General features: G+C 40.5%; 50 protein-coding genes, 1 pseudogene and 2 riboswitches (2 of these 53 running past the window's edge). Of the genes and pseudogenes, 33 read left to right on the top strand and 18 right to left on the bottom strand.

From position 1 onward, the window contains the following. Positions 1–77: the 3' portion of a sensor histidine kinase gene (locus QR40_RS03825; protein WP_044293387.1), read on the top strand. Its footprint begins 1,645 nt before the window's first position; the window shows 77 of its 1,722 coding nt (coding positions 1,646–1,722); its start codon lies beyond the left edge, outside the window; its stop codon occupies positions 75–77. 144 nt (positions 78–221) lie between these two features. Here the strand turns inward: QR40_RS03825 and QR40_RS03820 are convergent, their stop codons facing one another. The 3 genes from QR40_RS03820 to hdhA form a co-directional block, all read right to left on the bottom strand. After that, the gene (locus QR40_RS03820) at positions 222–2,219 is read right to left on the bottom strand and encodes a glycoside hydrolase family 31 protein (protein ID WP_044293386.1); all 1,998 of its coding nucleotides are present in this window, start codon (positions 2,217–2,219) and stop codon (positions 222–224) included. A gap of 87 nt (positions 2,220–2,306) precedes the next feature. Beyond that, positions 2,307–3,194, bottom strand: coding sequence for a helix-turn-helix domain-containing protein (locus tag QR40_RS03815; RefSeq protein ID WP_044288832.1), 888 nt, complete (start codon positions 3,192–3,194; stop codon positions 2,307–2,309). A gap of 291 nt (positions 3,195–3,485) precedes the next feature. After that, positions 3,486–4,283, bottom strand: a complete 798-nt coding sequence (gene hdhA / locus QR40_RS03810; RefSeq protein ID WP_027292068.1) for a 7alpha-hydroxysteroid dehydrogenase — start codon at positions 4,281–4,283, stop codon at positions 3,486–3,488. 234 nt (positions 4,284–4,517) lie between these two features. Here hdhA and QR40_RS03805 point away from each other — a divergent pair, with 234 nt between their 5' ends. Then, on the top strand, positions 4,518–5,864 hold the full coding sequence (locus tag QR40_RS03805; protein ID WP_044293385.1) for an MFS transporter: 1,347 nt from the start codon (positions 4,518–4,520) through the stop codon (positions 5,862–5,864). Between the two features lie 410 nt (positions 5,865–6,274). On the opposite strand, the gene QR40_RS03800 is transcribed toward QR40_RS03805, so the two are convergent. Continuing rightward, positions 6,275–7,690 carry a sedoheptulokinase gene (locus QR40_RS03800; protein WP_044293384.1) on the bottom strand — a complete coding sequence of 472 codons (1,416 nt, stop codon included), beginning with the start codon at positions 7,688–7,690 and terminating at the stop codon, positions 6,275–6,277. A gap of 90 nt (positions 7,691–7,780) precedes the next feature. Next, on the bottom strand, positions 7,781–7,954 hold the full coding sequence (locus QR40_RS33930; RefSeq protein WP_242849012.1) for a 4Fe-4S cluster-binding domain-containing protein: 174 nt from the start codon (positions 7,952–7,954) through the stop codon (positions 7,781–7,783). Positions 7,955–8,089: 135 nt separating this feature from the next. Between QR40_RS33930 and QR40_RS03795 the strand changes: the two genes are divergently transcribed. From QR40_RS03795 to QR40_RS32995, 4 genes are all read left to right on the top strand, one after another. After that, positions 8,090–9,253 (top strand): ROK family transcriptional regulator, encoded by a 1,164-nt coding sequence (locus QR40_RS03795; RefSeq protein ID WP_044293383.1) that lies wholly within the window; start codon positions 8,090–8,092, stop codon positions 9,251–9,253. Positions 9,254–9,360: 107 nt separating this feature from the next. Then, entirely contained in the window at positions 9,361–9,654 is a 294-nt protein-coding gene (locus QR40_RS03790) for a hypothetical protein (RefSeq protein ID WP_044293382.1), read from the top strand. Next, complete coding sequence (locus QR40_RS03785; protein WP_044293380.1) at positions 9,651–10,025, top strand: hypothetical protein; 375 nt, start codon at positions 9,651–9,653, stop codon at positions 10,023–10,025. The genes QR40_RS03790 and QR40_RS03785 overlap by 4 nt, the downstream gene beginning before the upstream one ends. A 90-nt stretch (positions 10,026–10,115) precedes the next feature. After that, on the top strand, positions 10,116–10,259 hold the full coding sequence (locus tag QR40_RS32995) for a hypothetical protein (RefSeq protein ID WP_276325416.1): 144 nt from the start codon (positions 10,116–10,118) through the stop codon (positions 10,257–10,259). Between the two features lie 94 nt (positions 10,260–10,353). Here the strand turns inward: QR40_RS32995 and QR40_RS03780 are convergent, their stop codons facing one another. From QR40_RS03780 to QR40_RS33510, 3 genes and pseudogenes are all read right to left on the bottom strand, one after another. After that, positions 10,354–11,037 (bottom strand): flavin reductase, encoded by a 684-nt coding sequence (locus QR40_RS03780; RefSeq protein WP_081998775.1) that lies wholly within the window; start codon positions 11,035–11,037, stop codon positions 10,354–10,356. 54 nt (positions 11,038–11,091) lie between these two features. Then, on the bottom strand, positions 11,092–12,006 hold the full coding sequence (locus QR40_RS03775; RefSeq protein WP_044293379.1) for a helix-turn-helix transcriptional regulator: 915 nt from the start codon (positions 12,004–12,006) through the stop codon (positions 11,092–11,094). Between the two features lie 248 nt (positions 12,007–12,254). Next, a pseudogene (locus QR40_RS33510) lies at positions 12,255–13,040 on the bottom strand (relaxase/mobilization nuclease domain-containing protein); the annotation flags it as partial. Here QR40_RS33510 and QR40_RS03760 point away from each other — a divergent pair. Further along, positions 12,999–13,541, top strand: a complete 543-nt coding sequence (locus QR40_RS03760; RefSeq protein WP_052430679.1) for a sensor histidine kinase — start codon at positions 12,999–13,001, stop codon at positions 13,539–13,541. The pseudogene QR40_RS33510 and the gene QR40_RS03760 sit on opposite strands and share 42 nt — an antisense overlap. 12 nt (positions 13,542–13,553) lie before the next feature. Here the strand turns inward: QR40_RS03760 and QR40_RS03755 are convergent, their stop codons facing one another. After that, positions 13,554–14,045 carry a GNAT family N-acetyltransferase gene (locus tag QR40_RS03755; protein ID WP_044293376.1) on the bottom strand — a complete coding sequence of 164 codons (492 nt, stop codon included), beginning with the start codon at positions 14,043–14,045 and terminating at the stop codon, positions 13,554–13,556. A gap of 195 nt (positions 14,046–14,240) precedes the next feature. Here QR40_RS03755 and QR40_RS03750 point away from each other — a divergent pair, with 195 nt between their 5' ends. The 7 genes from QR40_RS03750 (at position 14,241) to QR40_RS03720 (ending at position 25,262) form a co-directional block, all read left to right on the top strand. Beyond that, positions 14,241–15,005 (top strand): LysR family transcriptional regulator, encoded by a 765-nt coding sequence (locus QR40_RS03750; protein WP_330373632.1) that lies wholly within the window; start codon positions 14,241–14,243, stop codon positions 15,003–15,005. A gap of 383 nt (positions 15,006–15,388) precedes the next feature. After that, entirely contained in the window at positions 15,389–17,152 is a 1,764-nt protein-coding gene (locus QR40_RS03745; protein WP_044293374.1) for a sensor histidine kinase, read from the top strand. A 114-nt stretch (positions 17,153–17,266) separates the two neighbouring features. Further along, positions 17,267–18,856 (top strand): response regulator transcription factor, encoded by a 1,590-nt coding sequence (locus QR40_RS03740; RefSeq protein WP_152614161.1) that lies wholly within the window; start codon positions 17,267–17,269, stop codon positions 18,854–18,856. 159 nt (positions 18,857–19,015) lie between these two features. After that, the gene (locus tag QR40_RS03735) at positions 19,016–20,389 is read left to right on the top strand and encodes an ABC transporter substrate-binding protein (RefSeq protein WP_027292054.1); all 1,374 of its coding nucleotides are present in this window, start codon (positions 19,016–19,018) and stop codon (positions 20,387–20,389) included. 205 nt (positions 20,390–20,594) lie between these two features. Next, the gene (locus QR40_RS03730) at positions 20,595–21,524 is read left to right on the top strand and encodes a carbohydrate ABC transporter permease (protein ID WP_044293371.1); all 930 of its coding nucleotides are present in this window, start codon (positions 20,595–20,597) and stop codon (positions 21,522–21,524) included. Further along, positions 21,514–22,386 carry a carbohydrate ABC transporter permease gene (locus QR40_RS03725; protein WP_052430678.1) on the top strand — a complete coding sequence of 291 codons (873 nt, stop codon included), beginning with the start codon at positions 21,514–21,516 and terminating at the stop codon, positions 22,384–22,386. Before QR40_RS03730 ends, QR40_RS03725 begins: the two co-directional genes overlap by 11 nt. Positions 22,387–22,448: 62 nt before the next feature. Continuing rightward, a complete protein-coding gene (locus tag QR40_RS03720) occupies positions 22,449–25,262 on the top strand; it encodes an alpha-L-rhamnosidase (protein ID WP_044293368.1) in 2,814 nt (937 codons plus the stop codon). A 45-nt stretch (positions 25,263–25,307) separates the two neighbouring features. On the opposite strand, the gene QR40_RS33505 is transcribed toward QR40_RS03720, so the two are convergent. The 3 genes from QR40_RS33505 to QR40_RS03710 form a co-directional block, all read right to left on the bottom strand. Beyond that, a complete protein-coding gene (locus QR40_RS33505; RefSeq protein WP_377146713.1) occupies positions 25,308–25,373 on the bottom strand; it encodes a DUF6783 domain-containing protein in 66 nt (21 codons plus the stop codon). A 117-nt stretch (positions 25,374–25,490) separates the two neighbouring features. Further along, positions 25,491–26,282, bottom strand: coding sequence for a class I SAM-dependent methyltransferase (locus tag QR40_RS03715; RefSeq protein ID WP_044293366.1), 792 nt, complete (start codon positions 26,280–26,282; stop codon positions 25,491–25,493). A 220-nt stretch (positions 26,283–26,502) separates the two neighbouring features. Continuing rightward, positions 26,503–27,090, bottom strand: coding sequence for a WHG domain-containing protein (locus tag QR40_RS03710; RefSeq protein ID WP_044293363.1), 588 nt, complete (start codon positions 27,088–27,090; stop codon positions 26,503–26,505). 355 nt (positions 27,091–27,445) lie between these two features. On the opposite strand from QR40_RS03710, the gene QR40_RS03705 reads away from it, so the two are divergent. From QR40_RS03705 to QR40_RS03675, 7 genes are all read left to right on the top strand, one after another. Next, positions 27,446–29,056, top strand: a complete 1,611-nt coding sequence (locus tag QR40_RS03705; RefSeq protein WP_044293362.1) for a response regulator transcription factor — start codon at positions 27,446–27,448, stop codon at positions 29,054–29,056. 27 nt (positions 29,057–29,083) lie between these two features. Then, positions 29,084–30,118, top strand: a complete 1,035-nt coding sequence (locus QR40_RS03700) for a sensor histidine kinase (protein WP_242858443.1) — start codon at positions 29,084–29,086, stop codon at positions 30,116–30,118. A gap of 3 nt (positions 30,119–30,121) precedes the next feature. Next, a complete protein-coding gene (locus tag QR40_RS03695; RefSeq protein ID WP_044293359.1) occupies positions 30,122–31,567 on the top strand; it encodes an ATP-binding cassette domain-containing protein in 1,446 nt (481 codons plus the stop codon). Between the two features lie 158 nt (positions 31,568–31,725). Next, positions 31,726–33,183, top strand: coding sequence for a sugar ABC transporter ATP-binding protein (locus QR40_RS03690; protein WP_044293540.1), 1,458 nt, complete (start codon positions 31,726–31,728; stop codon positions 33,181–33,183). A gap of 21 nt (positions 33,184–33,204) precedes the next feature. After that, a complete protein-coding gene (locus QR40_RS03685) occupies positions 33,205–34,185 on the top strand; it encodes an ABC transporter permease (protein WP_081820069.1) in 981 nt (326 codons plus the stop codon). 21 nt (positions 34,186–34,206) lie between these two features. Continuing rightward, the gene (locus QR40_RS29465; RefSeq protein WP_052430677.1) at positions 34,207–35,289 is read left to right on the top strand and encodes a sugar ABC transporter substrate-binding protein; all 1,083 of its coding nucleotides are present in this window, start codon (positions 34,207–34,209) and stop codon (positions 35,287–35,289) included. Positions 35,290–35,382: 93 nt separating this feature from the next. Further along, the gene (locus tag QR40_RS03675; RefSeq protein WP_044293356.1) at positions 35,383–38,526 is read left to right on the top strand and encodes an alpha-mannosidase; all 3,144 of its coding nucleotides are present in this window, start codon (positions 35,383–35,385) and stop codon (positions 38,524–38,526) included. 120 nt (positions 38,527–38,646) lie between these two features. On the opposite strand, the gene QR40_RS03670 is transcribed toward QR40_RS03675, so the two are convergent. Beyond that, entirely contained in the window at positions 38,647–39,228 is a 582-nt protein-coding gene (locus tag QR40_RS03670) for a DJ-1/PfpI family protein (RefSeq protein WP_027292042.1), read from the bottom strand. Positions 39,229–39,390: 162 nt separating this feature from the next. Between QR40_RS03670 and QR40_RS03665 the strand changes: the two genes are divergently transcribed. Next, entirely contained in the window at positions 39,391–39,699 is a 309-nt protein-coding gene (locus QR40_RS03665; RefSeq protein WP_152614160.1) for a metal-sensing transcriptional repressor, read from the top strand. 25 nt (positions 39,700–39,724) lie between these two features. Here QR40_RS03665 and QR40_RS03660 read toward each other — a convergent pair whose 3' ends face one another. Both QR40_RS03660 and QR40_RS03655 read right to left on the bottom strand, forming a co-directional pair. Then, positions 39,725–40,588 carry an AraC family transcriptional regulator gene (locus QR40_RS03660; protein WP_044293354.1) on the bottom strand — a complete coding sequence of 288 codons (864 nt, stop codon included), beginning with the start codon at positions 40,586–40,588 and terminating at the stop codon, positions 39,725–39,727. Between the two features lie 181 nt (positions 40,589–40,769). Then, complete coding sequence (locus QR40_RS03655) at positions 40,770–42,161, bottom strand: hypothetical protein (RefSeq protein ID WP_044293346.1); 1,392 nt, start codon at positions 42,159–42,161, stop codon at positions 40,770–40,772. 230 nt (positions 42,162–42,391) lie between these two features. Between QR40_RS03655 and QR40_RS03650 the strand changes: the two genes are divergently transcribed. The 6 genes from QR40_RS03650 (at position 42,392) to QR40_RS03625 (ending at position 48,940) form a co-directional block, all read left to right on the top strand. After that, a complete protein-coding gene (locus QR40_RS03650) occupies positions 42,392–42,784 on the top strand; it encodes a desulfoferrodoxin family protein (protein ID WP_027292039.1) in 393 nt (130 codons plus the stop codon). Between the two features lie 183 nt (positions 42,785–42,967). After that, the gene (locus QR40_RS03645; RefSeq protein ID WP_044293345.1) at positions 42,968–43,633 is read left to right on the top strand and encodes a helicase associated domain-containing protein; all 666 of its coding nucleotides are present in this window, start codon (positions 42,968–42,970) and stop codon (positions 43,631–43,633) included. Between the two features lie 162 nt (positions 43,634–43,795). Next, on the top strand, positions 43,796–45,145 hold the full coding sequence (locus QR40_RS03640) for a 4Fe-4S dicluster domain-containing protein (RefSeq protein ID WP_044293343.1): 1,350 nt from the start codon (positions 43,796–43,798) through the stop codon (positions 45,143–45,145). Between the two features lie 14 nt (positions 45,146–45,159). Continuing rightward, positions 45,160–45,699: a BMC domain-containing protein gene (locus tag QR40_RS03635; protein ID WP_027292036.1), complete on the top strand. Its 540-nt coding sequence runs from the start codon at positions 45,160–45,162 to the stop codon at positions 45,697–45,699. A 195-nt stretch (positions 45,700–45,894) separates the two neighbouring features. After that, entirely contained in the window at positions 45,895–48,174 is a 2,280-nt protein-coding gene (locus QR40_RS03630; protein WP_044293342.1) for a leucine-rich repeat protein, read from the top strand. Positions 48,175–48,445: 271 nt separating this feature from the next. Next, on the top strand, positions 48,446–48,940 hold the full coding sequence (locus QR40_RS03625; protein WP_044293339.1) for an HD domain-containing protein: 495 nt from the start codon (positions 48,446–48,448) through the stop codon (positions 48,938–48,940). A gap of 119 nt (positions 48,941–49,059) precedes the next feature. Here the strand turns inward: QR40_RS03625 and QR40_RS03620 are convergent, their stop codons facing one another. The 3 genes from QR40_RS03620 to QR40_RS03610 are packed head-to-tail and all read right to left on the bottom strand — an operon-like array spanning position 49,060 to position 52,617. Then, positions 49,060–49,920 (bottom strand): TIGR03943 family putative permease subunit, encoded by an 861-nt coding sequence (locus tag QR40_RS03620; protein WP_044293336.1) that lies wholly within the window; start codon positions 49,918–49,920, stop codon positions 49,060–49,062. Beyond that, entirely contained in the window at positions 49,921–51,507 is a 1,587-nt protein-coding gene (locus QR40_RS03615; RefSeq protein ID WP_044293333.1) for a permease, read from the bottom strand. It abuts the gene before it with no gap. Positions 51,508–51,510: 3 nt separating this feature from the next. Continuing rightward, positions 51,511–52,617, bottom strand: a complete 1,107-nt coding sequence (locus QR40_RS03610) for a CobW family GTP-binding protein (protein WP_044293331.1) — start codon at positions 52,615–52,617, stop codon at positions 51,511–51,513. Between the two features lie 255 nt (positions 52,618–52,872). On the opposite strand from QR40_RS03610, the gene QR40_RS29460 reads away from it, so the two are divergent. The 5 genes from QR40_RS29460 to QR40_RS29450 all read left to right on the top strand — a co-directional run. Next, complete coding sequence (locus tag QR40_RS29460) at positions 52,873–53,154, top strand: hypothetical protein (RefSeq protein WP_052430676.1); 282 nt, start codon at positions 52,873–52,875, stop codon at positions 53,152–53,154. Positions 53,155–53,444: 290 nt separating this feature from the next. Continuing rightward, complete coding sequence (locus tag QR40_RS32425) at positions 53,445–53,573, top strand: hypothetical protein (RefSeq protein ID WP_276325414.1); 129 nt, start codon at positions 53,445–53,447, stop codon at positions 53,571–53,573. Positions 53,574–53,648: 75 nt separating this feature from the next. Further along, positions 53,649–53,848: riboswitch (cobalamin riboswitch) on the top strand. 128 nt (positions 53,849–53,976) lie between these two features. Further along, entirely contained in the window at positions 53,977–54,819 is an 843-nt protein-coding gene (locus QR40_RS03600; protein WP_027292025.1) for a leucine-rich repeat domain-containing protein, read from the top strand. 296 nt (positions 54,820–55,115) lie between these two features. After that, a riboswitch (cobalamin riboswitch) is annotated at positions 55,116–55,312 on the top strand. 282 nt (positions 55,313–55,594) lie between these two features. Continuing rightward, a complete protein-coding gene (locus tag QR40_RS29455) occupies positions 55,595–56,434 on the top strand; it encodes a DUF4430 domain-containing protein (protein WP_052430675.1) in 840 nt (279 codons plus the stop codon). A gap of 68 nt (positions 56,435–56,502) precedes the next feature. Beyond that, positions 56,503–57,671, top strand: the beginning of a protein-coding gene (locus QR40_RS29450) for an Ig-like domain-containing protein (protein ID WP_052430674.1). 2,980 nt of this gene lie beyond the right edge of the window; only the first 1,169 of its 4,149 coding nucleotides appear in the window; the start codon lies at positions 56,503–56,505; its stop codon lies beyond the right edge, outside the window.

The raw sequence follows: 57,671 nt of genomic DNA, 5'->3' as shown, positions 1-57,671 counted from the left end.
CGCAGATCCATTTTTCAAATATGGATGAAGGGTTTGGAGCGGTGACGGAGATTATTCTGCCTGTTGAAGAATTTTGAGAATTTTGATCTTATCAATAAATAATTTTAAATAATTCATTGCTAAATTACAAAACGGCGGTATGTGAGTTTTTCTGCACATAACGCCGTTTTATTGTGGGAAACCTGTTTTTTGTTGATAAATGAAAGTTTCTGAACTACATTTTAAATCTGTCTGATCAGGTAGTCTTGTCTTCCGTCACGGAGAAATACAGGAAGCGTATCAATATCTGCTTCAACATCCAGCCACTGGCCTCCTTCAAAAACTTCACCGGTTCTTGCAAGAGTCCAGCTGCAGTTTTCAGGAAGGTATACTTTGCGGGAGCAAGCGTGAGCTTCTACAATTGGCGCCACTAAAATATCGGAGCCATACATGTATTGGGTTTTTAAATCCCAGGTAAGAGGGTCTTCTGGAAATTCATAGAACATTGCCCGCATAACGGGAGCCCCTGCTTTATGTGCTTCTTCCATCAGGCTTCGTGTATAATCACGGAGCAGCTCACGTATCTCTATAAATTTTTTCATAATACGGTAGTTCTCTTCACCGTAGCTCCAGATTTCATTATCAGCGCCGGTGCCTTCTGTTTCTTCACCGTTCGCTTTATAGAGCGGTTCCCGTGGAAGCCGGTTGCCGTGAAGCCTCATTACAGGACAAAATGTACCGAATTGGAACCAGCGGACAAGCAGTTCCTGAAAATCCGCATCGTAAATATTGCCGCCATGAAATCCGCCGATATCGGTAGTCCACCAGGGTATTCCGGAGAGTCCCATCTGTAATCCTGCAACAATCTGATTCCGAAAGTCCTGATAAGTGGAGTGGATATCTCCCGACCAGATTAAAGCAGCATATTGCTGGCTGCCCGCCCATGCACAGCGTACCAGGTTTAAGATGTCTTTCTGGTCATTGGATTTCTGTCCTTCGTAGAAGCCCCGGGCATATTCCTTAGGATAGATATTTCCCTGCTGTAATACACTGCCGGTGTAATAACGATAATTATCATAATCATAGGTACCGTATTCCGGCTCTGCTTCATCCAGCCAGAATGCTTTTATGCCATATTTATAATAATTGTCTTTGCATTTATTCCAAACATATTCTCTGGCTTCCGGGTTAGTGGCATCATAAAAAACATTATTTCCCTGAAAATTCATTTGCACATTCATACCATGGTCGGTCTTCACCAGCAATCCCTTTTGCTGCATTTCTTCAAAGTTCTCACTGCGCCAATCAACCTGGGGCCAGACAGATACCATTATTTCCATGCCATAAGAGCGCAGTTCTTCCACCATTGCCGCAGGATCCGGGAAGAAGTGCTCATCAAAGCGGTAATCTCCGCAGCGGGGCCAATGGTAATAGTCAATAATGAATACATCCACCGGAATTTTACGCTGGTGGTATTCCCTTGCTATTTTCAGAACCTGTTCCTGATTATAATAGCGCAATTTACATTGCCAGAAACCTAATCCATACTCCGGCATCATGGGTGTCCTTCCGGTTGCCCCACTGTACTGTGACTCTATCTCAGCAGGATTATCGCCAACCGTAATCCAATAATCCATTTTTTTCGTGCTGTCGGCTCTCCATTCCGTTGTATTTTTACCAAAAGATACACTGCCGACCGCCGGATTATGCCAGAAAAAGCCGTAGCCTGAACTTGAGACATAAAAAGGAACAGATGCCTGTGAATTACGGTGAGCCAATTCCAGATTGCAGCCCTTTAAGTCCAGAATATCCTGCTGGTACTGTCCCATACCATAGATCTTTTCCCTGGGATCGGATTCAAAAGTAACTTTCAGGCGGTAATCACCGCCGGCATAAGGATTAAAGAACCGGGCTCTGCGGATCAAGGCACCTCCGCCATCTATTTCTTTTAAAATTACATCTTTACGATCGTTGTAAAAAGTCAGGACAGCGGCGCTGTTCCAGCCACGGGTATCAACGAGCGCAGAAATTTTTCCGTTGGAAATCGAGGCAGTATCTTCACCGATTGTAATGTTCGTTTCTACTGCCTCCTGTGGGAGCAGTGCACTGCTGGAAAGATCCAGCGGTCCGTTGGGTACAGAAATTACACGCAGGCTGTTTTTGCCCCATGCCATAATCCGTAATGTTTCACCGGCATTATGATATTCCAGATAATTGTCTCCATGAGTAAAGAATGACATAGCGAACCTCCTATAAATTATATTTGCCAGTATTATATAATTTTTTCAAGGTTAATGCATTTACGATACTGTCAGAGATTATTAAAATCATGTCATCTTACGAAATTGGCTTGGGGTCATTCCGGTTGCTTTTTTAAAAGAAACAGCAAAGTAATTACTGCTTTCAAATCCTACTTCAATTGCGATATCTATAATAGACATACTGGTTTCCTTTAACAAATCCATGGATCGGTTAATGCGGTATCTGTTTAAATAATGAACCGGTGTAGAGCGGAAAGAATGTTTAAAAAAACGGCAGAACTGTTCTTTGCTCAGGGAAATAGCTTTTGCAAGTTCATCCAGGTCTAAAGGGTTTTGATAATTTTCCTCCATAAAACTGAGAATTTTCTTTTTTCGCTCTTCATTGACATAATCCGAGACAGATTTCAGATTATGTTTTTGCTCTTTTTGCAGCAAATGATACAAAATCTGAAAGAGATAACCTTTTATGATTAGTTCCCGATAAGGTTCTGAAGATGAATAATTATATATCAGCTCGGCTAAAAGCTGCTGCACAGTTTCATTTTTCCGCTCATTATGAGACAACACATAGGAAGAAATAAATGTATTGTCAAAAAAAGGATCCAGCTGCTGGGTCTGAATGATATCCCCGTTCTTACTTGCTATAAAATCCTGGTGGAATACAATAGAGGTAAAACGGCATTTCTGATCCTGGTATTGGTAAGCTCCATGCAGAAGATTCGGTGGAATCAGCACTACGGTATTTTTCTCGGCAAATATAGAGATGCCATCTACTACAAGTTCGATTGCACCTTCCGTTACGAAAAGTATCTCTGCCTCTTCATGCCAATGATTATACAAAATCAAACCTTTTTCATGATATTCCATATCTTTATAAAGCTGTAACTGAAAATCCATATTCCCATGTGTTACCTGTTCACGGAAAAATTCACTGTTTACAGGATTGTTTTTCATTGCTCGGCCTCCTCTTTTAGAAGTACTTCAATATGTTTTGGCAATTCAAACGAAAGGTATAAACCAAACCATTCTTCCATGTCCCGTATTGAGTCACTTATAAGCAGGAAATATTAAAATATGACATTATATTAAGGATTATAAATCAAAAAGAGCAATTTGAAAACATATATTTTAACGATAGTGGAATTACATATATTTTACGACAGTGGAATTACATATATTTTAACGACAGTGGAATTACACATTTATTTAGACAATAGTGAAGTTACAAATCTGTGGAACTATAAATTATTGATCCGCTGTCCTTATCATGTCCGCATACTGAGGTGTGCCGATTCCATATCCTCCGGCTACATCAAGAATATGACCTGTAATATAAGATGAATCGTCACAGGAAAAAAACAGGGCTGCGTTGGCGATATCTTCGGGAGTGGCCATTCTGTTTAAGGGTACATGAGACAAAAAAGATTTTAAAAATGCTTCGGGCATATTTTTTAGTGCCGCATCTGTAGCGGTAAGACCGGGCAATACAGCATTACAGCGAATGTTCTGGCGTGCATACTGCATGGCGATCTGCTGGGTGATGTTGTTAACTGCCGCTTTTGAAACACCATAGCCGATTCTTGTGATATCCGGAATCATACCGCCTATGGAAGATATATTCACAACAGATCCGCCCCCGCCCTGTATCATGTGGGGGATTACCAGTTTGGTTATGCGGTAAACACTGCCTAGATTCAAGTCCAGAATTTCGAAAAAAGCCTCTTCTTTGCCGTTTACCAGATCCAGATCCTCAGCGGGCCTGCCGATTCCGAAATTATTAATTAAAATATCAATCCTGCCTTCAATTTTCATAGTTTCTTCAACCATGGATGTATAACTGGCTTTGTCAGTTGCATCAAAGTAGACGGGAAACATTTTAAATCCATTAGACTTATAATTATCGCAAATTTCCCGGGTTGCTTCTAATCTGCGTACGCCCATATAGACTGTAGCGCCGTTTTCAGCCAGTTTTAAGGCACAGGCAAGTCCGATACCCTTTGTTGCCGATGTAATCAGTGCAATTTTATTTTCAAGTTTCTTCATACTTGTTCACCATCCTAATTTTTTAAAAATCCAGATTAGTATTCGTATAAAAAAAATATTTTATTCGATTCAGGATGAGAAACAAAGAGTTAAGTTATTAATTATATAAGCGAATAAAAAAGGGAGAAAGGAGGAAACTTGTTTATGAGAGTAAATAAAGGAGAATACCGGCAGTCATGATGATGAATCAAAATGGAAATAAGAATATAATTAATAATTGCCGGATAGTAGATAATGAAAAAAATTAAATTACATTATGCATGGTTCGTTCTGCTGGGTGTTATATTGATCCGCGGATTTGCCGGAGGTGGAATTAATATGACATCCGGGCTGTTCCTGTTTCCAGTATCGCAGGAAATTGGAGTGGGAATGGGAACTCTGTCAATATATTTTAGCATTACTTCAATTGTGATGGTTTTATGGCTTCCATTTGCTGGAAAATTGATCAACAAATATGATATCCGTATCGTCACAATTGCAGGAGCAATTCTGCAGGCGCTTTCTTTTGTGGGAATGGGATTTATGAATGCTGTATATGGCTGGTATCTCTTAGCAATTCCCTATGCCATGGGTGCTACAATTCTGGTAAGCCTGTTAGGACCAATCCTGATTAACCGATGGTTCTCAAAAAATGCAGGAATGATGATGGGAATACAAATGGCATTTGTAGGGCTGTTCGGAGCAGTATTTCAGCCTGTGACTTCCAATATTATTTCCCAGCGGGGGTGGCGGTCCGGTTATATTTATATTGGTGGTGCCACATTTATAGTAGTTATATTAACGGCCCTGATACTACTTAAAAACAGGCCGGAAGAGAAAAAAACAATGCCTTATGGAGCAGTCGATTTCCAGTCTGCATGGCAGGAGACAAATAAGCAGGAGACAAATGAGCAGGAGACAAATGAGCAGGATCATGACAAATCAAAAGGGGATTATGAGACAGAAGGGCAGGTACATGATACGGTTGAAATATCAGAAAAGACAGCGCTTCGTTCCACTTCATTTTATTTACTGCTGTTTTTCATGATTGCAATCACCGGTATCGGAGTATTTACACAGCATATTCCAACCTACGGTTCGCTGCTGGGGTATAGCACCCGGGAGACCGGAAATGCATTGGCATTTGCTTCCGTTGGAAGTGCCATTGGATCTATTGCAATTGGAATTATCAGTGATAAAATTGGCAGCCTTAAGACATGTTATGGGATTCTGGGGATTGGTCTTATTGCAGTGATTGGATTTATATTAAGTGGAACAGGATTTCTGATTTTTAGCGTATCCACATTTTTACATGGTCTGATAAGCTCGGGAATCATGGTTCTGGCACCAATTCTCACAATAAAGTTTTATGGGCAGAAAGATTATGAAAAAATATTTGCAAAAGTTTCTATGGGTGCCCCTATTGCATCGATTATCCTGATTCCTGCGTACGGGTTTATTTATGATTTAACAGAAAGTTATCAGGTTGTTCTGGTGGGAATGATCTGCTTACTGGCTATTGCAGTGCTGTGTATATCAGTCGGATGGAAAAACAGATGTACGCAGTCGGGGTGCCCTTCGCCGTGGGGGACGAAGGGATAAAACTCAAGAGAGGGAAACCCGACATTATCTACATTATGAAAAATATAATGGTATGAAAGTACCCTTTGATGCATTAATTGTTCGCCCCAAATCACATCCTATAATCTTTCAGTTACTGTCTTTATGAAGCGCAAACTTATAGTGTGAAATCTAATTTAAAGGCTGGAGAGAGGCAGAGAACAGGTGGAAGATACTGATACAGATATTAGTAAAAACGCCCGTAAAGCCTATAAAATAAGGATTTGCGGACGTATAAAAAGTTATAAAGAGATAATCAGAAACTTATTAAATTAAACAGAATAAAAAAGTTGGAATTTTACAAGAATAACTAAAATAAACACAGATTCCGGTACACTTTGAAATCCTATTCAAACAAGGAATTACAGAAGTGAGCCGGAATGGTTCTTTTATTATCTTAATTTTAACCCTAATAAGCCGCAGCCGTAAGCGGCTTCTTCTTTTATGTCCGGAATGGTAAGTTCAGCTTTAAATGTACTGGCAAATAGCTGCTGGAGCATAGGATTCATCCGAATTCCGTTCCCGCTTCCAACCAGGGTTTTAATAGGTTTTACATCTTCTGGAAATTGTGTATACAAATTATAAAGTTCATCGCAGATACCCTGAAGGATCCCAAGGGTAAAATCGCCGGGATGGAAATTTGCTACCTTAAGATTTTGAATGGAGCCAGTAATAGAAGCATCCTGCCTTGTACCGCAAAATCTTGTGTCTACATTTAGTGCCTCACCATGGGCAGCTGCATCAATAGCCATACGGTTCATGACCTCATATGTGGAATTCTGAGGTATGATGCCAAACTGTGCCAGCGTCTCTTGAAAGAAATTTTTCAAAAGAGAATAGGAATATCCGCCGCACAGAGAGGAGCCCGCCAGCAGATAGGTGTCTCCCAGGTAAGGCCTGCATTCAATTTGCGCTGACTGGTAGGGAGTCCGAGTCATAATGGAAATCTGGCTGCCGGTACCTACATTTACCAGACAGGCATCTTCCGAATTCATAGATGCCAGGAAGCTAGCCTGATTGTCACCGAGGGCTGCCGTAACCGGAATACCGGTGTCTGTTTCGCCAATATAGCATTCACCGCAGGCAATTTCAGGCAGCATATCTGCTGATAAACCAAGAGAGGTGACTGTCCCAAGATCAAATTTATTGCGTTTTATATCGTACATTCCAAGACTGGCTGCCATACTTTGGTGAATCAAAGGGGTTTTCCGGTTAGCCAGGCGCATAGCAATGTAGTCTGGAATTGTGCACAGATAAGCGGCATCAGAAGGAATCAGCCGGTTCACATGATTATAAAAATGTGTTGTCATGCCGAATCCGGTAGCCATAGCATATCCTGTCCTGGCAGTTAAAAAACCTGCGTACGTCAATATATTCCGGCAAGCATTATCTCCTTTGCCATTTTGACCGTCAATATGGCCCCAGTCATCTTGCCAATCGGTATTGTCGCACTGATTCTGCCAGTCAGAACCGACTCTGTCATCTTGCCGGCTAATATCCCCTCTCCCATCCTGCCAGGTAAAGAGGGGGCTTACAGCCCGCCCCTTCTGATCCACATACAGAATTCCATGCATCTGCCCGGTGATACCGATGCTGGCAATGTCTGAATGAGATATCAGATAATGATTTGCCATTGCAATGCAGGTGTCAAGAATTTTAGCCGGATCCTGCAGGCGCTCAAAGGATTGGGCGGCTGCCAGGGTGGATTTATTCGGCTTTGTGACGGAATCTAATAAAGTTTTTGTTTCTGCATCAATTAGAACGGAACAAATGGTCGTTGTTCCAATATCTATACCAATAGATTTCATGAAATTCTCCTTTTATTTTTACGCAAATTGCAGACTGCGTATCCACATGTTTGATCATATCTTAGTATTTCAGGCGAGCAAGCTAAGAAGTTAACATATGCGCAGGGGATGAACATACGGTATATGTATAGTAAGCCCCTCGGGATTACCACACCAGGGACAGCGCATATTGCAGCCTTGTAAATGATAAACCAAACGATTACCCGGTCCGTCGTGTGAATAGTTAAAATCTTTTTCAAAATAAGCTATATCCAAGTAGAACACCTGTCTTTCTATATATGAAATATAGCATGTGAATTGGAGTTTGTCAATTGATTTGACAAACTATTGAAAATAGATTATGATTATTGAAAAGATTGTTTAATCTAATCGAAAGCCAAATAAGAAAAGGGGAATACCATGGGGAATGCCAATAATATGAAGCTGCGCAACCAAAGGAGTATTATAAATTTTCTGCGGCAGCAGCCTATGTCAAGGGCGGAGTTAGCCAGGCAGACAGGACTGACCAGAGCTGCTATTTCAGTTTTAATTGATACATTGCTGGGTGAAGAAATTGTATCTGAGGACCAGCTGGTTACCGGGAAAGTAGGCAGAACGTCTATGACCATAAAGTTAAATCCGCAGAAATACAGAATTTTGTCCATTAATATTGCAAGGGATATCTGCAGCGTAGGACTTTGTGACTTTTCAGGAGAAATTCTGATGGTAGAAAAGTTTCCCCAGAAAAAAGAAATATCGGCAAAACAGATGCTCAACTATCTTTATCAGAAAGCAATGGATTTTTTAAAAAAGGACAGAGGTGCGGACAGACTGCTTGGTATTGGGATTACAGCACCGGGTCCTTTAGACAGCATAAAGGGAACAATTCTAAAACCTTCGAATTTTGAGAATTGGCATCAGATAGAAGTTGTCAGTTATTTTAAGGAAAAGTTTGAGTGTCCTGTTTATATGGAAAATAATGCCCAGGCATTGGCTATGGCAGAACGATATTATGGAGCAGGTGTCCGGGAAGAAAGTTTTCTGGAATTAGTTGTGGATACCGGAGTTGGCGGGGGATTGATCTTAAATGGCAAACCATACAAGGGTTTTCATGGATACTGCGGTGAGATCGGACATACTACGGTTAATTTGGATGGGGAACGCTGCAGCTGCGGGAATCATGGCTGCCTGGAACTTTATGCCGCAATACCAAATATTTTGCGGTCTGCCATGGAAAAAGATAAATCCTTAACCAGCTGGGAAAAAATAATGGATGCTTATGAAGCAGGAGACGCCGCCGCTGTATGGCTGGTGGAGCGGGAGTGCCGTTTACTGGCAGCAGCGTTAACTACTATGATGAATCTCCTGGATGTGGGGGTGATATTTGTATCAGGAGAATTATTATACAAAGGAGCTTTCATATATCCCTGTATGGAGCAATTGATGAAGGATCAAATGCTTGGTCACAGGGGGAGATCCATAAGGATCTGTCCATCCGGTTTACCTAAAGAATCGGCTATGATAGCCTGTTTCAATCTGGTTTTAGAGAAGTATGCGGCTGGTTTTGAAACAACAAAATCATAAATTAATATTTCAGCAACAAAAGTCAAACATATTACAAATAATAAAAAGCTATTCTCTTATCATCAATTGAAACACAGACAATACAACAAGAAGTGGAGAATAAGAAAATGGCGAAATCAAAATTAGTAAAAACGAATCAAAAAATTGCTAAAGAAGTAATTGGCGGCTACAAGAAGATTGAGACGGGAGTAGTTGATGGTTACAAGAAAATTGAGACAGGTGCAGTCGGTGGTTACAAGAAAATTGAAACGGCTGCAGTAGGTGGCTTCAACAAAATTGCCGATAAGTTCGTGGATAATTATCTTACGAAAGAAGGCGAATCAGTTGAAGAAGCACGAGCAAGGTTAACAGAAGAACAGAATAACAGAAAAGCATCCAGAAAGGCAGGTATCCGACAATGAAAAAAAGTACATTTGTATCTATGATCTTAGGAACAATTGGTGGAATTTTATTTTCTTTGGGTATGTGCATGGCGTTGATTCAGGAGTGGAATGCCTTCAGACCAGGAATTATTATGGGAACAATTGGTATAGTAGTGCTTTTTATCATGGTTTTTGTCTGGAGAAGGATGGAAAACAAGGCGCCCATCAGGCTGTCCGGTAAAACAATTGGGGCAGCGCTGATTGGTATTATGGGAGCGTTGCTTCTGGGTGTAGGAATGTGTCTTACCATGGTGTGGAGCCATATGGTGGCCGGTATCGCGATTGGTATCTTAGGAATTATTTTAATCCTTTGCCTGATACCTTTCGTGAAAGGATTAAGAGAAGCGTAACCAGCTTATAGGATAAGCTGGTTCATAAGCATCACTTGACAAGGGTAAACAACTTCGTGTAAGTGGCGGTTGAGTGGATAAGCGAAAAAAATTAAATTCTCCCCGGACAAAAGCACACAGCGCCGTCAACTTGACGAACTTCTGAATTGTGTTGATGAAACCGATCTTGTTATAGTGACAGACACTGTACAAGGAATCCAGAAAGCCAAAGAAGCCAGAAAAGCGGAGGTGTGATAGCCCCCGCTTTTTCATCTGACAATACAACATTTTTTTGTTGCAGCAGCGGCCACTTTGTAGACTTCGGGCCAAATTGACCCGAAGCAAACGCTTAATTCGTAACCCACTCAATAGGAACATCCGGTTTCAATGTTCCGTGATTTATCGGCGTAATCTCACCTGTTTCTGGATTGGTCGGTTGGTCGATTTGATATAAATATCCGCTCTTTCCGTATCTGCCGAGCATACTTTGGTCGTAGCGTTCTCTATCCATACAAATGTTGACGGCTTTCAATGCAACTGCAACTTCTTGACTTTCCTCGAAAAGCTCATGTTCCCACAAATATTCACATTCGATATTCAAAAAGCATTCTTTAATTTGTGGAGCATTTACAATTATGGCTTTCTCCGCAGTTAAGCCAGAGGCGGTAATTTCATCTGTTTCAAACTGATTGTTGCCAATCGTTTTTATACAGCGGTCATAAATGTCGATAGAGGGGAAATTTAATACACATACTTTTGTTTCTTTCAGCGATTGATACATATGACCGCCTCTATTGACCTTTCCCATGATACATATAAAGTTGTCAGCTCCACTTCCGGCAAAGGTAGACCAAGATTGCAGACAAGCGTTTTCCTTACCGTTCGATTTCCAGCCTGTAACGAGGTATACCAACGATGGCATGGCTGTTACAAAATCGTACCACGACAAATTACCACAGGCAGCAAAGTATTGCACCGCTTCATATCCGGCAAGTTTTTCCGGCCTCTCTGTAATAGATATTTCTTTTTTCATATTCAATTCCTCCTTATTTTAATCGTAACACATGTAATACGACACCGTTGTGTCCTATTCCTCGTATTGAGCTAACATGTTTTTGGCCTTTTTACGGATTTCATTCACTAATTCACAAGGTTCAATAACTTTTACTGCCTCTCCATAACTAAGTATCCATTGAACTAAATAATTATAATTTGTAAAAACATTTTCAAAAAGCAGTTTGCCAGATTGATGATCTAATGTCATACATTCCGGGCCATATTCATCAATCAGTCTATATTTTACACTCATATCAAAAAGGGCTACCAGTTTTATATCGTCACGCCAAATATATTGGTCAAAATCAAGTTCTTTTTCTGAAATAAATCTTTCCTCATAATTTGTTTTTAGATTCTGTAATTTGCTTAAACGATTTAATTTGAAAAGTCTATAATCTTGTTGAGTAAGGCAGTACCCGTAAACATACCATGCAAACCACCTAAATATTATAAAATAAGGCTCAATGGTACGTTCACTTTCTCCTTTTTCAGAATAGTAGTGGAATAAAATCAGTTCCCGATTGTTAATAGCCTGTTTTATTAAATCTATTTTTTCAGTTAGGCTTACTTGATAAAACGAGGCTAAACTAATAATAATTCTGTTTTGATCGGAAAGGATTGAGCTCTTATTGTGACTTAGTTTCTCCATCAGGCTTTGAGTATAAGGGTATTTTGAAATGGTATCAATACTCTTGAGGCCCATAAAAATTGCACTCAAATCTTTTTGTGTCAGTATTGTTTTATCAATTTTATAACCTTCTTCAATGGAAATCCCCCCGCCATATCCTTGCATGGACACAATAGGGATACCAGCTTTACATATATCATCAATATCACGCTGGATAGTCCTGCATGAAACCTCGAATCGTTTGGCTAATTGAGAAATTGTTACTTTTTCCTTTTGCAAAAGTATTGTAATAATACCGATAAGACGGTCTATCTTCATATAATCACCCCATGCCATTATAACATGGAATAGGACATATGTATGTCTTATTTCTTTGTTATCTTTTTCAGCCTACCGCTAAACGGCAAGCGATGCAAGTGTCTATACACTTGCGAATTTTCCATGTTCCGGCCTCCGCCGAAACCTGAAAAATCCTGCTTGTTGGGGCCAGCCCCAAACCCTGCGGAACCTCGGGCTAACTTGGTCCGAAGTCCCGGTGCTTCACTTGGCTGGTTGCGTCTCATTCGCTATCGCTCCTGTTCCTTGTTTTTCTCCTGCCCAGTCAGGCCGAGCAGATAATTAATGTTTGCCTTCGCCGTCGTGACTTCCCGCTTTTCCCGCCGGGCCTCCCGGTACTCGGCGTAGAGCGCCTTTTTCTCCGCCGCCAGCCTGCGGCCTTCCTCTTTGAGCCTATCCATTTTGGGGAGCTTTGCGCCGTCCAGAATGGTGCTCATGGTTGCCCGCGCCGCCCGGTAAATCTCAATTTCCGCCTCATGCTCTGCAAGATATTTCCGGCTGTACCGGGCCGCTTTGTACGCCTCGAACACCGGGCGGGTTTTGGCATAATTGACCGTAGCCCCTTTGAGCTCCGTGTCGGTGGCAAGCGCGGCCTCTACTGTCTTGATTTTTCCGGCCAGCGTGTGAAAGTGCTCCGTGGCCTGTTCTGCTTTCTTCTCCAACTGTTCATATTCCGTCAGGCCGTTGTCCTGCAAGTAGGCCAGAGCCGCCGCCCATCTGCTTTAGATTGAATACCTTCGCCCACCGTTCATAGGCAGGGCCCTTACCTTGAAGCCGGGTCTGAATATCAATAATCAGATTGAGCTTGCGGCCCTGTTTCACAAGCTCCGCCGCCCGGTCGGACGGAAAGGGGGGAGTGGTCCTCAATAACGGCCCGTATATCCTCCGGCCCGCAGCCTTCCCCGAGCGTGGAGGCCCGGCAACGGGTAAACCGTTCCTGTCCGGGAGCCTGGAAGGAGAGAGCCGCCGCGCTCATGTTTCACCTTGTAGCCCGCCGCCTCCATCAGCGAGAGAAATGGAATTCAGAGTATCAATTTGTATTTGAAGAAACAGATTTTACAGAATTTGTACGTGAGGTAGTAATTGAATATATGGATGATTTTGAAAGAGAGGAGATGGAGCTGGAATTCCAAATCCCTGAGGATGAAGTGAGGCTTTCAATAGCAAAGACAGAGATCAGAAGAGTAATCGGTAATCTTTTAATTAATGCAATAAAGCATAATCCTCCCCATACAAAAGTACGTTTGAAACTTTATGAAGAGGATCATAACGAGATATTATTTGAAGTTGCGGATAATGGTGAACCGATTCAAGATGAACTAAAACTGCATATGTTCGAACCCTTTGTTAGCGGAAATGAGTCCAGAACATCCGGCAGTGGAAGCGGTCTTGGGCTTAGCATCTGCAAAAAAATTATGGAAAAGCACCGTGGCAGTCTCACTTACCATGAAACAGCAAACCATTGGAAATGCTTTCGAATCCGTTTTGATTCGTCTGCTAACAGAGAATACTATTAAAATGGACATGGTTTAATTAAATGGAGCTGTCAAATGAAAAAAATCACAGTCCTTATAAGGATGGTCAAATTGTACTGGCAGATCTTTTTCACGAATTTTAACGAAGCCTGCTTTTTCGTAAAATTTATGTGCACGTTCCGTGTTTTTAGGTGTATCAAGAAATAGCTCCTGAAACCCGTGCTGCTTTGCAAAAGAAAGCAGTTCGGCATATAATTTCCGGCCTAAATAAAATGGTTTTCCCCGGTAATCCTGTTTTACAAAAAACTTTTTTAATACACCGATACCGTGGCTGCAATGCATAAGACCGATACTCCCTACTATATTCCCATAATCTGTGGCTACCCAAAAGCAGCCTCCTTCTGAAAAATATTTTTCCCGGATACATAGCAGTTCAGGCTGGTCATATACGGTGACGGCTGGCCTGGTTCCATCATTCTGGCATCTCAGTACAAGTGCGATAACTTGATCTCTGTCAGTTTCTTCATATAATCTAATCTGAATCATTTTCATTCCTCTCCTTGCTTTCTGTAAATGTTGTAATAATAGCAGCTTTGGTTTTTAACTGATTGGTTAACATCCTCAAACAGTTGTTGTCATAACCTGTTGTTCCATTTATAATAACATCAAACTATACTTTGAACAAATTGAAATTATAAAAATAATAGTTCAATATTTTTGAATAAAATGCGGAGGTGGATTATGGATCTTAAATATTTACAAACCTTTCAGACAATTGTGAAAGAGGGGAGTTTTTCAAAAGCCGCTGTCAAACTGAATTATACACAGTCAACCATTACCTTTCAAATCGGTCAGCTGGAACAGGAACTTTCAGCCAAACTGTTTGAGAAAATCGGAAGGCGTATGGTTCTGACAAAAGCCGGAGAACAACTGATTCCTTATGTGGAAGACGTGATTAATTCCGTAGATAAGATGCGGTGCTTTGAACGTGATCTGGCAAAATGCCAGGATAATTTACGGATTGGAGTGGGAGAATCGCTGCTTTGCTATCTGCTGCCTTGCGTACTGAAGGAATTTCATAATCGGGCACCAAAAGCGAAACTGTATCTTCATTCCATGAACTGTTATGACATTCGTGATGAATTAATGAACGGAACTCTTGATATAGGGTTATTTTATGAAGATGTCGGAGGATTCGGAACGAATCTGGTTACCTATCCCTTTGGAAACTATCCCTTAACACTTGTGGCTTCTCCGGAAATAAAGCAGGATTATCCCGATTTTATAACACCCAATCAGAAGATTTCCCTCCCATTGATTATCAATGAACCCAATTGTATTTTTCGTCAGATATTTGAACAGTATCTTCGGGACAAAGCGATTCAGCTGGATCATACAATTGAATTATGGAGCATTCCAACGATTAAAAATCTCGTAAAAAACAATACGGGCATCTCTTTTCTCCCACGATTTGCAGTCCTGGATGAATTAGAGAGGGGGAATTAACGGAGATTTCCACAGATATTATGAATGTGCGTATATCCGCTGTATGCGGCCATCATAAAAATAAATGGATTAGTCCTGCTATGGAGCTGTTTATCCGGCTGGTAAAAGAAAGTACCCAATAGAATATTGGCATATAACCATAGAATTTTGACATACGAGCTGTAATAAAAATCTGATATAATTATGAAAAATACCCCTGCTTATGAGAAAGAAAAAGCAGGGGATTTCGCTATTACCAATAACTGGAATGGAATATTCATCCAGAAACGAGACGCAAATGCTATGTTATAAGCATTTTTTTATTAAGTACTTGTGCAGGGGCTGAATCATTTTACCGGCACGACATTTTCCATGGTAGAATATATCAATAGGAGGGTTTTTTCATGCGTAAGATGATTGGAAATATATCCTGGAAAAAGATTATTAAAAATCTGTCCATTCGTCAGAAGATGCTGCTGGCGCTGACACTCTGCGTTATTCTGCCCATTATTCTGCTGGGAATCATTATCACAACCAGGGTGCTGCGCCTCAGTGAACAGAACCAGTATGAGATCCAGATTAACCAGCTGACAAAATCGGGAAAAGATATAGAAAAATTATATGATACTGTAATTCAGGAGATATCGGCTTTGGCAGGTGACCGTTCCATACAGGCAATCGCAGCAGGGAATGCATCTGTCATGGATTTTAAGAATGCAGCTAAAAGTATGCTGGAAGCAAGTGAAAAGATAAACAGCTGCAGTAGTATCGCACTGAGTAAAAATGGCCAGGTGCTGTTTCAGAGGGGACCGCTCTATATGGATGAACGGGAAAATCTGGACTTTACCAGGCAGATTGAAGAGGAAAAGGTACCGTATCTGTGGGCAGCAGAGCATCCTGTCACATTTAAAAGGGGAATTAATGTAAGTACTTTGAGTCAGCTTTCCTACTATATGACCATTATGAAGGGGCTTACCCTGGAGAATGAAGGCGTCATCAGTGTTCACATCAATGCGCCTGAATTCATCGGTCAGTTTTCACCTTATCAGGGAGAGAATATGATTGCAGATGTATTCATTTTAGATAAACAAGGTGAGGTGCTTGTAGAAAACAGTAATAATGAGGAACTTAAAAATCTGTGCTGGGAAGAATTCCTGAATCAGGAACAGGACGGGGATTCCGGTTATTTTCCGGTTAAGACAGGCAATGAGGGATATATTGTATTATATGCTAAATGCGGTTCCGGCGGATGGTATTTATTTCAGGTTGAGAAGAAACTCTCCATTTATAATACCCAGATTATTTTTATTGTCATTGCAGTGCTTCTTTGTGTGGTGTTTGGGTTTGTTTACAGTATGATACAGAACCGGACCATTATTATGCCGCTGCATCACTTATCAAACCGTATTGATGTTGTAAAAAGCGGTGTGCTTGAGAAGCGGGATTATGAAACGGCGCACGATGAAATGGGGAATGTAGAAAAGGGATTTGAAGATATGGTTTCCCATATCAATGAGCTGATCAATCAGGTTTATATCCAGACGATCAAGACTCAGGATGCGGAAAGAGAAATGCTGCTGGCGAAGATGAATCCGCATTTTCTCTATAATTCGCTGGATTCCATGCACTGGCTGGCAATCCGGAATAAGGATTATGAGGTAAGCGAACAGCTGGAGGCGCTGGCAGATGTGTACCGCCATATCCTGCGGTTTGGAGAAGGGATGATCTCGGTTCAGGATGATATGGAGTTTATTGACAATTATCTCTTTCTGCTTGATTTCCAGATGGGTGACCGGGTAGAATTCAGGAATGATATACCGGAGGAGCTGCATTGTTATTTAATACCAAAGCTCATCACCCAGCCGCTGGTGGAAAATGCTGTCCAGCATGGACTGCGGGATGTGAATACAGGCGGAAAGGTGAAAATCAGGATGCGCAGGCAGCAGGGGGATCTGGTCATTACTGTTCTCGACAATGGAGTGGGCTGCGATGTGGAAAAGATCCGAAATCTGCTAAAAGATAAAGAGGGAAAGGAGGTATTTGCACTGCGCAATATCGATGAAAGAGTCCGGCTGCGTTATGGGGACAGATACGGGCTAAAGATGTACAGCAAAGAAGGCAAAGGCTGTATTGTACAGATCAAAGTGAAGCTGGAGGCAAAAGTTTGAAAGAATTGCAGGCAGTATTTCAGGCAGGCCTGCAATATGCAGAGGGTATAAGTTTGGAAGAAAATTAAAATATAGAAAGGAAGCCACGATGTGATTCTTTCAAACTGTTTTATTATGGCAGTATTGCAGGCAGGCCTGCAATATGCAGTGGGTATAACTATGAGATTAATGGTTGTGGATGACAACAGACAGATACGGGAGGGAATCCATTACGGGATTGCATGGAGTGAGTATGGAGTTGATGAAGTGCGGGAATATGCCGATGGGGAGGAAGCCAGAAAGGCTCTGAACACCTATCAGCCGGATATTATCATAGCGGATATTAAAATGCCGGGAATGGACGGCTTGCAGTTGTTAGAGCATGTGAGAGAGCAAAGAAATAACTGCAGGTACATCTTATTAAGTGCATATTCTGATTTTACATATGCGCAAAAGGCAATTCGGCTTGGGGCGGATGATTATATACTAAAACCCATCAAGCCCGGAAAATTAGTTGAAATAGTGATGAAAAATGCCAGGGAGCTGCTGGAGGCACAAAAGGAAAAGAAGGCTTATTACGATGTATATGAAAAGAGCTTTCTGCATTCCCTGATCAATGGCGGGGAAATAGAGAATGTGGAAAAATTCAGGCAGATGCTGGACCATAAATACCGGCTGAAGCTGTCTGCAAATTATGCGTTCCTTGCGCTCTTCTGGCTGGAACAGGCGGATGGCTCTATTCGGAAAAGACCCATAACAGACCAGGCGGCTGACCAGATACGGGAAAGGCTGCATGAACAGGGTATCGTGTTCGCGCTCCAGGAAGATCTGCTTTTATTTCTTGGCAGAGGTGACCGGTCCCAGCTTCTGAATCTGGATTACCAGTACCAGGTAAAAAATGTAATAGAGGGAGTGAGCCGGGAATGGATGGAGCGGAATCTGGTGATTACCACCGGAATCTCAGAGGCAAGAAGTATAAAGGAACTGCATGTTGCCTATGCCCATGCAAAAGAAGCGCTGGAACAGACCTATTACAGTCTTTCCGGTGCCTGTGTGATCTATACTCATCCCGAAAAAGAAGATAAGAAATTTCCGGAAGAACAGCAGAAAGGCTATATGGAACGGATTGCAAAAAGCGTTCAAAGGTGTGATGCGGCAGAACTTCATATCAATATGGGATCACTGCTGGAAATGGGGCTTAGGGAAAAGTATGACCGCTGTGAGATGATCAGTTTTATAAAAAAACTTTATCTTTATCTGATTCGTCATGGGGGACTGGAAGGCGATCCTGATTTTGAAAGAAGGACCCTTGAAAATGCAGCTCATTATGAAAACGGCATCCTGGAATTTGAAGATTACCTGATACAGGGTTTGCGAAGAGGCCGGGAGCTGACAGAGTCAGAAAATTATTCTGTAATGATTAAGAATATCTGTACCTATATGGATGAACATTACAGTGAACCCATCAGTGTAGATTCTGTTGCTGACGTTTTCGGGCGAACACCGAATTACGTGTCATCCAAGTTTAAAAAAGAAGTGGGAAAAAGTTTTACGGACTATCTGATTGATTTACGTGTTGGAAAAGCATTGAACATGCTGAAATACACAGACCTTCCAATTAGTGAAGTAGCAAAGAAAACAGGTTTTAGCAGTTATGCATATTTTTCCAGAACATTTCGGAAATGCACAGGAAGGAATGCCGGGTCATTTCGAAGTGGAGGCTAAAAGTGTGAAAGAAAATCGCTTTCACACTGCAGATTTGGAAAACAGTGCGGAAAAATGACATGTTTGTGTAGAATATTGGCATAAATGCATATACGCACAACTGCTATAATAAAGCTATCTTCTTAAAGAGAACAAAACAAATACAGGAGGTCAAAAGGGATGAAAAAGAAATTATTAGCAGTAGTACTTGCAGGTACGTTGGCATTGACCATGGCAGGATGCGGCGGAGGTTCCGACAAGGGAGCCGGGGACAAAGCAGCAGAGACGAAGTCAGCAGAGACCAAAACAGCGGAGTCGGAAACAGAAGCATCACAGGGAGCAGAAGCAGCTGGAACGGAAGAGAAAAAGGATACCACTTCTGCAGAGGGAAAACAGGATCTTGTCATTATGATTACAAACCCCGGTGATGTCAATAATGCGGTAGAACAGAAATTGATTGATAAGTTGGGTGATAAATACAATATTATCACCAAGACCTGGGATTCAGCATCGGTAGAGCAGACAGTAAAGACAGCATCAGCCGCTAATGAGCAGATAGATCTGGTACAGTACTGGCCGAATCAGATGAACAGCTTTACGGAGGTAGGACTTGCCACAGATCTGACCCCGTACATGGATGATGAGTGGCGGTCTTCCTTTAACGAAGGCACGCTGGAGATCGGAACTTATGACGATAAGCTATACAATGTAGCTTATAAAACGGTATACCCGGCAATGATCGTTGATCTGGAAGTAACCCGTGCTGCAGGAATCGAGGACAGTGAGATCAAAGACCAGATGACATGGGAAGAATTCTGTGATTTATGCAGAAGAATCGAAGAAAAATCAGACGCATCCGGTGCAGGAATTCCGGATACCTATGCATGCTGGCTTACAAGAAATGCAGTTATGCAGGTATGGGATACCAACGAGGAACTGGATAAATGGAATGCCGGAGAAGTTTCTTTTAAAGATGACCACATAAAAAATGCATTTGAAATGGTGAAATCCGTATTTGATGAAGGACTGTTTTATCCGGGAGAAGGAGCTCTCGCAGTTACACAGGATCAGCTCTATGGTGCTATTTCCTCCCATAAAGTTGGATTTATCTTTGAGCCTACCACTTCCGTTAAGACAACGATTGATAACTCCGGATTAAAAGATTATAAGATCTGTGATTATCCTGCAATGGGTAAAAATCCAACGAATCCGGTACTTGGCGGTTGTGACGGATACTTTATTCCAACCAGTTCTAAGAATGTAGAAGGTGCTGTAGAAGCTATGAAATATCTGACCAGCGAAGAGATCATGACATTCCGTGCGGAAGGCGGTCAGGTACCCTGTGCCAGAATAGCGGAAGGTGCGAATGTAGATGAAGCGTTCATGGAATCAATTTCCAGATGTTCAGAGCAGATCTATCCTACGGAAATCATTAACGTTGGTGCAGAACTGTCTGATTATATGCAGAATCAGATGCCTGCGAACTATATCTACAATGGCGAAGCATCTCTGGATGAATTGGAAGAGTTAAGAGTGGGAGCAGTTAATAAGTAATCGGTTTTCGAAATTCACCGGTTATTAGTACTTAAAGTGTATGCTGCCTCAAAATAAATGCAGCGTTTGTTTTGGGGCAGTATTTTTGTACGCTTTTTTAGAGTTTATTTGAAAATTTAGAGCGTGTTTTAAATACATACATTATCTGGCTATCGGGAGAATCCCAGGCCTGCTTGTAAATCTAAGCTGTAAAGGAGGAAGAAAAATGGCAGAAAAATCTACGGCAGTAAAAAAGGTTGGCAGAAAAGCCATGAGCAGTACACGCAAGCTCCAGCTTATCGGGGGATTGTTCAGTCTGCCTGCATTGGTTATCGTAACATTTGCCACAATTATTCCGGTTATCTGGAATGTGGTTTTAAGTTTTTGTAACTGGGATGGAGTGTCTGCAATGACCTTCAACGGAATTGGGAATTTTATGAAGGTTTTTGCAGACAAATCCAGCATGAAAGCAATCGGCTATTCACTGGTCATTGCCCTGATTGCAACAGCAACGGCCATGGTAATAGGAATTTGTCTTTCCTTACTAATCTATAAAGTAACAAAGGTGGAGGGGGCTATTTACCGCTTTGTGTTCTACAGCCCTGTTATGCTTCCCTTGTCCGTGGTTGGTTTATTATTTACTTTGGTATTAGCTACCGATGAAGGACTTTTGAATAATATTCTGGGTCTGATCGGATTGGAATCTCTGCAAAATGCATGGCTGGCAAAGAAAGGCCTTGTTCTGACCGTGATCGGACTGGTGCAGGGATGGCGCAGCAGCGGTACCGTGATGATGCTGGTGTTTACGGGAATTATCGGTCTGCCGGTTGATTTGTTTGAATCATCCAAACTGGATGGTGCAACCTACAGACAGGAAGTACGCCATATAATCCTGCCCCTTGTGAAGCCTACCATACAGCTGGCATTGTCCATGTGCGTCATGAGTGCTTTCAAAACCTATGACATCGTATTTGCAATGACCGGAGGAGGACCCGGGGATATTTCTAAAACGGCACCCCTGAAAATAATTGAGCAGGCATTTATGTTTAATAAATATGGTCTGGCGGCATCCAACAGCGTAATCTATGCAATCATCGTCATTGTTATTTTAGCCATTTTGAGAAAAGGAGTGGGAGGGGATAAATATGAGTACTAAGACAGCGGCAATTGCCTGCCGGGCACCAAAAAAGAAATTTAATACATTTGCAGTGGTCTGCCGTGTGATATTGATTTCGCTGGTATTGATCTGGATTTATCCCGTGTTATTTTCCCTGCAGACCTCATTTAAAACCCTGGAAGAATTTTTTGCCAATATCTGGGCAATGCCCCATTCCATTGGTGTTGATAACTTTGTAAAAGCATTTACCCAGGGACATATCGGGGAGTATTTTATAAACAGTATTATTATTGCAGCAGTTTCGCTGGTAAGTATAGAAGTAATATCCGTTATGGCGGCTTACTCTCTTGCCAGACTTCGCATTCCCCATACAGGTGTGATTATTATGCTGTGTTTTGCTATTCAGCTGCTGCCCACAGAGACGATTATTATCCCGCTCTACATGATGATGTCCAGGCTTGGGATGCTGGGGGTGAAATATCTGCCGATTATCATTGCCTATGTAGGCTGGTCCATACCCGGAACCACTATAATTCTGAAAAACTTTTTTGACACCATACCAAAAGAGCTGCTGGAAGCGGCAAGAATTGACGGCTCCGGTGAAATCCGCAACCTGTTTAAGATTGTGCTGCCCCTTATGAAAGGAGCGCTGGCAACCTGTATCGTAATGAACTTTACCTTCGTATGGGGAGAACTGATGTGGGCGAAAACAGCGACCATAACAACTGTCAGCGGACTGCCCCTTACCGTAGGATTGATGAACTTTAAAGGTGAATTCGGAACGAACTGGCCCCTCTTATGTGCAGCGATCTGCATGATTGTGATTCCGCTGTATCTGGTTTTCTTATTTTTACAGAAGTATTTTGTATCGTCTTTAACAGCAGGAAGTGTGAAAGGCTAAAGCGTGTCTGAAAATGGTACAAGTATTTTTTAGACACTCACAAGAAAGGAAGGTGGCATACGATGAAGATTCACAGCTTGAAAATAAACCATATCAAACGTCCGCAGGGCTATCTGTATAAGACACTGACTGCATCTTATATTACCGAGAATGATTCCGGGAAGAGACAGGAAAGTGCCAGGATTCTGGTTTCCCGGGATGTAAGTTTTACGGATATCGTATATGATACCGGAAGATCTGCCGGGGTATCCGGATTAGGAACGCAGCTTTCTTTTCCCCTGGAACCAAGGACACGCTATTACTGGAAAGTCAGTGTGTGGGATGAAAATGGAAATGAAAAAGAAAGCCTTACGGAATGGTTTGAAACCGGCCTTATGGAAGGGGGATTTACCGGACAGTGTATTACACCGGATCTTGCCCCGTCCGTACAGCCTACATTTGTAAAAGAATTTGTATTGGATAAAAAGCCGGAGTCAGCCAGACTGTATCTGTGCTGTCTCGGTGTCTATGAAGTGTATGTAAACGGGAATCGGGTGGGAGATGAGGTACTGGCGCCCGGTCTTACGGTTTATCACCATTATGTACAGTACCAGACTTATGATGTAGGGAGTATGCTTCACTGCGGGAAAAACGGTATCGAGGTGATAGCAGGAGATGGCTGGTATAAAGGCTTATATGGATACCGTCAAAATAATGATTACCGGAGTGGAAAAGCATTTGAACTGCTGGCTGACCTGTATGTGGACGGTGAGCTTGTACTATGTTCCGATCTGAACTGGCAGGTGAAAAAGAGTAAAATTATCTTCAGCGACATTTATGATGGAGAATACAGGGATGATACCCTGGATGATTCCGGGCGGTTTCCGGTAAAGGCAGGAAATCTGGATAGAAGTGTGGTGAAGGAACGGCTGGGACTTCCGGTAAAGGTGAAAGAGATCCTGAAACCCGTGGCGGTTATTGTTACCTCCAAAGGAGAAACTGTTCTTGACATGGGACAGAATATGGTGGGCTGGGTTGCTTTTACCTGCCGGGAAAAAGCAGGTACGCTGATCAGTCTGGAGCATGGAGAAGTGCTGCAGGACGGTTGCTTTTATAATAAAAACTACAGGACGGCTAAGGCCAGATATGATTATATTTCCGATGGACAGGAAAAGACAGTACATGCAGCATTGACGTTTTTTGGATTCCGTTATGTAAGAATTACTGGAATAGAGAATGTCCGGCAGGAAGATTTCAGGGGGGAGGTTCTGTACAGCGATCTGGAGGAGACCGGTACGATGAAGACCGGTAACGAGGATCTGAATCAGTTAATTTCCAATATTTTATGGAGCCAGAAGGGTAATTTTCTGGATATTCCAACAGACTGCCCCCAGAGGGATGAAAAAATGGGCTGGACAGGTGATGCACAGATCTTTGCAGGAACTGCATGTCTGAATATGGACTGCTATGAGTTTTTTCGTAAATATCTCAATGACATTTCCCTGGAACAGGCAGATACCAAAGGACTGGTTCCGCAGATCGTACCCTCTGTCGGAAGAAATGAACGGACATCGGCAGCCTGGGGGGATGCAGCCGTGATCATCCCATGGGTCCTGTATCAATATTATGGGGATTCCGGCATACTGGCGGAACAATATGAGAGTATGAAAGCATGGATTTCTTATATAGACAGGCAGAATAGTGAAAACGGAACAAACCCCAGCCTGTGGCAGAACGGATTCCACTACGGGGACTGGCTTGCACTGGACGGCGGATGTTACCATATGCCTACCGGAGGAACAGACGTATACTACATTTCTTCCGCGTATTTTTACTACTCCGTAAATCTGCTGGCAAAGTCAGCCGGTGTTTTAGGAAAAGGGGCGGACTGTGAAAAATACAGCAGGAAGGCAGAGCAAATCCGAAATGCTATCCTCAAGGAGTATTTTACGGCAAACGGCAAACTGAGTATTGATACCCAGGCAGCCTATACGGTGGCAATAGTCTTCGAACTGGTCCGGGAAAAAGAGCAGCTGGAACTGATCAAAGAACAATTTCTGCTGCGGATACGAAAAGATGGCTACAGTCTCAAAACGGGATTTGTTGGCACACCTTTTATTTTAGAAGCATTGTCCAGGTGCGGGCGCAGTGATCTGGCTTTCCGGATCCTGCTTGATAAAGAATACCCCGGCTGGCTGTATCCTGTGACTTTAGGTGCCACTACTATGTGGGAGCGGTGGGATGCACTGAATCCGGACGGAAGTATGAGTGACAGCGGCATGAATTCCCTGAACCATTATGCCAATGGCTCCGTACAGGAATGGATGTATTCCCGGATGGCAGGAATTAAGCCTCAAAGTGACGGCGCCGGTTTTAAACACGTATCTATAAAGCCTCAGATCCATCCGGGAGCAGGGTGGATGGAGACGGTGCTTAAGACAGCAGCCGGTGTATATAAAATCCGCTGGGAAATCCAAAAGGACAATAAAATGTTATTAACCTGCAGCATTCCATTTGATGCCACAGCAGAAATTACTCTGCCCTGCTGTCCTGGCAAAGTAATTCTAAATGGAGAAGAACAGCCATACCAGCCGGAAAGCATAATACCTGCAGATGCAGGCGAGTGGGTATTCGAATATGTACTTTCCGATAATTACCGCCCATGTTATCACTTGGAGGACAGTGTGAAAGAGCTGGTGCGCAATCCGGTCATTAAAGACTATCTGTATAAAAAAGTACCTATGCTGGTTCATACAGATGGAGCGGAGATACAGAATATGACTCTTACTGAGATGTCAAAACTGCCATTTTTTCTTGGGATCGGAACCAGGCTGGGACTGGATGAGGAGGTTTTGGAGGAAATTGAGGGGTATGTTTCCCAGGTACCGAAGCAATAGCCCAGGGAATGTAACGTCCCACTTTGCGGTATATTTGTCCCGAATTCAGGATACGTAGCCCACTACGCGCCCTTCATTCGGAACAAATTTCCCACAAACTGTGATGCGCAGCTGTCAGAAAGCAATTTATAAACATGCGCTCTAATACTACAGCAAACTATTTTATCTTAAACTTGTGTTTTGCTGAGCAAGGGACGCTTTGTAGATTGATGCAGCGGGCTGCACAGACTATTTTCTGAATATGTCAAGAGCATGACTTGTAATACCCAGTAAATCTTCCCGCTCGCAGGTGGCAAAGTGATAATTCAAAAACAATTCAAATGCTTCATCGTCCATTGCATCTACATCTTCCCGCATCAATAAGGCACAGCCGTCAGATGCTGCGTAGTGCAGCCGGGACACAGAAAATGCAGACATCAAATCGTCTATGTTTTCTTTGCGGACAAGTTCAAATAAATCCTTTGGCTGGGACTTTGCGGCAAATGTTTTGGGATCAATCAAGCCCTTTTCAATATATCCGGCAACACTGATATTACCGCGTTTGAACCCTTCGTCAAGGAGACAGCCGTCAGATATGACATACGCGGCGAAAATCACACCGCCCGGTTTTGTCACACGGATTGCTTCGCGCAGGGCCTGTTGTTTGTCTTCTTTGGTGTAAAGATGGTACAGAGGACCTAACAGCAGAGTGATGTTATATTGATTGTCAGAAAAAGCAGACAAATCCAGAGCATTACCTTGCGTAATGGTGATAGTCTCATCAGACTGGGTATTTTGACGGAAAATGTCTATGTTATGCTGGATCAGTTCCACTGCGTCTACGGCATAACCCTGACGTGCCAGTGCGTGGGAATACCGGCCGGTTGCAGCGCCGATTTCAAGCACCCGGTTACCGGGTCTTATGTATTTTTCGATATAATGCATCGTAGTGAGGAATTCAACCGACCCATGCTTTAACGCCAGCCGGCTGTCTTCATCATAATTATTGTAAAATTCGGTTAGGTACTGGTTTGTTTTCATATGGTATCCTTTCTTTCAAGTCAAGCTAATAGATAAAGCCCATTTGTTTCTGGATTCTGATATCACAGATAATATTGGCAATCGTAAATTAAAATAATTAAAGCCCATTTGTTGCTGGATTCTGATATCACAGTCGATATTGGCAATCGTAAAATCTTAAATAATTAAATCCTATTTGTTTTGCAGTCTGATAACACAGGCTGTATTGACAAGGTGAATCTCAAATAGATAAATTCCAATCTGGTTTTTCCTGTCTTATAAGAGCAGACAATAAGTTTACCACCATTTTTTCAGCACTATTTCTATCCAATTCTATTTTTTTCGTCGCGGTTAGGACTGCAATACCATGAGTATATAGGAATAAATCCAAAAATATTACTTTTGCGCATTCTAACTCGACTCCAATGGCTTCCGAAAAAGATCTTGCTTTATTTTCATTATCAATTTCTTTATAAAAATCCTTTGCCTCTGCCATTTTCAAATCCATATCGTTGATAAATAACAACTTAAATAAATGTGTTTCTTCCTGGGCAAATTCAATGTAGGAAAGAGGAAGAATTAAATGGGGACTGATTTTTTCAGAATTACCATAATGGATAACATACTGTTCATAGTATTCATATGCAGAGGCAAGGAAATCCGTTTTTAATTGATCCATGTTTTCATAACAGGTAAAAATAGGTCTTGTAGAACATTGCAGTTTATTTGCAATACTCCTTGCATTTACAGTTTCAAATCCCGACTCTCTTGTAATTTCCAGAACAATATTTAAAATCATTTCTTTCGTTATTTTTGCTTTCGGCGGCATAGTCCAATTCACTTTCTTATATAAAATTATTAAATTACATATGTTACATAACTATTGTTACATATTAAAAAGTATATGTCAAGCGGGAATTCTAGATGCTTCTTGAGGGTGCACTTTAATTATTTCCCAATATTTTGTGAAAAATAAAAAAATACTATTATTTTAGATACGAATATTGTAGAATATAGTCGAAATATATTTGGGAAATATAAAATAATGTGGTTATTTTGCTGAAATTACCAATAAATTCCACGGAATACAGGACGAAATGTCTGGTGGTGACAAAAGATTTAAAGTAAAATAGAAACAGAAGGGGACAAAAGAGTATTTTTTGTAAAATGGTGGAGGAAAGTTTATGATCAAGGTAATGATTGCGGATGATGAAGAAAAGGTGTGCCGATTGATTTATAAACTAATTGATTGGACTTCATTGGAAATGGAAGTAACGTCGATAGCTTATAACGGGATGGAGGCGTTGGAACAAATAAAAGTTTTTAATCCCGATATTGTAATTACGGATATCCGAATGCCTGGATGTGATGGTTTAGAGCTGATACAAAAATCAAAAGAGCTTAATGAATTTGTAGAATTTATCATTATCAGTGGTTATCGACATTTTGACTATGCGCAAAGTGCCATTAAATATGGGGTCAATGATTATCTGTTAAAACCTATTAAAAAAGAAGAACTGATGCAGACTCTGAATAAAATGCGAGAAAAATATCGTAAGAAAAATGAAAACAGCTCCAGGGAGGAAAAAATAAAGCGGCTGCTGGAACAGAGTATTCAGAAGATCCGTTCCAGTATTTTTATAGATTTACTGATGCAGCAGACGGAAGAAGAGAAATTCTATTTAGAAGATATAAATAATAGATATCAGTTTCAATTTCAGGAGGGCTGTTTTCAGGTTATTATAATAAAAATTGATCACAGTGGTGATTTAAGTAAAGCAAGTATTGAGTATCTGGGAGATAAAGTTGCTAATGCCGCATTGAACCGGATTAAAGAACTATGCTGGGAGATAGAATGTTACTTTATAGCAGGGGCTGAATACTGCCTGTTAAATTATAAGGAGGAAAATAAAAAGATTATCCGAAAACAAATCAAAGCGTTACTGGATGAAATAACCCTTCAGGAAGCTTTATTTGAACAGGTGAAATTTACAATAGGAATTGGTACAGCGGTGGAAAAAATACAAAAACTGCATCAGTCATCCAGAGCAGCGGAACTGGCACTGGAGCAGCGGTTGATAGCGGGCACCGGCAAAATCATAGAGGAGGTTTCATCTGAAATTAAAAATATTTCAGCAAACCCAATGTTCTTTACCTTTAATAAATCTTTGACGGATGCTTTCGAGCGGATGGATGCTGAATTGGCTAAATCGTCCGTAGAAATTTTAAAAGAGAATATATTTAGCCAGTCTGATATAACGGGACATGATGTAATACAAGCGGCAGAGGAGGTGTGCAATATCTTTATATCTTGTATGCGGAATAATCAGATCGTTGTGAAAGAGGCCTATTCAAGTATAAACCGGTTTCGGCAGCAGGCTGCTGATTGCAGCAGCGGAGAGCAGCTGTTTTCCTTTCTGGGGGAAGCAATAGCTGACGGACTGCAATTAATTGCTGAAGATAAAAAGCAGGAGGATAGCAGGCCTATAAGAACTGCTAAGTTATATATACAGGATCATTACATGAACGCTGTCACTATCGAAGAGGTCAGTAATGCCGCAGGCTTTAGTGCAACTTATTTTAGTTCTCTTTTCAAAAAAGAAACCGGTAGTACTTTTCTGGAATATCTATCTAAGATCAGGATGACAGCAGCAAAAGATATTCTAAAGAAAACAAATTTGAATGTTGCAGTTATATGTGAACAGGTGGGGTACAGTGATGTGAAATATTTTACGAAAAACTTTAAAAAGCATACTGGATTAAAACCGAATGAATACCGAAAATTATATTCGTAATGCTTGCAGATATAGGAGGATATCCGTATGGGTAATGATAAAGGGAGTGGTGCAAAAAGAAGAAAAACTAATTATATTATGATACGGAGTGCAGTCATAATGTTCCTGCTGGGAGGGTTTTCACTGATTATGCTTATTATGCTTACAATTTTCCGGCAAGAGGGCATGTTCTATATTCTGTTATTGATTGGTCTGTATGGCCTGTTTGGGGCAATTATTTATTTCGGATATCATTTTTTATATAAGCCTTACCGGGATACGGAAAAGGTGTGCAGGTTATTTTCAGAGGGATATTTGCTGCAGGGGTTATTTGAACTAAGAGTGCCTCTGTCTCCCCAGATGGAAGCCGCCACAAATAAATTCAGGGAATTACTGGATATGAAAGAGTTGATAAGTTTGACGAAAAAGCAGGCAGAGTACCTGGCACTGCAAAATCAGATCAATCCCCATTTTTTATACAATACCCTGGAAGGGATAAGAAGTGAGGCATTATATGCAGGTATCGATTCGGTTGCAGAGATGACGGAGGCACTGGCGACCTTTTTTCGCTATACCATCTCAAACGTAGAGCACTTGGTGACTTTAGAGGACGAACTTGCCAATATTGAAAATTATTATATTATACAGCAGTTCCGGTTTGGTAAAAGGCTTAAATACCATGTGGAGATTGACGCGGAGGAAGAACGGGAAATCTTAAAATGCAGGCTGCCAAAGCTCATACTGCAGCCCATAGTAGAAAATGCAATTTATCATGGGATAGAACGTAAGATCGGGGATGGAATTTTATGTGTAAAAATAGAGAATACGGCTTCCCGGTGTATTATCACAATTTCTGATAATGGACTGGGAATGAATGAAACTGTAGTAGATGGTCTGAATGAAAAATTAAAAACTGCTTCCATTACTACATTTCATCAAGATAAAAAAGGCGGCAGTATTGCAGTCGAAAACGTGAATAATCGTATCAAAATATTATTTGGTGAAGAATACGGTATTTATATCTATAGTAAACAAAATGTGGGAACGGATGTGGAAATTACACTTCCCATTGTAAAGGAATAGCTAATGAAAAAAGAAATCCTGAGAATGGAAAACGTTACAAGACAAATTGAAGGGATTACCTATCTGAACAATATTAATTTTCATATATTTAAGGACGAAATCATGGGCCTTTTGACTTTAAATTCCCAGGGGGAGCATCAGCTGGTTTCGTTAATCAGCCAGAATCTGCCTATCCAATACGGTAGAATTTACTTTGATGATCTTCTGGTAAATAGTTATGCCCATAGTGATATGACCAGAAACCGGGTCTCCTTAATAGGGGCAGGGAGCAGATTGGTTAACAATCTGACCATATCAGATAATATTTTTGTTTTGCGCCGGGGGTTTAAGAAGTGTTTTATTAAACGCAGCGTACTGAATCTCCAGGTGCAAAAATTACTGGAAGAGATCAATATAGAAATGAAGCCGGGGCGGCAGGTCAAAGGACTTTCATCCTTAGAGCGGTGTACGGTGGAATTGCTGCGGGCCGTAACGGCTGGCTCTGAGTTAATCATCCTTAACAATTTAAGCAGCTTTTTCAGCACGGTGGAGTTAAGAAAATTTCTGGATATTGTTCAGTTTTTCCGAAAGGAAGGAATTGCATTTCTCTATATCAGTTGTGATTATAAGGAACTTATTCAAGCCTGTCACAGAATTGCCATCCTGGATTCAGGCAAAATTATAAAAATTCTGCCTAAAAAGGAGATGAGTGCCGGGCATATCAGCCCGTATATTATTTCTTTTGATTCCCTAACCATGATGGAGAGTCCGGAAGCAGGAAGTTCTATTTTTCAGTTTGAAAATGTCAGTACAGACTATATTGAGAACTTGTCTTTTTCCATAAACAAAGGGGAATGTACTGTTATTTTAGATATGAATAATTCTGGTTTACAAGAAATAATTGCACTGATATTGGGTGAAAAAAGCCCGTTACAGGGGGCTGTTTTATGTGAAGGAGGAAAAGAGTCCGCACAAAATATTGGAATTATTCCGGCAGATCCCATTCCCGGTCAAATATTTGAAAACTTCAGTTATACAGAAAATATCTGTTTTTTTACTGACGTTAAAATAAAAAAAAGCATTTCCAGAAAAAAGCTGTTAAAAAGCGTAATAAACGAATATGAGCCATTCATTGGACCGGAAATACATACGAAAAATATTTCAGAGCTGGAACTGTCTTCTTTGTATAATATTGTATATTTCCGATACCATCTCTATCATCCCAAAATCCTATTTTGCATACAGCCTCTAGCCCAGGCTGATATGTATCTGCGGCGCCATATTCTGGGGCTGATTCAAAAATTGAAGAATAAGGGAATCACGATTGTAATTTTAACCGTCAGCATATCAGAATTGATGGATGTTGCGGACCGGGTATTGATTATGAAAGATGCTAAGATGATAAAAGATTGCAGGAGTGATGAATTTTTGTTGTTTCAATCTCATTCCGGGGAACAAAATTCTATTTAAAACCGTAAGAATCACCCCTTAAAAAGGAGGATACACCCCTACCTGCCAGAGGATTAAAATGATACACTTTTCATATAGAAAAGCAACAGATCAAGTCGGAATAACTGGAGAATCCAGATGGCAGAAAGGGTATAGGGATGGTTGAAAATGTATTGCATATGTCAAACATAAGTAAAAGTTTTAAAGGTGTCCATGCACTGAAGGGAGTAACATTTCATGCAAAGGCAGGCAAAGTGAATGTCCTGATGGGAGAAAACGGGGCAGGAAAATCAACATTAATGCGTGTTTTAGTGGGCGCACATAAAAAAGACAGTGGTGAGATTTTGATTGCTGGGGAAAAAGTTTCTATTGAGAGTCCCGGTGACGCAATCAAACATCATATTGCCATGATATACCAGGAATTAAATCTTATTATGGATATGACGGTAGAAGAAAATATCTTTATCGGACGGGAAATAACAAAAAGTTTATTTTTAGACAAAAGAGCATTATTGTCAAAAACCCGTCTTTTGATGGAAGAATATGGGGTAAATATTGATCCTAAGGCAGTGGTCAGTCAACTGAGTGTCGCAAATCAGCAAATGCTGGAAATTGTTAAAGCGCTTTCCCTGGATGCCAGAATAATTATAATGGATGAACCTACATCTTCACTTACTGCACCTGAAGTACGTTTACTATTTAAGATTATTAAAAAACTGAATGAACAGGGAATCACCATTATCTACATATCACACCGCATGGAAGAAGTATTTGAGATCGGTGATTATATTACGATTATGCGGGATGGAGAACTGGCAGGTGAATGGTCCCTAAAGGACATGAAACCAGAAGAAGTGATCTGTGCCATGGTTGGTAGGAAAATTTCAAAACCGTTTCCTAAAGAAAAAACAAAATTAGGGGAAACTGTTTTAAAAGTGGAAGGACTGTCAAAAAAAGGTGTATTCGAAAATATTAATTTTGATTTGAGAAAAGGTGAAATTTTAGGAGTTTCCGGACTGGTGGGGGCAGGAAGAACGGAGATGGCGATGGGGATTTTCGGTGCGCTTCCCATTACAGACGGCAGGGTGTATTTGAATGGGAAAGAAATTAAAATACGAAATCCTGGTGATGCAATAAAATATAAAATTGCATATGTGCCGGAAGACAGGAAAGTTCTGGGACTTGATCTGAACGCCCGCATCAGCAATAATATATCCTTAACCAATATGGATCAAACAGCCCCAAAGGGTTTTTTGGATCGCCGGAAAGAAAGAGAACTTGCCAACAGAATGGTTGAAAAACTTAAAATAAAAACCCCCTCTATTTTTCAGGAAGCGGGAAATCTTTCAGGAGGAAACCAGCAAAAAGTAGTTCTTGCAAAATGGCTTTCCAGGGAGTTAGATGTCCTGATTCTGGATGAGCCGACCAGAGGGGTAGATATCGGAGCGAAAGAGGAGATTCATAAGCTGATATCAAAACTGGCGGGAGAAGGACTTAGCATTATCCTGATTTCATCTGAAATGACGGAAGTTCTTGGGATGTCCGACCGGGTGCTGGTGATGCATGAGGGTCAGCAGAAAGTAATATTAGATGCAGGTCTGGCAACACAGGAAAAAGTGATGTCATATGCAGTATAACGACAACAGGAGGGAATTGATATGGATTATAAAAAGGTACCGGCAGGCAAAAAGCTTGTATGGGAGAGAGTAAGCAGGTTTCCGCAATTTAGTATTCTCATTGCGCTGTTATTGCTTCTGATTGTATTTTCATTTGTTTCAAATTCATTTTTTACTTTTAATAATATTATCAATGTATTTCGGCAGACATCAACTAGTATTATTGTGTCTATTGGTATGACATTTGTATTTATTCTGGGCGGCATGGATCTTTCTGTGGGTTCCGCTGCCTGTTTGTCAGGACTGCTTGCAGCAGGCCTGATGACCGGAAAAAACGGCATGCAGCCGATCCCGGTCGTTGCAGCTATTCTGCTGGCACTTTTGGCAGGTACTTTTATCGGGCTTATAAATGGGATTATTATTACCAGGATTAAACTGCCGCCATTTATTGTGACACTGGCTATGATGAGTACAGTTAGAGGTATCGCACTGGTTTATACAGACGGTTCACCAATTTCAAAATTACCAAATCAGGCATTGGACTTGGGCAGAGGATATTTAGGTGCAATTCCGATTCCGGTAATCGTGATGGCTGTAGTTTTGGCAATTGCGTGGATTGTACTTGCCTGTACAAGGTTTGGGAGATATATCTATGCCATTGGCGGAAATGAGGAATGTACGAGGCTTTCTGGAATTAATGTCAATAAAATAAAATTGATTGTATACTCAATCAGCGGCCTTTGTGCAGCTATTACAGGAATATTGCTTACCATGAGACTGGGATCCGGACAGCCTACTCTGGCAGAAGGATTAGAGATGGATGCAATTACTGCGGTAGTTTTGGGAGGGACTGCAATTACAGGTGGCAGAGGTTATATGCTGGGTACACTGCTGGGATGTGTTTTCCTGACATTTTTAGGGAATGGTTTTAATATCATAGGTATTTCATCTTTTTGGCAGCAGATACTCAAAGGTATCATTCTGATTGTCGCGATCAGTTTGTATAGTACAAAGAAAAAGTAATGGAAAAGGAAGGGTATGAAAATGAAGAAAAAATTATTGGTGGTTTTAGCAGCAGGTATTATGGGAGCATCCTTATTGGCAGGATGCGGTGAAAATAATACCTCATCGGAAACAAAGGCAGTCCAGGAAAATGCAGCAGAAGAAAAAACGGAAACAGAACCGGGAGCCGGGCAGTCAAAAGAAGCATTGGATGATAAGGTAATCGGTATGTCGCTTATGGCATTTAATCATCCTTTTATGCAGGATATTATGAAAAGTGCAATGTATACTGCAGAAGAAGCAGGCTATACCGTATCGGCTGTGGATGCAAACTGGGATGCTGCAACACAGCAGCAGGGACTGGAGGATTTAATCAGCAGCGGAAAAATGAAGGCATTATTTGTCAACGCGGTTGATGGTGATGCAATTGTTCCTGTAGTGGAAGAAGCAAATAAAGCAGGAATACCGGTGATCACAGTAGATACAAAATCCAATGGTGGGGATGTATTTGCCCACGCAGCATCGGACAGCAAAGAGATTGGTAAAATGGCAGGTGAATACGCTGCAAAGCTGTTAAAAGAAAAAAATGGATCGGAAAAGGGAAAGACTATCGTAATTAATTATCCGCAGGTAACGAGTATGGCAGAAAGAGTCAGTGGTTTTAAAGAGGAATTATCCCAATATCCTGAAATTGAAATTATTGAAAAAAATGTACTTGAACTGACACCGGAAAGTGCCCAGGCTTTAATGGATGATTTGATCCAGACATATCCTGAAGGCTCATTTGATTTATTATTTGCGGCCAATGCTACGACTGGCGTTGGTGCAAATGCTGTTACGGAATCCGCAAACAGAACGGATTATCTGGTAATTGCCGTCGATGATGATCCGGAATTAATTGCAGCCCTGCAAAGAGGAAAACAGTTTAAAGGCATGGTAGTACAGGATGGCATCGATATCGGGAAAAAAGGAATGGAACTGTGTATAGCTGGTGCGGAAGGAAAAACTGCAGAAGAAAAAATAGTTGCTACCAGAATTTCACTGGTGACAAATGAGAACTTAGAAGAGTATCAGAAAGAATATGCAGAGAGACAAAAGGTTATAGAATCATACGGCCAGAAATAAATTATGTCACAATAAAAGTGTGAATACAGATAACTGATTTGGGCTTATTCCAAAATTGAAATAAGCCCAAACCGGAAAGGATTGGGTAGGGATATGAATAATATTGACAAATGGATCGATGAAGTGAAAGAATTGACCAGTAAAATATCAGAAGCAGGGCAGATCGGGATTTGTACGTTTGCCCAGGGTAATGTGGAGGATTGTGAAATGGTTAATTTTGACGATTCTGCCTGGGAGAAGGTGATGGGAAAAAGTGTGCCCATCAATGGAATCAACACTGGCTCCGGAGGGAGTGTTCAAGGAGAAGCAGGGATAGAAACCCGTGACTGGAATATGTCATATGGGGAAGCAGCTTTAAGGAAACAAATCACTTACCCATCTACCGTGGAGGGGATATGCACTGATAATGCAAAAATATCGATTACCATGACTATACTTGCACCGGTTCAGGTTTTTTTAGACGGAGTAAAGATTGCAGATTTTAAATACTGGGGGGATACCCGCCACTGTGAACTATGTATAAATGAAAATCATAAAAAAGGCCAGAAATATTTACTGGTATTGAAGACGCCGGAAACAGGGGGGGATGCTTATCTGGGGATCTATATCAATTGCGATATTCTGGATAAACAGATGCTGGAATTGATGACTGCTGTTGAACAGCTGTTGTTTACTCAAAAACTTGCATTACTGCATGGTTCTGAGATAAATAAATACCTGGATATCCTGGAAAGGAAACTGGATACGGATACTGTACGGAACCGGAATTGGGTGGAAATCCGGAAACAGCTTGAACTGATTGATGAAGTGCTGAAGAACACCGACGTATTTGCAAAAGAGTTTAAAGTACATATGATTGCCCATGCCCATATTGATATGAACTGGCTTTGGGATTATCAGGATACCGAAGATATCTGTATCAGGGATTTCAGGACAATCTGCAATATTATGGATGAAAATCCGGATTTGAGATTTTCTCAGAGCCAGTCTTGTGTATATGACATTGTGCAGAAAAAAGATCCTGCAACGTTTGAAAGGGTTCTGAAAAAGATTCAGGAAGGCACATGGGAAGTGACGGCAGCTACCTGGTCTGAGAATGACTTAAATATGACTGGCGGGGAGACCATGGCACGTAATCTGTATCATGCTTCTGATTATGCAAAAGAGGTATTAAAGACAATACCTTCAAGAGTTGTCTGGGAACCGGACACTTTTGGCCATCCGGCATCCACACCAAATATACTTGCCAAAGCAGGGGTGGAATATTATTATCATTTCAGATGTCCCAGGGGTGCGGGACTTACCTGGTGGGAAGGAACCGATGGCTCCCGGATACTGGATTTTGCATTTGGACCGTATAATAATATGATCCGCCCCCAGAATGTCATGCCGGTTGTTCACAGTTTATTTGATCATTATGGGCTAAAAAGTTCCATGTTTGTGTTTGGTGTGGGGGACCATGGGGGAGGACCGACAAAATATGACATTAAGGTTAAACGATATCTGGATCAAAAACCAGGACTGCCCAGGTTTGTATTTTCCAAAGTATGCGATTTCTTTGATGAAGTCTTGATATTAAAAAAGGATTTTCCTGTTGTTAAGGATGAGCAGAACCCGATATTCGCAGGATGCTACACAACAAAGACAAAGATAAAAAAGTATGCCAGAGACGGGGAGGCAGGGCTGCTGAATGCAGAATCGGTACTTGCATATCAGAGCACCCGTCAGGATCAGATACATTATATGGGGGAACTTACAGAAGCGTGGAAAGATTTGGGGTTCTTGGGATTTCATGATATTATATGCGGATGCGGGAATCATGCACAGGACGAGTATGACTATGCTTTGGGGAAAAGTATAGTGGACAGAGCTGAAAAAACCGTAAATGGCATGTTCCATACCAATGAATCGGATCAGGTAATCAGTGTTTATAACCAGCTTGCTCAAACGCGGAGTGAGGTGGTAAGAGTGGATGCACCGTCAAATATCCCTCCGGCTGGAACCTTAAAAGATGCAGACGGCTGTTTGATTCCTTATCAGATCGAAGATGGGAAGCTGCATTTTACAGCACAGGATCTTCTTCCGCTGTCAGTTACAAAATATCTGATAACAAATGAAAAGATACCGGGAACCAGCGTTCGAATTGAAAAAACCGGAACTCCCAAATCCGGCGGTTTTTTACGGGCGGAGACAGAGCGGTATGTGATGGAACTCAGCATGCTTACCGGAACAATTATGAAACTGTATGATAAAAAGGAAAAGAAGCATGTACTAGAAGAGATGCAGCCCTATGCTGAAGATGCCGGTTCATTCTGTGCACATAAAAGTTCCAATCTCTTGAAAATTTCTTTTGAGCAGCCCCGTATTATGTCCGCATGGATTCTGGGAAATGAATATAAATATGAAAATATCATAGGAATTCCTGAGATTTCAATTGCTGCAAAGGGACCAGTATTTACGACAATTAAAATATTGCATACCTATAACAAAACCACGATAGAGCAATACATAACTTTATATACCCGGTTCGACAGAATTGATTTTAAAGCAGATGTTGACTGGCAGGAATTTGGCAGCGATGTGATCGGTGTTCCAACATTAAAAGTTGGAATTACCAGCGACATTCAAAAGCCTGATTTTATCTATGAAACGCCTTTTGGAAGTATTACCAGAGGCCGGCATAATACGGAACTTCCTTCTTACCGCTATACAGCCGTTTCCGGTGAAGAAAGAACACTTGCAATGTTCAATAACTGCAAATTCGGATTCTCGGCACAGGGATCAACACTGTCTATGACTATGGTCCGGGGTTCCTATTCTCCGAGTGCAAGGCCAGATGAAGGTATGACCAGTACTTGTTATGCCTTAAAGCCATACTATGGATTAACGGATAAGGCAGAACTTACCAGGGACGCGGCTTCCTTCAATCAGCCGCCGATTGCAGCCTGCTGCAATTACGATAACAGTAATAACGAAAGTCCATTGCTTCAATGTGATAACAAAAATATCTGGATATCCTGTGTGAAACCTGCATTTAACAGGGATGCTATTGTAGTCAGGATAATGGAATGCTGCGGACAGAAAACTGAGACTGCCTTAAAGCTTCATCAGCTTTTCAACAAGGCTTATATTACAGATATAAAAGAGGAAATCCAGACACCGGTACCCGTAAATGACGGGGAAGCCGTATTCAGCCTGGGTGCGAATGAGATTATTACCGTGCTGATTACAAAATAGTATAGCTAAAAATCTAGAGAGTTCCGGATATTCATTTTAGTTTCCGCAAGTTTATGCAGCAAAAAACTGTATATAACTTGCGGAATACAAAGCTTACCTCAGGATTAGATTTTTCGCGGTTTAAATATAGACACATTCATCGTCCGGATCCCACTTGTATCCAATATCATCCGCTATCTTAACCGCCACATCAATATCCAGAATATCCGCAATAAATCCCAGTGTCATATCCATTCCCGCCATACTTCCTGAGGAAGAATAATATTTCCCGTCAGCAGCCCATTTTGCACCTTCAATCCAGTGTACCCCATTCATAGTATGCAGTGCCCAGAATATGTTTTTTTCGTACTGAGCCATCCTCCGGCGGAATGCTTTTCCTGTTTTTGCAAGCAGGGCAGATCCGGTAGAAATAGTCAGGCAGTAGGAACTTTTTTCAATAGCTTCTTTCAAAATCTCCAGGGAATCGAAGTCCTCTAAGAGCCTTCTGGCACCCGAACCGCCAGGGATTAATATGGCATTTCCTATTTCGTCCGGAACCAGAGGTTCTGTCCACACTTTAACACCCTGTGCGCTGTTTACGATTTTACCGGTCAGAGACACGTATTCGATATGAAATTCTTCTGGTATCTTTCCAAATAATTCAGCAGGACCAAACGCATCCAATGTTTCAAAATCATCATATAGTACAATACTTACCTTCATGCAAATACCTCCATTTTGTATAGACTAAGTGTATCAAGACAGATATTCCTTTACAAGCCTTGTGGGGGGATATTATTTGAAAAATATATCCCCATGGGCGGCTTGTATGCTGCTCATTTTTCGTTTATACTTTTAACTATACAAATGAAACAGGGAGCCGATATGGAAAAAAATACAGATTATATGCATCCACACCCGCATCATACACATCCCCATGAGAATACAAAAGCAGTTTTGAATCGTCTGTCCCGTGCTATCGGGCACTTGAAGTCTATCAAGGTGATGGTTGAGGAAGGGCGTGACTGCAGTGAGGTTTTAATACAATTATCAGCAGTGAAAGCGGCTATCAATAACACAGGAAGAGTAGTTTTGAAGGATCACCTTTCCCATTGTCTGATTGATTCTATTGAAACCGGAAATATGGAAGCCATTGAAGAATTAAATAAAGCCATTGACCAATTTGTAAAATAAGCAGCCTTTATTGTCCTGCTTATTTTTATTTTATGGGGATATAGATTTCCACCATATTTTCCGGGTCATCAAAAGCAGTTATTTTACTGCGGTATACCTCAAAATCTTCCCGTTCATCCAACAATCCTTTTCCTGAAAGCAGCCAGGTGCCGAAAATATAATCATAAGTCTGCTCCAGAGTGCCAAGTTCCCCACGGTGCGTGAATACGGCATATTTTCCGGCTGCAACTGTTTTTTGTATTAAAATGTCCGGTATATAAGAAAAGCTATCAGCCGGCGAGCCGATCATCACGGAGAATGACACATCACCTGCTTCGTCATAAACAGCCCTGTCTGTTTCACATACACTGAAACCATCTGCATTCCCGGCAGAATATTTTTCACGAAGCTGCAGATATTGTTCCCACAGATCAGGCAGGCGATTATCGGCGAGGGTTGTCGTTCCACGGATTCCAGCCAGTTTCACCTCCTCCATTTCCACAATTACCGGTTCTAATGTAATGTTTCCGGTAATGTGTCTCAGGCTTTTCTTATCTAATTCCTTTTTTGCTTTTATTACCAAATCCAGCCCATTCTTACGGTAAACTGTGGGGCTGCTTCCATATATGGATTTAAAAGCGCGGCTAAATGCCTCGGAGGATTCAAATCCGCTTTCCAACGCAATATCAATTACCCGCATATCGGTATACAGAAGTTTCCTGGATGCATTGTAGAGTATACGTTTATGGATGTAGCTGCCAACGGGTTCCCCTAAGGCGGAGGCAAACAGGCGGGTCATGTGATAATAGGAATAACCGGTTTCCCTGGCGACATCATTTAGTCCGATGTTTTCCTCTAAATGGGTTTCAATATAGCTGACGGCTTTTTCTAAAGGGGATATATCGTTCATTTTATGCTCCTTCCTTTCTGTAAATTATTATAACATAAGTGAATGTTATTGCGACAGCCTAATAAGAAGTAATAATTTATCTGAATGGATCGCTAAAAACGGCATGGCAAAAAGCGTTGAGGGACAATGCTTTTTGTCATGCCGTTTTAATTCTCTTACTATGTCCGTATAACTGTGATTACTATTTCGTAAGATCATTAATATAAGCATCCCACAATTCGTAACTTAGGTCTATCATGTTCTTGATCTTCTCCTGAATTTGATTATTTATAATATCATACATTTTACGGGTCTTGAAAACATGTAATTTTTCCAGTTTGTCTGTGCTGTTATAAGTATAAATAATGGTAAACTTACCGGAAAAAAGTATGGTAACCGGTGGAAAATCATTGGTAATAATTTTTAATTTTTTCTTGTCATTTCGAGTCACATATTTATTAAATCTTTTCAGGAAGGAGATACGGGTTTCCGCTGGGATTTTTATTTCACCGGACAGAGGAACGATAATTTTGCCCTTTGTATAAAAGCCGGTCATTGCGTAATTAGAGACATAAAAGGCAGAGTCGTCAGACAGAATTCTTTTAAACAATTTTTGCATCTGTTTATTTAAAATCACTTTATTTTCTTTGCGCTTAAAGTCGTCATCTTTAATTAAATAGCCCATGGAAAGAAAGTTATATACTGCATCAATGCCGCTGTCTGTCAATTCATCCACAAAGGAAGGATGCTTGTCTAAATATGCAATTGCTTCCTTTGTAGTATAACTTAATTTATTTATATTTCCATTTAACAAAGTATTGAGAAATATTGTTAAATAGCTTTTATACTGAATTAATTGCATAAAAATAGTTCCGTCTATCTGTGTAGTAAAATACACCAGAAATTTTCCTTTTAAAAGAATAAAAGGATGGCTTATCTGGTTATTCATCTCCCAAAGATTCATCTGGGCATATTCCTGTAACCGTGTAATATTGGAAAGAATATCGAATTGATTTACCGTAAGGTTATCAAACTGAGATAAATTAACCAGATAATTTAATATTACATTTCGCATTTTGTCTGGACAGGTGGCTTTAATTCTTTTGAATATTTCATCATAATAAATATCATAATTGAAAAAGGAACTGTAGAATACAAATGATTCATTTTCAGCACTATTTACGATTACATCGGAAATCATAATGCACAAAATATTTAAAATCATTTTATCCCCCATATAGTAAGGGCCTTTTTCATAATAATCTGTGGGGACTTTATTTTCACATGCAAAATCACGATTCAAAGCGTATTCCACAGATGAACGTATAAACTCCTCAAGCTCACGCTGCGAATCAAAATCATAGATGATCGGAAAAATACGCTGTAATTTCAGATAACAATTTCTTGCATAAATATGCTGTGAGAAATAGTTTGCTGCCTGATTACAGAATTCCCATTTTTCTTTTAGCATGGGTAATCTTTTTCCGGTTAAAATTTTGCTAAGTCCACTGGGAGTCATATTCATATGCAGTGCAAAGTCTGTTTTTGAAGTTTTTGCGATAGTTACAAGTTCATTTAATAATATACCTACCATTGTGCGGCACCTCATATTTGATAATATATTTAAATCAATAAATTTCATTATAAACTCATTTAAATTTTATTTCTTGCTAAAAAAATAAATAAATTGTAATATTTTTTCCTTTTTTGTCAATTTATGCAGATATATTTATATTTAATTTCAAGCACTGAGCAGTTTAAAACGGTATGATGACTCAATAAAAGAGTCTTTTCCTATAAACAAAATAACAAAGGAGAAAAGGTATGGAGCAAAAATTTTATATTTGTAAACATTGTGGCAACATTGTGGAGTTAATCCAAAAAGGCGGGGGTGTTCTTGTTTGCTGCGAAGATAAAATGGAGGAATTAGTACCAAACAGCACAGAAGCAGCAAATGAAAAACATGTTCCGGAAATCATTGTATACGGATCACAAGTGATTGTCAATGTTGGTGCCGCGCCGCATCCCATGACGGAACAGCATTACATAGGGTGGATTTGTATACGTACTACAAAAGGAGTGTATCGCAAAGTCCTGGCACCGCTTGATGAACCTACAGCTGCCTTTGCACTTGCCGAGAATGAAAGCATCATAAGTGCCTATGCATACTGCAATCTTCACGGATTGTGGAAGAACGACAAAACTACGCTGATATAATGGAAGAAAAAGGAAAAAAATCTATCTGGTATAGAGCTGGATTGTGAAAAGTAACGAGAGCTTTAAGCCTGTAGGTAATACAGATTTAAGGCTCTTTTGCGTATAAAGGATTTGAAATACATCTGATAAACAGATCCCCTGTTGTAACAGATTTACAATATGAAGGAGAGGGAGTGATATACAATGGAGCATAGAGTAAAGCGGCACTATACCCGTTTAGAATGGACTGGGTGGTATCAGTTTGCAAAAGAATATTATCTGAAGAATGGAAATCTGAAAATCCCTGTGAAGTACAGGACGGAAAATGGATATTTATTAGGGCGGTGGATTGAACGGCAGCGGGCGGCGTATCATGAAAAAGGGGTTTACAGGATAGATGCCCACAAAATATATCTGCTGGACCAGATTGGGATGATCTGGAAAATAAGCGTACGGACAGAATGGAATATTTGGTATGAGTACTGTAAAAGATATTATATCGAAAATGGAAATATTGACATTCCGAGGAATTTGATATATCAGGATGCAGCAATTGGAGAATGGATCAGCTACCAGAGAAAATGTTTCCGAAAGAATAATTTAAGTTACCAGAGGCAGTTAAAACTGGAAGTATTAGGTATGGTCTGGAGGAAGCGGCAAAGAAGAGCATGGGATGAATGGTATGAAGAGGCCCAGTGTTATTATGAAACTTTTGGAAATCTTCAAGTGCCTGTAGATTATGTGACCGGGGACGGAAAGCGCCTGGGAAGATGGGTCTATACACAGCGGGAAAAAGTACGGGGAGACGGCACGTTAAATCTGGATTCAGAGAAAATCAAAAAATTGAAAGAAATAGGTATAAAATATTGACTTTTCTGTGATGTCAACTTGACAAATAGTTTAAAGTGCGTTATTTTATTATCAAACAACAAAATTCAACAAAAAACAAAATACAGGATCACTGTGTCTTTTTTCTGATTTAGGAAATGTTTTATGTGGCAAGATAATGTTAAATAATGAATGGAGAAAACTATGAATCTGATTGAAACAATTAAAGATGCCGGGATCGTCGGTGCGGGCGGTGCAGGATTTCCTACACATGTGAAATTGAATACCAAAGCAGAATACTATATTGTAAATGCTGCTGAGTGTGAGCCCCTGATAGAAACAGATAAATATTTGTGCAGAACATTTGCAGATGAGCTGATTAAAGGAATTATGATGATCTCCACACATCTGGAAGCCAAGAAATCTGTCATTGCAATAAAAGCGAAATACAAACCGGAAATAGCTGCATTAAGGGAAGCCATTGAAAAAAACGGTGCGGATATCGAAATCTTTGAAATGCGGACGTTTTATCCGGCAGGAGATGAACAGGTTATCGTTCAGCAGGTAACCGGAAGAAGTGTCCCCGAGAGAGGGCTTCCGATTGAGGTTGGTGCGGTAATCAACAATGTCGGTACTATTGTCGGAATGTATAATGCCATAGTTCACGGTAAAAAAAATACCAGTAAATTTCTTTCTGTTGTGGGAGAGGTTCAGGAGCCGATTATGCTTCAGGTACCAATCGGAACACCGATCAGAGAATGTATTCAGGCAGCTAACCCGAAGATTTCTGATTATGCAATTATTCTGGGCGGACCAATGATGGGACGAGTGGTTGCAGATGACGAGGCGATAGACCAGCAGTTCGTAACAAAGACAACCGGAAATATTATTGTACTGCCGAAAAATCATTATTTAATTGAAAGAACCCATGTGCCTATGGACAGGATCAAACACCAGGCAAGAAGTGCTTGTATACAGTGCCGTATGTGTACAGATTTATGTCCGAGATTCCAGATTGGCCACCGCATTAAACCACATCTTGTTATGAGAAACATCTGGAGAGAGAATAGCATTGATTCTGATAAACAATTTGAGGAATGTTTTGGTGATGCGGTAAATTGCTGTAACTGCGGATTATGTGAATTATTCTCATGTCCTATGGGGCTTTCTCCAAGAAGAGTCAACGGATATATGAAAGGAAAGCTCCAGGAAAGAGGAATTTCGGTTGAAAAGAACATGCATCCTGTCTCCAGACCGACAGTGGAGTTGAACAGAGTCCCAACCGACCGTTTAATTGCCAGACTGGATCTGGGCAAATACAATGGATTACATGCACATGACTGTATAGAACTTCATCCGAAAGAAGTTTTCATCCCATTGTCACAACATATAGGTAAGCCGGCAGTAGCCGTAAAAAATGTGGGTGACAAGGTGTGTGAAGGTGACGTGATTGCCAGTGCTGATGCAACAGGTTTATCCACAAATATACATGCAAGCATAAATGGAACCGTATGTGATGTAACATCATCTGGCATCAGAATCAGTGAAAACTAATGGAGGATTAAGGAATGGGAAATTCAGTTGGAATGATAGAACTATCCAGTATAGCGAAAGGAATTGAAACCTGTGATGAAATGTTAAAGGCAGCGAATGTAGAATTATTGAGATCATCTACAATCTGTCCTGGAAAATATATGATTATCATTGGTGGAGATACAGGGAGTGTAGATGCTTCCATGAAAGTCGGAGAAGCAGCAGCAGGACATTTCCTGGTAGATAAATTATTAATTGCCAATGTCAGTGACCAGCTTATGCCTGCCATCAGCAGTACTTCGCAGGTTCCTACAGAAGGGGCAGTGGGCGTCATCGAATTTTATTCCGTTGCATCGGCTATCGTTGCAGCAGATACTGCAGCAAAGGCAGCAGCGATCACGCTGATTGAGATTCGTACCGGATTTGCGGTAGGCGGTAAAGGATTCGTTACTATGAGCGGAGATGTAAGTGCCGTAACAGAAGCGGTGAAGGCAGCAGAGGCAGTGAGCGAGCTTATGGTTCACAGCGTAGTGATTCCAAGACCGACAGATAAGTTGTATGAAGCGTTACTGTAATTAATGTTGTAAAAAGAAAATCGATTAAGAGTTATAGCAGAGGCAAAGCCATTTATAGGCTTTGCCTTTTTAATTGAGATCTATTGTGCTGAAAATAGCTTTAGTCAGCAGTGTTGCATTTTACAAACAAGAGGTATATAATTAGAAATATGCTTGTAAATTAATGCATAAAATTACACAAGGAGGAAATGAGTTATGAAGAGATTCAAGCAGAGTAAACGAATTCTTAGTATCATTATGGCAGCGTCAATTGCAGTTTCATCCAATATCGTGGTATTTGCGAATGAAACAGGAGAAAATCCAATGCCTCAGACAGAAGCATTTACAGAAAATCAAGAGACCGGCACAGTTTCAGTGGAATCAGAGACAGATACCGGGAACAATGATTCTGAAAAACCACAGATGGGACTTGGAATGCAGGAAACAGAAACAGAGCAGGAGACGGATAATAAAGAGATTATTACGGAAACACAAGAAACTGAGTTTGTAGAAACAGAACAGGTATCTGGGAATAACACTGAAGCCGTTAGAAAACAGGCAGAAGCGAAAAGTTTAAACAATCAGCAAAAAGGGTCTTCAGATCTGAATTTAAGCGAGTGGGAATATGAACAAAATGATAAAATGATCACATTAAAAAAATATAAAGGAAAAACGGAAAACCTTGTTATTCCCGGTCAGACAATTATTCAGGGACAGGAATATTCAGTCAGAATTGCTAAATATACGGAATCAAAAGATTATCCATATTTTAATGGAGCTTTTAGTGCTAATTTTGCAATAAAAACAATAAGATTTTTGGATGGCGTGAGTTTTGAGGATAACGATATGTCGTATTCATTTGCCGATTGCAATAATTTAGAAAGTGTATCAGGCATTCCGGATAGTGTTACGAAAATGGAAAGCACATTCATGTTCTGCTCAAAATTAAAGAAAATAGATAAACTACCGGCAAATCTAAAAGATATGGTACGGGTATTTATTAGTTGTGAAGCGTTAGAAGAATCTCCTGGCATACCAAGTGGCGTAACCAACTTAATAGGAAGCTTTCAAGGGTGTGAAAGTTTAAAAAAAGGACCTGAACTTCCGCAAGGGATCACGGATATAAGCAATATCTATGAAGATTGTATTAATTTAACAGAAATATCCCGATTACCGGACTCAGTTAGAATTATGAAAGGGGCTTTAAAAAATTGTAAGAGCCTCAATAAAATAGAAAATTTACCGGTACAATTAGTGGATATGGGTGAAGCATTTAGCGGTTGTGAAAAGTTAGTGCAGGTACCGGACATTCCCAAAGGAGTAACCGAGCTAGACAATACATTTAGTAAATGTTCTTCTTTAAAGGAAATGCCAAAGCTTCCTGCTGGTTTGAAAAGTTTGGATGGTACTTTTTCAGAATGTACAAGTCTGGTAACGAGCGGTTCTATTCCTGGTGGAGTAACTGAGATGAATGGTACTTTCTATGGTTGTGCTTCTTTAACGAAGGCTCCTAAATTACCGGAAGGATTGAAATCTATCGCTAATTTATTTTTTGACTGCAGTAAATTGGAAGAATCACCTTTAATACCCGATAGTGTCATCAATATGTATGGAGCGTTTTCTTATTGTCAATCTTTAAAAAGAGCACCAAAGCTTCCTTCTAAATTAAAAAATATGGGAAGTGCATTTTCAGGATGTTTGAAGATTACTAAGGCACCTGATATACCCGAGACAGTAGAGAATATGGCCTGGGCATTTACCAATTGTCGTAATTTGAAGGGAAGCATGACCATCTATTCGCCCTTTGAGAAGGATCGCATTAATGATGATGGCGAGTCGTCACATGGCCCATATACAAGCTGTTTTGACAATACGGCAGAAGATAGCACGGGGTTAACTGTAAATTATGGTCCAAAGTGTAAAAAGATCGATAATATCATTAAAGAAGGGGCTTATCATAATAAAAAAGTAAAAAAAGGCCAGCTTGTGCTTCAGGTAAAATTCAAAGCAAATGGCGGAACCACAGAAAAATCCTATAAAAATGTTTACTATAAAAAGAAATATGGTAAGCTTCCCACTCCACAAAGGGCAAAATACAGCTTTAGTGGATGGTATACAAAAAAAAGCGGCGGTACAAAGATCACATCATCATCAAAGATCACTGGAAAGAAGAATATCACTCTCTATGCTCATTGGAAAAAAGTAACGGTAGGTAAAGTATCTTCTGTTTCCTTAAAAAATACCAAAGCAAATAGAGTGACAGTAAATACAAAGGCAGTATCGGGTGCTAAGGGATATCTGATTACATATGCAAGGAATTCTTCTTTCACAAAAGATAAAAAGGCTCTCTTCACCTCATATGTCAATAAGAATATAAACAAACTTCAGAAGAATAAGAATTATTTTATAAAAGTCAGGGCATACAAATTAGACTCTGCCGGTAAAAAAATCTATGGTAAGTACAGCAGTGTCAAAAAGATCAAAATTACGAAGTAAAAAGGACTCTGTTATCAGGTTCCATTCAGCCCCACCGAGCTGCCAAAGCTCGGTGGGGCTTTTCGTGGGGTGTGTACAGGTCTTGATAGAATTATAATTATGAGAATGGTAGAAATTCTGTAAGAAAATTATAAGGAATTCTACATTGCATTTTTATACAACCGTGCTATACTAATAAAGACAGAAAATTTAGTTGTTCATAGAGTTTTAATATTTATCGAATTTGAGGCTTTATGGACGAATGGTAATTCCAAAGGGGGAGTCATCACAAATGGCAGCCGAAAAAAGAATGGATCCAAAAGATGAGCAGCAGTTTTTGGATCTTGTGAAAGAAATAGTAGAAAATCCAAAGTACACAAAGTTAAAAGAATATATACAGCACGGAGAAACAACCGTTTATGAGCACAGTCTGGCTGTCGCTTATTTAAGCTATTGGATCGCACTGAAATATGGCTGGCAGGTTCAGGTTAAGGAATTGATCCGGGGGGCACTTCTACACGATTATTTTTTATATGACTGGCATGAGAAGAGCGCAGACCACCGTTTTCATGGATTTACACATCCGGGCAGGGCGCTGAAAAATGCCTGTTTGGAATTCGATCTGACCCAGATCGAAAAAGATGTGATCAGAAAACATATGTTTCCACTCACACCGATTCCGCCCCGGTACCGTGAGACAGCTATTGTTTGTATGGCGGATAAGATCTGTTCCGTGTATGAAACTTTCCATATGACATTATTTGGGGAATTGTATCCCGTATCTTAATTGAAAATGTATCACTCAGCACGTTTTTCAAATATAGACAGCAGCCGGAATAACCGGCTGCTGTCTATATTTTTTTGCCTTTAAAGATTTTCCAACGCTTACTTCTGTTTTGTTTATCATTATACAAATGGATAAACATATCCTTCAACCGGTTCTGTGGGAGTAATCTTCGTAACCTGGATCTGGGGCTCTTTCAGAGTCTTATCGTTATATTGATATTCCCCGATCGAAAGTGTACCTTCCACTGTCACCCAGGATTCGCTTTCAAGTTCGGAAGCCTTGTCATAGATACACCGGACACCAGTAGGTGATAAATCAGCAATACAGCAGGTCATTGCCAGCCGTGAAACAATGAATTCGTTTTTCTTTGGTACTTTGAAGGCATTCATGACGAACCCTGTCATAGTGATTGTGTAGCCTTCATACTGTATGCCATTTGAATCCATCTCGGCAAGCCATAATGCAAAATCTTCGTTAGAAACGGTGATTTTCTTGTTCTGAACATCCAATCCAGGCAGGTGAGAAGCATCATCCGCTGTATTGGTGTCATTCTGAACAGCGGCAGAACTGGGATTATCAATACGCGATGTTGCAGAAGAAGGCTCTGCTCCTTTGTCAGTTGATTGGCTGCTCGCGGACAGATTACTCGCGGACAGGCTGCTTCCTGGACTGTAATTATCCGTGATATCGGAAAGTTCCATAGGGGAGTGAGGCAGTAAAACCATCAAAATAGGGATTGCCAGGACAAGGCAATGCATGGAGCGTGCTTTGTATTGGGGCTGAAGCAGGCGAAATACTCCAGCCAGAGCCCATATCCCCATCACAACAGCGGAAAAATAAAGATATGGTTTCATCCTGGGAGTCACATAGGAGAGGTATTTCTGACTTCTGATCAGATAGACCAGCAGACCGGAAAAGAATCCGCAGCACAGGCATTCCAGAAAAATCTGTGGATTGAATGTTTTTACCTTTATCTGCATTTATATCCCTCCTAATTGATAAAATAAGAACACAACAGCAAAACAAACGAAAAATGAAGTAACCAGCAAGCGAATGATAAATCGTTTTGAAAAACCTGCGGAAAGCATCAACATATTTTTAATGTCCATCATCGGACCAAATATAAGAAAACCCATAATAGCCATCATAGAAAACTGGGCAGAAAAACTGCGCGCAACAATAGCATCGGAGGAGGAGCACAGGGAAAGAACAAATGCCATCGCCATCATAATCATGGCAGATACTGCATTTCCCGCTTTATTCTGCGCATTTATGAACAGATCCGTACCGAATCCCTGAAAGACGGAAGCAACAAAAGATCCGATAATCAGATATTTCCCCACATCAAAAAATTCAACCTGTGCGTGGCGGATAAACCACTCCATTTTAGTACGCAGACCAGATTCGGAACTGGTTCCCGGGTAACATCCGCAGCTGCACATCACACCATCAAATCTACCGGTGGGTAATACCTGTCCTTTTGAAGGGCAGGCTGCAAAACTTAGCCCGATCACTACAGCAGCAAAGCTGCCCATACCCACACGTCCCGCTACAACTGCCAGATCTCCTCCAAATGCATAATAGGTGGATAAAATAGCTACCGGATTAATAACCGGAGCGGCCAGCATAAATGTAACAGCGGCAGGAAGGGGTACACCCTTTCGTACCAGGCTTCTGAAGATGGGAATGGAAGCACAGTCACATACGGGAAGACAAAATCCGCCCACCAGGGCAAGCAGCATTCCTCCGGCAAGAGTCTTTGGAAACCGCTTTTCAATCCAGTCTCCGGGGACGAAAATCTGGAGCAAGGAAGAAAGGAGCACACCCAGAAGCAGAAATGGAATTGCCTGCAGTATAATGCCCAAAAATACATTTATAATCGTATTTGTGGATAAAGAAAGCTGATCCAGAACTGGTTTCGTTAAAAAATATGCCGCTGCCAGAAAAAGCAATGATCTGAAAAAGGAGTAAAGCGGCGAGGGCTTTTTCTCCAAAACCCTTTTATATAAGTTTTCCGGATACGTATCTTTTAGTTTAAAAATAGGGACACCGGGATTTATCTTTTTTATCATATGGCGCATTCTCTGATACACAGCCTTACCGTAACTTGTCTGGGCAGTGCGCAGGATAACGGCATCACTGTTTGCAATTTGTTCCGGCAGTGAGTTCCCGGTTCTGCCTAGAGTTTCTTCTAAACCTGGGGCATCTGCAATGTGAATGACTTTTTGTATTCTGCAATTGCGCAGCAAAGGACTCAGGAAAAACTCCTGTAAAAGGGAAAAAGATGTTACCCCATTCCATTCTATCCAGATCTCATCCGGAGTCTGATTTTTCACACATTTATATATGGTTTTTATAATCGCATCCGGCTGTCCTTCCAGTTCTTTTTTGGAAAAACAACGGCTGGTGCAATAATCTGATGATCCGTGAAATTTTTCCTCGCCGGATTCAAACTGCAGCAATAAAGTCTGGATATCGCTCCGGTCATCCCGATTTAGCATGGCATTTAGAAAAGAGGTTTTTCCGGCATATAAGAATCCGGTAACAACATAAACAGGAATCATCATGGCCTAGTTCCCATCAAACAGGAAGGCTAATTCATCTTGTTTCAGCCCCCGTCCTATAATACACAACATGTCACCACTGGAAGAACACTCCTTCATCTGTACGCTCCCTGGCACATACTGAACATTCAGATATCCGCCTGCAGTGTGGACAATTCCTTTGGCACGCAAAACAGTTCCGGATGTGTTTCTTTCCATCTGCCACAGACGTCTCTGTAAATCAGTAGTGTTGAATACCTTTGCGGGATGTATCGTCACCGTGTCAAAAACCTCTTCTGCTGAATGGCTGCTGACGCAGCTACCGGAAACATGATCAGAATTCTGGGTATGGCTGCAGCTGCAACTGCAACCGCAGGAAACTAGGTCAGAGTTCTGCTGGGTATGGCCGCAGTCACAGGAATCTTGTCCTTCATCTTGTTCGGTATGGTTGTCACAGTAAAGTGGTTTAAGTTGTCTTTTCAGTTCAGGATTATCGATGCAGTGGCCTTTGTCCAAATAATCCTTCTCAGATATCATAGATTGATCATTTTGATAGAGATTCAGAAGCCGGGCTGTATTGATTTTCATCCAGGGTTCAGAAAGTATTTTTGCATCTGGGTTCAATCTGCTGACCAGTTGGAACGCACTTTTTACTTTGCCCGGATAATCTTCTGCCCAACTAAGCAGTATTGTATCTGCATTTATTATCTGATCCTCAAAAAACTCACCAAAATTTTCAAGATAAATGGCACATCGCTTCACATCAGCAACCGTAATTTTTTGCTTGATCTGCGCAAGAGAACGGATCTGTGGATTTGCGCAGAACTTTGTAATATCAGATAATTTTCCAACACCGGAAGGTTCAATCAGGATAATATCCGGATGAAATTGATCCAGAAGGTCTTTCATGGCTTTTACAAAATCGCCGGAAAGACTGCAGCAAATGCAGCCTGCGTTCATTTCTTTTACCTGTACATTTCCATCTCTTAGCAGAGCCGCATCTACGCTGATATCCCCAAAATCATTTTCAATCAGAGCTGCCTTCTTACCTTGGAATCCTTCTTTTAGCAGTTTTTGAATCAATGTAGTTTTGCCGGCTCCTAAAAATCCTGAAACAATATATATATCGGTCATCGTTCTCCTCCTTTTTTCTGCTTCCTTGAAACCGGTACAGGCCAGTTTCTCTGTTATCATATATATTACCTGGGAAATTTATTTATTCATGGATGTTTAAAACTAATATCGTGAGGTTTTCATGACATAAAAAAGTCTTTTCAATACACTGAATACAATGTATCTCTGGTTCTAGGTTATAATATTTATCCCGGCATGGAACGAAATTAGTAAAGTGCCGGAAAGGTAAAGAGAATACTTCAGGAGGAAAAGGAAATGGAAAGAAATTTGGACCCATACGGAACCGGAACCCAGTTTCACTATAAGCAAAGCGTGCAGCCGGTTGAAGAAAAGAAAGAAAATATTATAGCAGGTATAGTAGGAGCATTTTTGGGAACTCTGATTGGTTTGTTATGTATCGTAGTAGTGGACCAGCTTGGATATATGGCATCTATCTCAGGTGTAGTGATGGGTGTGTGTGCGATAAAAGGATATCAGATGCTGGCCGGAAAGATGAGCTTGAAAGGAATAGTTATATCATCTGTTTTTATGATCTGAGTAGTCTATGTGAGCCAGCAGCTCAGTTGGGCAATAGATGCGGCAGATGTACTAAATATAGATGTTTTCAGTGCGTTCCGCCTTATTCCGGTCATGATCAGGCAAGGAGCTATAGACGGGGGGATTTACATAAAGGATCTCTGTATGTTATATGCTTTTACTGCATTAGGAGCAGTACCCACTATATGGAATACGATTAAAACAGTTACGAATAGAAATACTTTGTAAAATGATACTTAACTTCACACCCCTGGCTGCCGTAATGGCAGTCAGGGGTGCAGGAATATGTAATGAGATTAATTCCGTCTACCGGGTATGCTGAACTTAGAAATGCGGCAAGGACCAATCATCAGCTGATAGAACTTAAGCCGGGTGAGAAAAAAAAGGTAACTCCCGAATTGGGGGTGAACGAGCTCTAAAAAGCTCTAAAAGAACTTTCCATGGCCAAAAACAATTGACTTTTAAATGTGTTTGAGATATTATGGTAAAATAAGAAGAAATTTAAGGATTGCGGTCATATTCCACAGATGATGTGGGATAAAATGTTAAAAGGGAAGCCGGTGAAAGACCGGCACAGTCACCTCTACTGTAACGTGGACGAAGAAACAGGATGCCATTGATATTGAAAAATATTGAGAAGGCGTTTCTGAGGATGAAGCGAAGTCAGGATACCTGCCGTAATGCCCAGCTTACTTTATTTCCGGGATGAGGAAATGAGTTTATTTTTGTGCAAAAATTTATATGTTATGAAAAGCCTTTCAGTCTATGTACAGAAGGGCTTTCTTTTTTAAAAGAGGGATACAAAGGAAAAGGGAGAGTAAAATGGGAAGTCAAGTACTTATTTATAAGGGAGGAAATGTCGGCTTTCGAGTATTTGGCATGCGGGAAGGAAAACAGTGCGCAGATAAAAATCTGAGTATTGGAACAATTTTTGATGAAGTTTCAGATCAGGCACTTCGTAATAAAATACGTCTGAAAACGGCAGATCTTTCTCCGAATATAAAGAAAATCGGGAAAAGAAGCTTTTACGGATGTACTTCATTATATAAAGTCAGCTTTGGAAATCTGGAAGTGGTTCAGGAAGAAGCATTTTGCGGATGCTCAAAATTAAAGGAAATATATTTTCCGGCTAGTACAAAGTCAATCAGAGATGGAGCTTTTAAAGAGTGTAAGCGTCTGGAGTCAGTCACATTTGAACCAAGCAGGGTGAATTTTATCATACCAAGAGAATCATTTTATCAATGTCAGAATCTCACAAAACTTATACTGCCAAGTAAAATAAACCGTATTGAAGAACGAGCGTTTTATAAATGTATGAATTTATCAAAACTACATTTTCCGGTTACATTAGAATCTATTGGTCGTGAGGCGTTCTATCAGACGGGCTTTACGATGCTGAAGCTTCCCCGTAACCTGAGGGTTTTAGAAGACAGCGCCTTTTTTAAGTGCAATCAGTTAGAGTATGTGTTATTGCCGGAATCCCTAAAGAAGATCGGTAAATGGGTATTTCATGGATGTAACCGGCTGAAAATACTGGAGATCCATCATGATCCGGATGAAATTGGGGATTGGATTATTAATAAAAGTGCTGTTATACGATGTAAAAGGGGTAGTAGAATGGATGAATACTGTGATAAATTTGGGTTTACACGGGAATACTGTTAAATTATGTAAAAAAATTACAAATAGTATAAAAATATTACATAAAAACACTTGTATAATAGTATAGAATACTTATTATATTCAAAATATTGGAGAACTATGTTCTTAATGATTTGAAATATAACTCTATATCATTTATTTGTTATATAAATATTTACTTAATGTTTTTTGTGGAGTTTACAAATTAATTATAGATAGAATTAGTAGTTAATAAAAAATATTGTTTATTATTATAAAGTGTCAGTATACTATTGACAACTAAATTTATATGAGCTATGATGTATTACAGAAAATCACAAAATTAAATATGGAATTGCGGTCATTTTTCATCTAAGTAATCAATGAAAGTGATAATAGGGAAGCTGGTGAGAATCCAGCACAGTCACCTCTACTGTAACGTGGACGAAGAGACAAATACCATTGATAGGAGACTATCGAGAAGGTGTTTCTAAGGATGAAGCGAAGTCAGGATACCTGCCGTGTTGCAAGTTATTTATTTCTGGGCTGAGGAAATAGGTTTATTTTTATGCCGCAATTCAATCAATTACATACGGGGAATAATAAGCCTTTCTGTCTGAGTGCAGGAAGGCTTTTTTTAATGATTTTCAGGTTTATATAGCTTTTGGACAGTTAAAAAGTCCATTTCTATGGTTAACGATACCATATTTCTATAGAAAGGGAGCAACAGCTGATGAATGGAACGGAAAGGAGGGGAAATAGCGATGATTGGTTCCGAACAGCATGAAAATGAGAGACATGAAAAAGGAGGATTTGATTTATGAAGATTTTTAAAAAATTGACCGCGTTGGTACTGGCTTTAACATTAGTTTTAGGTATGACCACAATTACAGCATCTGCAGCAAGTGATAACCTGGCGATTGGTTCTGTTACTTTAACAGCGCCTACATCCGGTAAAAGTGCAGCAGCAGAATTAAAGACAGTAACCGTTGGCGGTGTAACACGTTATACTTATAATGCAAAATTACCATCTGGAACAGCTACAAGTGATCTTAAGAAATTAAAAGTTGTTCTGACTGGTGTAAATTCTGATGCAGCTGTCAGCATTGATAGTCAGACAAGCGCTACAGGAAGTACTACAAGAACATTTAATAACGTTGATGTGTCCGCGTCATCAGCTACAATTTCGGTTACATATGGCGGGGAAACCAGAGCTTATGAATTGACGGCTACTGTGGATGCAACAAAACTTACTGTTGAAATTGGAATTCGTACTATTAATGCATTTAATTATGGAACTGAATTCCAGGCTGCAGCAACTGCTATTATGCTTCCTTCAAATGATAAGAATTCTTATATTAAACTTACTATGAATGCAGGAGATACTGTTATGGATGCATTAGTAATGGCTGCAAATAGGTTTGGGATTCAATTGACTGGAGCAGAAAATAATTACATCTCAAAAATTTCTAAAGGTGCATATACTCTGGGAGAATTTACCTGCGGAGGTATGAGCGGATGGATGTATACAGTAATTCCTCAAGGTGGAGAAGAGTTTTTACCAATGTATGGTGCAGCTCAGTATTATCTGGAAGGCGGAGAAAAAATTAATTGGCAATATACCTGTAACTATGGTGCAGATATTGGATTTGGATTCTAATTACAATTTGTGAGAAAGCAGGGTATCCCATTTCGGATGCCTTGCTTCATGTTAGAAAGAGGTAGGTTATGATAAAAAAGGCAAAACGTTATCTGGCTGGATTGATGTCCATGTGTATGTGCTTAACAATGGTTCCGATAAATGTACAGGCGCAAGTAAAAGAGTCAGAGAATATACAGAGTGAGTCATATTATGACAGAATGAGTGAAAAAACTAATGCAGATACCAGATTGGTTACGATTAATGGGTATTGCGGCGAATCGGGAGTAGAGCCTGATGAGGACTTCTATAGCTTTGCATTTGCATTATCAGATAGTAATCATAATGTTATTTATGATCCTGCAAAATATTGTAAAGTTGGTGAAACATACTATTTACAGCTTGAATACAGGAACTATCCGCAAAACGTATTTAATCGTGCAGAAGTGACAGGTCTGGAATTATCAGAAGCTGATAAAAACAATATGATTGAAGCGATTACAAATGGTACTTTTTCATTTATAATGCCGGATAATGATGTTACATTTGATCTTTATCTAATGAGGCAGTATAGTGTTAGAAATGTATATATGGAACCAAAAAATGGCGGAACAGTAGTAATAACCGGTGAAGAGTATGTGAATGAAGATGAAACTAAATGGTATAACCCTTATAATACAGATGTTACGATAAAGGCTTTACCCAATTTAGGGTATCGTTTCAAGACGTGGGATATATCAACTTCAGGTTCGATGGGACCAGATTTACCTGTTGATCCAGAGCTTTCACAGAATTTAACATCATCGGAAAAGTTATTTAAGATGCCTAATCGTGATGTGCATCTAAATGCATACTTTGAAAAAGACCCCGATGCCGTTTTTGATGCCGTATTTACCGGAGGAGAAGGAGCAGTTGGAACAGCACCAGAAAAAATAACTAGTAAAGAAGCAGTTGAAATTACTTTACCTGAAAATACCTTTACATTAAACGGTTATCGATTCCTGGGTTGGTACGATGGTCAAGATGTTTATAAGCCGGGGTCTGTATACAACATGCCGTTTGGAGGTATCACTTTCACGGCAGAGTGGGCGCAGTCCGGTACATCTAATATTAAATTCGAATCAGGTGGAGCTGATTCTGGAACGCCAATCGTTTTAAAAAACCAGAAACCAGGCGACCAGGTAAAAATACCGGAAAATCCATTTACAAAAGCAGGTTATGACTTTGATGGATGGAATGATGGAACGCAGACTTACCA

The sequence above is a fragment of the Robinsoniella peoriensis genome, assembly GCF_000797495.1.
Lineage (GTDB): Bacteria > Bacillota > Clostridia > Lachnospirales > Lachnospiraceae > Robinsoniella > Robinsoniella peoriensis.
Note: the sequence above shows the minus strand (reverse complement) of the source record. Positions and strands in the feature narration are given on the sequence as shown.

Excerpts from the sequence above, each read along its gene's own strand:
- QR40_RS29455 (WP_052430675.1), top strand. The coding sequence starts at position 55,595 with ATGAAGATTTTTAAAAAATTGACCGCGTTGGTACTGGCTTTAACATTA.
- QR40_RS03640 (WP_044293343.1), top strand. The coding sequence starts at position 43,796 with ATGAATCTGATTGAAACAATTAAAGATGCCGGGATCGTCGGTGCGGGC.
- QR40_RS03625 (WP_044293339.1), top strand. The coding sequence starts at position 48,446 with ATGGCAGCCGAAAAAAGAATGGATCCAAAAGATGAGCAGCAGTTTTTG.
- QR40_RS03700 (WP_242858443.1), top strand. The coding sequence starts at position 29,084 with ATGGGTAATGATAAAGGGAGTGGTGCAAAAAGAAGAAAAACTAATTAT.
- hdhA (WP_027292068.1), bottom strand. The coding sequence starts at position 4,283 with ATGAAGAAACTTGAAAATAAAATTGCACTGATTACATCGGCAACAAAG.
- QR40_RS03815 (WP_044288832.1), bottom strand. The coding sequence starts at position 3,194 with ATGAAAAACAATCCTGTAAACAGTGAATTTTTCCGTGAACAGGTAACA.
- QR40_RS03695 (WP_044293359.1), top strand. The coding sequence starts at position 30,122 with ATGAAAAAAGAAATCCTGAGAATGGAAAACGTTACAAGACAAATTGAA.
- QR40_RS03760 (WP_052430679.1), top strand. The coding sequence starts at position 12,999 with ATGTTTCACCTTGTAGCCCGCCGCCTCCATCAGCGAGAGAAATGGAAT.
- QR40_RS03670 (WP_027292042.1), bottom strand. The coding sequence starts at position 39,228 with ATGAAGGTAAGTATTGTACTATATGATGATTTTGAAACATTGGATGCG.
- QR40_RS32425 (WP_276325414.1), top strand. The coding sequence starts at position 53,445 with ATGAGATTAATTCCGTCTACCGGGTATGCTGAACTTAGAAATGCGGCA.
- QR40_RS03710 (WP_044293363.1), bottom strand. The coding sequence starts at position 27,090 with ATGCCGCCGAAAGCAAAAATAACGAAAGAAATGATTTTAAATATTGTT.
- QR40_RS03790 (WP_044293382.1), top strand. The coding sequence starts at position 9,361 with ATGGCGAAATCAAAATTAGTAAAAACGAATCAAAAAATTGCTAAAGAA.
- QR40_RS03780 (WP_081998775.1), bottom strand. The coding sequence starts at position 11,037 with ATGAAAAAAGAAATATCTATTACAGAGAGGCCGGAAAAACTTGCCGGA.
- QR40_RS03705 (WP_044293362.1), top strand. The coding sequence starts at position 27,446 with ATGATCAAGGTAATGATTGCGGATGATGAAGAAAAGGTGTGCCGATTG.
- QR40_RS03650 (WP_027292039.1), top strand. The coding sequence starts at position 42,392 with ATGGAGCAAAAATTTTATATTTGTAAACATTGTGGCAACATTGTGGAG.
- QR40_RS03665 (WP_152614160.1), top strand. The coding sequence starts at position 39,391 with ATGGAAAAAAATACAGATTATATGCATCCACACCCGCATCATACACAT.
- QR40_RS03755 (WP_044293376.1), bottom strand. The coding sequence starts at position 14,045 with ATGATTCAGATTAGATTATATGAAGAAACTGACAGAGATCAAGTTATC.
- QR40_RS03620 (WP_044293336.1), bottom strand. The coding sequence starts at position 49,920 with ATGCAGATAAAGGTAAAAACATTCAATCCACAGATTTTTCTGGAATGC.
- QR40_RS03730 (WP_044293371.1), top strand. The coding sequence starts at position 20,595 with ATGGCAGAAAAATCTACGGCAGTAAAAAAGGTTGGCAGAAAAGCCATG.
- QR40_RS03635 (WP_027292036.1), top strand. The coding sequence starts at position 45,160 with ATGGGAAATTCAGTTGGAATGATAGAACTATCCAGTATAGCGAAAGGA.
- QR40_RS03740 (WP_152614161.1), top strand. The coding sequence starts at position 17,267 with ATGGCAGTATTGCAGGCAGGCCTGCAATATGCAGTGGGTATAACTATG.
- QR40_RS03820 (WP_044293386.1), bottom strand. The coding sequence starts at position 2,219 with ATGTCATTCTTTACTCATGGAGACAATTATCTGGAATATCATAATGCC.
- QR40_RS03715 (WP_044293366.1), bottom strand. The coding sequence starts at position 26,282 with ATGAAAACAAACCAGTACCTAACCGAATTTTACAATAATTATGATGAA.
- QR40_RS03745 (WP_044293374.1), top strand. The coding sequence starts at position 15,389 with ATGCGTAAGATGATTGGAAATATATCCTGGAAAAAGATTATTAAAAAT.
- QR40_RS03795 (WP_044293383.1), top strand. The coding sequence starts at position 8,090 with ATGGGGAATGCCAATAATATGAAGCTGCGCAACCAAAGGAGTATTATA.
- QR40_RS03645 (WP_044293345.1), top strand. The coding sequence starts at position 42,968 with ATGGAGCATAGAGTAAAGCGGCACTATACCCGTTTAGAATGGACTGGG.
- QR40_RS03805 (WP_044293385.1), top strand. The coding sequence starts at position 4,518 with ATGAAAAAAATTAAATTACATTATGCATGGTTCGTTCTGCTGGGTGTT.
- QR40_RS03660 (WP_044293354.1), bottom strand. The coding sequence starts at position 40,588 with ATGAACGATATATCCCCTTTAGAAAAAGCCGTCAGCTATATTGAAACC.
- QR40_RS03615 (WP_044293333.1), bottom strand. The coding sequence starts at position 51,507 with ATGATGATTCCTGTTTATGTTGTTACCGGATTCTTATATGCCGGAAAA.
- QR40_RS29460 (WP_052430676.1), top strand. The coding sequence starts at position 52,873 with ATGGAAAGAAATTTGGACCCATACGGAACCGGAACCCAGTTTCACTAT.
- QR40_RS03800 (WP_044293384.1), bottom strand. The coding sequence starts at position 7,690 with ATGAAATCTATTGGTATAGATATTGGAACAACGACCATTTGTTCCGTT.
- QR40_RS03720 (WP_044293368.1), top strand. The coding sequence starts at position 22,449 with ATGAAGATTCACAGCTTGAAAATAAACCATATCAAACGTCCGCAGGGC.
- QR40_RS03690 (WP_044293540.1), top strand. The coding sequence starts at position 31,726 with ATGTCAAACATAAGTAAAAGTTTTAAAGGTGTCCATGCACTGAAGGGA.
- QR40_RS03675 (WP_044293356.1), top strand. The coding sequence starts at position 35,383 with ATGAATAATATTGACAAATGGATCGATGAAGTGAAAGAATTGACCAGT.
- QR40_RS03785 (WP_044293380.1), top strand. The coding sequence starts at position 9,651 with ATGAAAAAAAGTACATTTGTATCTATGATCTTAGGAACAATTGGTGGA.
- QR40_RS03750 (WP_330373632.1), top strand. The coding sequence starts at position 14,241 with ATGGATCTTAAATATTTACAAACCTTTCAGACAATTGTGAAAGAGGGG.
- QR40_RS29465 (WP_052430677.1), top strand. The coding sequence starts at position 34,207 with ATGAAGAAAAAATTATTGGTGGTTTTAGCAGCAGGTATTATGGGAGCA.
- QR40_RS03735 (WP_027292054.1), top strand. The coding sequence starts at position 19,016 with ATGAAAAAGAAATTATTAGCAGTAGTACTTGCAGGTACGTTGGCATTG.
- QR40_RS03655 (WP_044293346.1), bottom strand. The coding sequence starts at position 42,161 with ATGGTAGGTATATTATTAAATGAACTTGTAACTATCGCAAAAACTTCA.
- QR40_RS03775 (WP_044293379.1), bottom strand. The coding sequence starts at position 12,006 with ATGAAGATAGACCGTCTTATCGGTATTATTACAATACTTTTGCAAAAG.
- QR40_RS03725 (WP_052430678.1), top strand. The coding sequence starts at position 21,514 with ATGAGTACTAAGACAGCGGCAATTGCCTGCCGGGCACCAAAAAAGAAA.
- QR40_RS03600 (WP_027292025.1), top strand. The coding sequence starts at position 53,977 with ATGGGAAGTCAAGTACTTATTTATAAGGGAGGAAATGTCGGCTTTCGA.
- QR40_RS03630 (WP_044293342.1), top strand. The coding sequence starts at position 45,895 with ATGAAGAGATTCAAGCAGAGTAAACGAATTCTTAGTATCATTATGGCA.
- QR40_RS03610 (WP_044293331.1), bottom strand. The coding sequence starts at position 52,617 with ATGACCGATATATATATTGTTTCAGGATTTTTAGGAGCCGGCAAAACT.
- QR40_RS03685 (WP_081820069.1), top strand. The coding sequence starts at position 33,205 with ATGGATTATAAAAAGGTACCGGCAGGCAAAAAGCTTGTATGGGAGAGA.